Genomic DNA, 57,671 nt, shown 5'->3' with positions numbered 1-57,671 from the left:
GCGGCAACATCGTGCTGGCCGGGCACGTCGGCGGGTACGGCAAGGTGTTCCGCGATCTCTACTATGTGCGCCCCGGCGAGCCGGTGGTGCTCTACAGTGAGGGACGGCAATTTCTCTACGTGGTGAAGGAACGCCTGGTAGTGAACGAAGAGGGCGCTCCGCCCGAGCAACGGGCCGAGAATGCGCGCCTGATCGCCCCCACAGACTACGAGGTGGTTACCCTGGTGACCTGCTGGCCACTGACCGGTCCTAACAAGTTCGCCCAGCGGGTGATCATCCGCGCCTTCCCCTACGCCGCTGCGCCACCGCCCGTCGGCGACGTGGCCCACCAGACGCCGCGGTGATATTTACCAGCGCCACATACCTCGCCGGGCGTGTTCGGCAAGGCGCTCACGTGGGGGTGATGTTTCCCTCGCTGGTGCGAGTTTGTGCCGCCTGGTGTTAAATACCGTGCACCTGCATCCTCCCCAGGTCGTACCAGAACGCCACAACCCGGCAATCCATAATCCGCAATCTAAAATCCGCAATGGCATCACCGCGTCCGGCGCCCGCGCTGCCGCCGCCCCCAGGCGCGCAACGGAAGGAGGCGCGGGCGGCGTGGCTCGCCAGCGGCCCGTTCTTGCACCAGGGCGAGTTGTTCCATGAGGATCTGCGCAATTTGCCTGGCGCCATCACGCGGTACAGCGCCCTCCAGGCGGCGCACCGTGTCGGCGTAGCGTTGCGGCTCCTCCAGTTCGCGCACCGCGCTCAGGACGCGCTCATTGGTCGGGCAGAACAGACCCAGTTCGTAGTTGAGCACGAAGTCAATGTTGCCCCGCTCCTGCATCCCCACCGCTTCGGTGACGATCACCGGCTTGCGCATTACCAGGGCCTCCATCAATGTCCCCGGGCCGGCCTTGGTCACTACCAGGTCGCTCGCCGCCATTAACGCTTCCATGTTGTCTACGAAGCCGTAGATACGGCTGTGCGGCGAATTGCGGCGGCGCAGCAGTTCTTCGTACATGGCCCGATTCTTGCCCGTTACCACCAGCAGTTGCTTTTCGGGGAAGGCGCGCTCCAGTTCCACCACCAGTTCCCCCAGGCGCCCGGCGCCGACCCCGCCAGCGGTCAGCAGGACAGTAAACCGCTCATCAAGCCCCAACTGCCGGCGAGTTTCGGAGCAGGGCGTAGTGTAATCGGCGAATTTCGGGTGGACGGGGAACCCTGTGCGGCGCAGCTTCGAGGGACGCATCCCTCGCCGGTACATGATCCGGTAGGCTTCGTCGGTGGGCACCAGCGCCAGATCAACGCCGGGATAAGTCCACGAGGCGTGCAGGCTCACCAGATCGGTCACCACGGTGACTACCCGGAAGGGCAGCCGGCGCGTCTGCCGCGCCGCCACGACCAGCCGGTGCACCAGCGGGTGGGTTGAGACCACCAGCCGGGGCCGGCGCTCCAGCAACAGACGCACCAGGTTGCGGCGCGCCGTGAGAAAGACCAGGCGCGAGAGAACATCTACCGTGCGGGTGGTGTTGGTGAGTTGAAAGGTCAGATCGTAGAGACGCAGCCAGCGCGTTGAGAGGCGTTCGTAATGTTCGGGCGCGCCGCGCACACCGGGAAAGTCGGTGAGACGCAGAATATCGTCAATTGACCAGGAGAGCGCATGGCCGCTGACTTCGTTCAGACCGGCGCTGATAGCCACCGCCGCGCTGCGATGCCCACCCCCGGTATCCGAGATTGCAAAGAGCACGTCCACCGACTCGCTCATAGGCTCTCCTCGCTCAACGGTAGCCACGTGCGTTGAAATCGCTGATCACCTTTTCGGCAATGACCGCCGCGGCGCGGGGCCGGGCAACGCAGGCGGCATTTGCGCGCATCTCGGCCAGCAGTTGAGGCCGGCTCAGCAAGCGTTCCACCGTCGCCGGCACCGACTCGGCCATCCGCAACTGAACGCCGGCGCATGAACGGACGACATAGTCGGCGTTCCACTCTTCGTGGCCGGGGATGGGATCAATCACCACCAGCGGGACGCCGCGCGCCAGCACCTCGCTCACGATCAGTCCGCCTGCCTTGGTGATCACCAGATCGCTGGCGACGACCAGATCATCAACAAAATGGACATAGCCGTACAGCCGGAGGTTCAAACGCGGCGTGGAGCGCTCGTCGGCGAGGTATTCCACCAGGGTCGGGTTGCGCCCCGCCACCACGATCAGCGTCGCCTCGACCTCGCTGCGCTTGAGCCCCTGCACGATCACCCGCACATGCTCCTCGTTCACCCCGCCGCCGAAGAGGGTGATGATCGGCCCTTCCACCGGCAGGCCGTACCGGGCGCGGATCTCGACCTGGTCCTTCGGTTCGGCGATCTGCGGATCAACCGGAATGCCGCTTACACAGATCTGCCTGGCGCTCACCCCGCGGGCGATCAACTGGTCGCGGGTCTGCGTGTCGCCGACAAAGTAGCCGTCAATCTCGGTATAGGTCCAGAAGGTGTGGGCGGCGTAATCGGTGATGACGCAGTAGATGGGCTGCGTGAGTTGCGCGCTGCGCCGGTAGCGCACCAGCAGTTCCATCGGCAAAAAGTGCGTGCAGATAATGATCTGGGGCAGAAAGGCTCGCAACAGGTCCTTCAGGCCGGTGGTGCCAATGCTCTCGACGAGCCGGCGCAGATTATTGGTAAACTCGGCCAGATTGGGATCAACGTTGCTCTGGGTGTAAAAATAGCCCCAGACGAGGGGGGCACGATCAGTCAGTTCCAGATACGAGCGAGCATATGCGACGCGAAAGAGGCGTGGGGTATGGTCAAGCACGTCTTCCACCCGCACCTCGCCAGGTTGGCGACGGGTAAAAGCCGCGGCCAGCGCCTCGGCGGCTCGCTTGTGCCCGGTGCCGACGGAGGCGTGCAGCAATAACACTCGAGGCATGCGCGTTTTCCCGGAGATGACGAACGGTCAAAGTCGCAACCACCCCCATCGTACCATGTTTTCCATCGGCGGGCGTTCGGATGGACAGGCGCAGGGCCAGGGCAATGTCGAAACATCTGGTCAGGTACGGCCATGTTGCGAGGGTCGCGCTCCCCCAGAACTTCCCGCGCAGGTCCTGGCTCCCCTCAGCAGGGGCTTGAGCAATGCCTGCCCGCCAGGAGCGGCGTAGCCGCCCCGGAGATCACTACACCGGGGTTTGGAGCTTGCTCCGTGGATATTGCGCCAGTTCTGAGCCTCAGCCCGCCTTGCTTGACGCGGCCCCGCCACGGTGTTACAATGCCAGCGCCTTTAATGCAGCCCGGTGAGGCTGTGAAGGAGCAGTTGAATGTCCGGCACTTCGCGCCTGTTGGCGTCGCCTCGACCCACGCTTCCCCGCTTTCCGGGGCGTGGGTTCTTTTTTTGCCGCTCTCAGCCGCTGGATGGGAGGGGCTGGGAGGGAAACGTTCTTTTCTGGGAAAACCCCGGTACACCGCGCAGCGCGGCCTGATGCGCAGCTCAGAGCATTTCCCAGAAGGGTTGACGCAAAGGCGCGAAGGCGCAACGAGTTTGTAGTCGTGATGGCGGACCTTTGCGCCATTGCGTCCCGGCAGTCACGAGTGATCAAGCCTCGGTTCAGGGTATGCGCGAAATCTGTAGGATCCTCGCCGCCCGGAGGGCGATGTATGAGCGAACGCAAGCAGATAATGACCGCCGACGACATCCGCCGCGCCCTGGTGCGGATCGCTCACGAGATTGACGAGCGCAACGGCGGTCTCAACGATGTTGTGCTCGTGGGCATTCGGCGCCGCGGGGCGCCCCTGGCCGAGCGCATCGCTGCGGCGATCGCCGATTTTGAGGGCATGCGCGTGCCGGTAGGGCAGCTCGATATTACTCTCTACCGCGATGATCTCAAGCTGCGCGGCCCGGCGCCCCTGGTGCGCAAAACCGATATTCAAACCGATATTACCGGCAAGGTGGTGGTGCTGGTGGACGATGTGCTCTACACCGGACGCACCGTGCGCGCCGCCCTCGACGCGTTGACCGATCTGGGACGGCCGGATCGCATTCAACTGGCAGTGCTGGTGGACCGGGGGCACCGCGAGCTGCCCATTCGCGCCGATTACGTGGGCAAGAACGTGCCCACCGCCCGCGCCGAACGGGTCGAGGTCCATCTGCGGGAGGCCGGCGATGAGGCCGATGAAGTGGTGATCGTGCGCCCTCCAGCAGAGGGGTAGTATGTCGGGCAGTGCGTGGCCGGGGAAGGGGAAACCCGCCCGCCTGTCACGGGCGTGGGAAGGGCCTGTTGCTCCAACGCCCGGCCTGGAGAATAAGCGTTTCCCCACGGGCAGGGGAGAGGAGAAACCTTCTCAGGTGCAGGGTTTTCTGGCGCATGCTCGCGTCGCATGCGTCATCCGGGGCATTGGAACGACCAACCCCCCCTCTCCCGCAAGCGGGAGAGGGGGGCGGGGGATGAGGACCGTAAGCGCATTGGAATGCCGAAAACCGCTTCTCGCTCAAAACCTTCCACCTGAGAATAAGGAGAAACCAGGCTTCCCTGCACCTCTCCAACTGGCAGCGGGTCCAACTGGCAGCGGGGCCGCCCACGCCCGTCCTTCTAGCAGGAGTAGGGGGAAACCAGGTTTCCCCGCGCCTCGCCAACCGGCGGCAGGGCCATCCAGGCCCTTCCACAGGCAGCGGCGGGGAGAAAGCGGGACTCCCCATCAAAGAAATGGTGTGAACGGTATGCCAACATCCTCCACGGAGCGCGCTCGCCGTCGCCACGTGATCGATCTAGACGATTTCTCGTCCGCCGAGATCGAGGAGATTCTCACTACTGCCGAGAGTATGAAAGAGGTGCTGTCTCGCGAGATCAAGCAGGTGCCGGCCCTTCGCGGGCGCACCATCGTGAACATGTTCTATGAGGACAGCACCCGCACGCGCATCTCGTTTGAACTGGCCGCCCGCGCCCTCTCGGCCAATATCGTCAACTTCAGCGCCCGCGGCAGCAGCGTCGAGAAGGGCGAGTCGCTGGTGGATACCGTGCGCACCCTCCAGGCCCTTGGCGCCGACATTGTGGTGATGCGTCACAGCCAGTCTGGCGCGCCATACCTGGTCGCGCAGCACTTCCGCGGCTCGGTGATCAACGCTGGCGATGGGCGCCATGCCCACCCCACCCAGGCCCTGCTCGACCTCTATACCATGCGCGAACATCTGGGGCAGATCGGCGGCCTCCACGTGCTCATTGTCGGCGATGTGCTCCACAGTCGCGTGGCCCGCTCCAATCTGTGGGGCCTTACGCGCATGGGCGCCCGCGTCACCCTCTGCGGCCCCGCGACGCTGCTCGGCCCGCCCGCGTACTGGACGGCGACATGGCCAGAGGTGACGATCTCCTATCAACTCGACGCGGTGCTGGACAGCGCCGATGTCGTAATGCTCCTGCGGTTGCAGAAAGAGCGGCAACAGGCCGGTCTGCTGCCATCGTTGCGGGAGTACACCCGCCTCTACGGGTTGACTCCCGAGCGGCTGGCGCGACTGGGCAAACGGGTGTTGATCATGCATCCCGGCCCGATGAACGAGGGCGTCGAGATCTCGCCCGAGGCCGCCACTGCTCCTAATGCGGTGATTGAAGAACAGGCAACCAACGGCGTCGCCGTGCGCATGGCCCTGTTGTACCGCCTGGCAGGTTGATATGAGTACGGGGAAACTGCCGGGAGGAACCGCCGTAGCCTGCAACCCGGAGGGCGGCGCGCGCCGGGGAACCCGGCTTCCCGCTGAATCATCGCGCCATTCCGGGCAATCGGTTCAGACTCCGGCGGGACACCACCCGCGCCCATATCCACCGCATCAACCAGCAATCCAAAATCTAAAATCCAAAATCCAACATCGAGGTCACATGCGCTACCTGATCAAAAACGGCTCGATCATTGACCCGGCGCAGCGGGTTGCCACGGTAGGCGACGTGCTGGTCACCGACGGCAAGGTGGAGCGCCTCTTCGAAATCGCCGACCGGGCCGAAGAACAGCATGTGCTGGGCGATGATGTGGAGATCATCGATGCCCGCGGCGCGGTGGTGGCCCCGGGCTTTACCGATCTCCACACCTACCTGCGCCAGCCGGGCGAAGAGCACAAAGAGACCATCGCCAGCGGCACCCTGGCCGCGGCCCACGGCGGTTTCACCACCGTCTGCGCGATGCCCACGGAGCATCCCACCCACGACACAGCGGCGACGGTGCGGCTGGTGCAGGAGCTTGCCCGCCGGGAGGGCCACGTGCACGTGGACGTGATAGGCGCGCTGACCGTGGGCCGCGAGGGGCGCGTGCTCGCCGATCTGGCTGAACTGGCCGAAGCGGGTTGCATCGCCTTCAGCGACGGAGATCGGGCGCTGAGCGACGCTGCCTTGATGCGGCACGCCCTCACCTACGCCGCCGCCCTGGGGTTGCCGGTGATGAGCCTGTGCCAGGAGGCGCGGTTGAGCGCTGGCTGGGCCATGCACGAGGGCGCGGTAAGCACGCGCCTGGGTCTGCCGGGGTGTCCCGCCGCCGCCGAAGAGGCGCAGATCGCCCGTGACATCGCCCTGGCCGAACTGACCGGCGCTCACCTGCACATCTGTCAGGTGAGCACTGCTGGTGGCGTGGCCCTCATCCGCGCCGCCAGGGCCCGGGGCGTGCGTGTCACCGCCGAGGTCTCGCCGCACCACCTGACGCTCACCGATCGCTGGGTGCTGGGCAACCTTGCCATCCATGATCCGGCGCCTGTAGCGTCTTCGGCGCAACGCCGCCAGTCCAACCCCCACCCGGAACTGGGACTGCCCTCCTGGCTCGATCCTACTCGTCTGCCGCCCTATGACCCGAGCACCCGCGTGTGCCCGCCGCTGCGAACCGAGGAGGACATCGAGGCCCTGGCCGAGGGGCTGCGTGATGGCACGATTGACGCCATTGCCACCGGCCACAGCCCCCAATCGCGCGTCGAGAAAGAGTGCGAGTACGGCCTGGCCGCGCCTGGCATCAGCGGTCTGGAGACGGCCCTGGCCCTCGTGCTCTCGCTGGTACATCGCGGCGAAATGGATCTGGTGGACGTGGTCGCCAGATTGACCGAGGGACCGGCTCAGGTGCTTGGCCGCTCCCCGGCCACCCTGCGCCCCGGCGCCCGCGCCGACATCGTGATCTTCGATCCTGATGCCGCCTGGACCGTGGACGCGACACGCTTCGTCTCGCGGGGGCAGAACACCCCCCTGCACGGCCAGCGCCTCAAGGGCCAGGTCATGTTGACCATGGCCGGCGGCAACATCGTCTTTCGCCGCGACGGCTTTGGCGCGCCCGACGCCAAGCCCGCACATTGAGCGCGGAGCGCGGCACGGCTGCGCCACACTGGAACGATATTGGACTGGAAGAAAACTGATCGGTCCAATAACGCTTTACAATTTTCCATGCTTTGCGATGGCATCCTCCCTCTACGATGCGATAAAACTCTCAAGATCCCGTTGAACTTGACAAGCCGAGAAGAAGTGTGTTACCTTAACGGGCAGCATTATAGCGTTGCGTGTGAAGGCTTTCCATTGAGCAAGCACGGGGAAACCGGCTTTTCCCGCATTCACGCTTGTAGCGTGCAACCTGACCGCATATGGTTCCGAGACAGGGTTCGTTCCTCTAGATCAGGAGATCAGCGTGAACCAGCAACGGATCTGGTCCTGGATGGCCGCTCTGCTCACCGGAGCGATGGTTCTGGCAGCATGTGGCGGCGCTCCCCCCGCACAGGCGCCCACCCCGCCGCCGGCGACCCCCACCACCGCTGCCGCGGCAACGGCGGCGCCCGCTACCGCCGCCACGGCGGCGCCCGCGCCCACTGAGGCGCCCGCCGCCCGTCCCGGTCGCGGTGAAGGCGATACACTGCGCATTCTCTACTGGCAGGCGCCCACGATTCTCAACACCCACCTGGCCGTCGGCACAAAAGACGTTGAAGCCTCGCGGCTGGTGCTTGAGCCACTGGCGGCCATCGATCCTGAGGGCAACTTCGTGCCGCTGCTCGCCGAGGAGATTCCTACTGTCGAGAATGGCGGCGTGGCCCAGGATTTCACCTCGATCACCTGGAAGTTGCGCAAGGACGTGCAGTGGTCCGATGGCGCCCCTTTTACCGCTGCCGATGTGGTGTTCACCTACAACTACTGCGCCGACCCCAAAACCGCCTGTACGAGCGTTGCAGCCTTCCGCGGCATCAAGTCGGTCGAGGCGCTGGACGATTATACGGTGAAGATTACATGGCAGGCTGCCAACAGCTATCCCTACCAGGTGTTTACCAGCGCCCGCGGGGCCATTCTCCAGAAGGCCCAGTTCGAGAAGTGCGTCGGCGAGGCCGCCTCCACTGCCGCCGACTGTCAGGCGGCCAATCTAGCCCCCATCGGCACCGGCCCTTACAAGGTAGTCGAGTTCAAACCCGGTGACGTGGTGATCTACGAGATCAACGAACTGTACCGCGACCCTGAGCGGCCCTTCTTCAAGCGTGTGGAGCTGAAGGGCGGCGGCGATGCGCCCTCGGCGGCCCGCGCCGTGCTCCAGGCTGGCGAGGTGGACTGGGCATGGAACCTCCAGGTAGAGGCCGCCGTGCTCCAGCAACTGGCCAACCAGGGCGGCCAGGGCATTCTGGTCACCTATAACACGGCCAATGTCGAGCGCCTGTTGATTAACTTCACCAACCCCGATCCGGCCCTGGGCGAGGAGCGCGGCCAGCTCAGCCAGCCGCACCCCTTCCTGACCGACCTCAACGTGCGCAGGGCCCTGGCCCTGGCGATTGACCGCAAGGCCATCGCCGAGCAACTCTACGGCCCGGCGGGCTATCCAACCTGCACCCTCCTGTGGTACCCGCCCTTCGCCGAAAGCGTCGCCGATATCTTCAAGGGTTGCGATCAGGATATCGCCGAGGCCAACCGCCTCCTCGACGAGGCTGGATGGACACGCGGCCCCGATGGCGTTCGGGTCAAGGATGGCAGGCGTCTCAGCCTGCTCTTCCAGACCAACGTCAACACTCTGCGTCAGAAGACTCAGGAGTTGATCAAGGCCAACTGGGCCGAGATCGGCGTGGAGACCGAACTGAAAAGCGTGGATGGCAGCGTTTTCTTCGGCAGCGATCCGGGCAACCCCGACAACATCGGCCACTTCTTCGCCGATATCCAGATGTATACCACTGGCGCTACCGAACCCGACCCGACATCGCACCTCTGCGGGTGGATTTCCAGCGCCGCCTCGCAGAAAGAGAACGAGTGGCGCGGCACCAATAATATGCGCTGGCAAAACGCCGAGTATGACGCCCTCTGCGACCAGCTTCGCAAAGAGCTTGACCCCGCCAGGCGCGTGGAGATCGCTCGCCAGATGGACGCCCTGATCGTCAGCGATGTGGCCATGATCCCCCTGGTGGCCCGCCCGCGCGTCGCCGGCGCCAGCAAGGATCTCAAGGGCTACAACCCCTCCGGATGGGACGCGGAGCTGTGGGATGTGGCGAACTGGTACAAGTGACAGGAGAGCAGCGCGGCTCTTCGCTTGACAGCCATGCCAGGCAAGGGTCTGGGAGGGCTAAGCCCTCCCAGGAACATCTATGGGTCGCTACATTCTCCGCCGGCTCGTTTTTGCCATCCCCACCTTGCTGGGCATCAGCGTGGTGATCTTCGCCGTTCTCGCCCTTGCTCCCGGCGACCCTCTGGCGCAGTTCGCCGCCGATCCCTCAGTGCCGCCCGAGGTGCGCGACCAGATCCGCGAGAACCTGGGGCTTAACGACCCCTGGTACATTCGCTACTTCAAATGGCTGGCCGCCCTGGTCCGGGGCGACTGGGGCTACTCTTTCACCAGCCGTGTTCCCGTACTGAACCTCATCGTCGAGCGCCTGCCGCGGACCTTGCAGGTGGTCGGGGTGGCCTATCTGGTCTCGATCCTCATCGCCATCCCGATCGGCATCATCTCGGCCGTGCGCCCTTATTCGCTCTTCGACAACCTGGCCACGACCTTCGCCTTCATCGGCTTCTCCGTGCCGACCTTCTTTACCGGCCCACTGTTGATCGTGATTTTCTCCGTGCGTCTGAACTGGCTGCCCTTTATCTACGACACGACCCTGCGGGTCACCGACTGGGAAACCTTCACCCGTCAGGTGCGCCAGATGATTATGCCGGTGACGGTGCTGGCCCTGTTCCAGACCGGCTCACTCACGCGCTTCGTGCGCGCCGCGATGATGGAGAACCTGCCCTCCGATTACGCCCGCACCGCCCGGGCCAAGGGGCTTGGCGAGCGCATGGTGATACTGCGGCACGTGTTTCGCAACAGCATGATCCCCGTGGTGACCCTGCTGGCCCTGGGCGTGCCGACCATCTTCACCGGAGCGATTGTGACCGAACAGATCTTTCGTATCAATGGCATCGGTGAGTTGCTGATCAAGTCAATCCAGACCTCCGATACGCCGGTGGTGATGGCGATTACGTTTATTTTTGCAGTGCTGGTGGTGATGTTTAATCTGATTGCGGATGTACTGTACGGGATTCTCGACCCGCGCATTCGGTACGATTGACCTGGGAAAACCGGGTTTCCCACGCCCCTGCCTGATAGCAGGGCGCAAGCAACGCCGCCGCTGGTTGGAAAAGCGCGGGGAAAACCGGTTTCCAATGCCTCGCAAAGAGCGCCGATCCCCGGCGCCAGGCTCAGGAGTGAAGATGTCGGAAGCGAACCCGCCTGTCGAACATGCTACGGGAGCGCGCGCGACGCTTGAGGCGGCAACACTCGCCCAGGCGCTGCGCCCGCCGCGCTCGCTATGGAGCGATGCCTGGCGGCGTTTCCGCCGCCATCGCATGGCTGTGGCCGGCACGGTGATGTTCGCCTTCCTGATGCTGGGGGTCATCGTTGGCCCCGTGATCTGGCCTGGGGATCCGCGCAAAATTGACTTCTCGCAGAGCCTGCTTCCGCCGAGCCGGGCGCACCCGATGGGCACCGACGACCTGGGCCGCGATGTGCTGGCGCGGGTAATGCTCGGCGGTCGCGTCTCGCTGGCGGTTGGCGTGGCGGCGATGCTGATCGCCATCACCCTCGGCACCCTGATCGGCGCCGTAGCCGGCTTCGTTGGCGGTCGAGTTGACGGCCTGCTTATGCGTCTGACCGATCTGTTTCTGGCTTTGCCGGTGGTGCCGTTGCTGCTGCTGTTGATCTTTCTCTTCCGTGATAGTCTGCGCAGCGCCTTCGGACCGGAAAGAGGCATTTTTATCCTTATCGTCACGGTGATCGGTGGGTTGAACTGGATGACCGTGGCGCGCCTGGTGCGCGGTTCCTTCCTCTCGCTCAAACAGAAAGAGTTTGTTGAGGCTGCTCACGCGCTGGGGGTTGGCGAGATAACGATTATGTTCCGCCACATTCTGCCCAATGCCCTCGGGCCGATCATCGTCGCAGCGACCCTCGGCGTCGGCGCGGCGATCATTACCGAGTCGGTGCTTTCCTTCCTCGGTCTGGGCTTTCCCTCCGATACGCCTACCTGGGGCCGCCTGCTCAACGATGGGCAGAACTTCCTCGAATTCGCTCCCTGGGTGGTCCTCTGGCCGGGCTTCCTCATCTTCCTCACGGTGCTGAGCATCAACTACATCGGCGACGGCCTCCGCGATGCCCTCGACCCGCGATCGCAGTGGTAGAGGGCCCATACGCTTCTCTTCTGGCAGCGTAACTTTCCCGCTCCTGAAACGGTTTTCTTGTGGGTCGCGGGCCTGACCCTCCAGGTTTGCAGGCTCAGCCCTCCATTCTTTTGCACTCTTCTCGACTTCGTGGCGTATGGACCCTGCCACTCTTGCTCCACGCCGCTCCAGGCGCACGCTGATCATCCTGGCGCTCGCGCTCGCTGTTGTGGCAGCCCATGGCTGCCTGGAGCGGGCCGTCCCTTTGCCTGGACGCTCTCACCGGCCCCAACTGACTGCTGGAGGAACAGTGGCGGTTTACTTCACCACGCCGGAGTTGCACTACCCCGATGTGCCGCGCAACCGGATTGCGCCGTCCTTCGAACGAGCCTTGCTGGCCGACATCGCCGCTGCCAGGGAGCGGATTGAACTGGCGAGCTTTGAGTACAACCTGGCCAGCGTCGCCGAGGCGTTAATGCGCGCCCGCGCCCGGGGAGTGCAGGTGCGCATGGCCCTCGACCGTGAGGGCCTGCACCATCCAGCTATGTCCCGCTGGGCGGGGATGCTCGAAGAGGCCGGCGCGAGCGTGAGCTGGGAGCGGAGTGACGGCTTTCTGCATAGCAAGTTCGTCATCCTCGACCGGCGAGTGGTCTGGACCGGCTCGTGGAACGTGACGGTGAACGACACCTACCGCAATAACAACAACCTGTTGCGTATCACGGCGCCCCAGGTCGTGGCGAACTACGCCGCTGAGTTCGAGCGCATGGCTGCGGGGCGCTTCGGCAGCCGCAAGGGCGGAGCAACGCCCTATCCTCTGGCGCGTCTTCCAGGGGCCACGATCGCCACCTTCTTCTCGCCGCACGAGCCGGTGCGCGCACACATCCTGGAGCATCTGGCCCTGGCGCGAAGTAGCGTGGACGTGCTGGCGTTCTCCTTCACCGATGACGCCATTGCTGAGACATTGATTAATCGTCACCGTCTGGGTGTGCCGGTACGAGTGGTCTTTGAAGCGCGCAACGCCAACGGGTCGGGTTCAGAGTATGCGCGCCTCCGCGTGGCGGGCCTCGATGTCCACCGCGATGGCAACTGCCATACGATGCACCACAAAGTGATGATCCTCGACGGGCGGGTGGTCATCACCGGCTCGTACAACTTCACGCGCCGCGCCGAGGAGGTGAACGACGAAAATCTGTTAATCATTGAGGACCTGGTACTGGCGCGGGCCTTCGCCGAAGAGTTTTCCCGCGTCTACCGGCAGGCCCGCGCGCCTGCGCGCTGCGTGTAAACCTCGACGCCTCCAGAACGCCGGGTTGCCAACGTTCCCTGGGGGATCGTTCGGGGGGCTGCGCCTTTCCGGATGCCCCCGGTGGGCAGAGGAATGGGGAGACCAGTTTTTCCCGTTTCTCTCCAACAATGGAACATATTCCCATCCGCCAGCGTTATATAGGATGGAAGTACTATTGACTTCCCCGAAGGGGCCACGGTAGCCCCTTCAGTCATCCTGGTGAAAGGATACGACAATGTCTCGCAGGCTTGCGCGAATCCGGCGCTGGGGCTTGCCGTTGACGTTGGTCGTGGCGCTGGCGCTGGCAGTGCTTGGTCAGGCATTCGCCCAGCCCGGCCCGCCCGGTGAGCCTCTGCTGCCGAATATCGAGCCGGAAGAAGCTCTAACGGCCGACGTGCCGATCTGGATGCTGAGCGAACAGGAGGCGGTCGAGGCGACCCTTCGCGCCTACCTCAGCAGTGATCCGTTGATGCTGGACGAAGCGCTGGCGCTCCTGGAGCAGAACGCAGTTCCGAGTATAGCGGTGCTTGACCGCATCGCCACCGTGTACGTCCCGGTTCTCCGCAGGCCGCCAGAGGTCGGTCAGGCGCCGACGCCTACCCCGACGCCAACGCCGGCGCCGGAACCTGAACCCGAGCCGGGCGAGCCTGCCGATATGGTGGTGACGATCTGGCCCAGGCCGAGCGTCTGGGTGGCGCGGGGCGGCCTTCTCGAGTATGAGTTCCGCCTGACGAACTACGGCCGGGGCACGGCGCGCGAGACGGTGGTGGTCTTCCCTATCAACCGCGCTCAGGTCTATGGCTTCTATACCAGCCTGGACAGCCGGGCCGGGGACTGGGTGCGTTCGGTGGACCAGAACAGCATCACGGTGGTGTTCGGTCCGCTGAGTGCGGGGGCCAGGCGCAGCGGCAAGCTCTTTATGCGCGTGAATGAGAACCTGCCGTTGCCGTCGCCTACGCAGACCCCGGTGCTGATTGATACCCGCGCCAGCTACACCTTCCGCGACGATGCTCGGGGTGGCGGCCAGCGCACGAACTGGGCCCCGGTGCTGGTGGGCAGCGGTCCGGTTGACACGCCCTATATCTGGGTGCAGAGGACGCCTATGAGTGGTCCGGCCGGCACACGCTTCGCGTTTTTCACCAATCGCTTCCTGCCCGGCGAAGGAGTGACCACCTGGCTGAACACTCCCGGAGGGCGCGTCCAGCCGCTATCGCTGAGGGGCACGGCCAACAGCGAAGGGAGCATTGAACTGGTGCTGAACAGCACGGGCCTGGCGCCCGGCATTTACCAGATCGTGCTCTACGGCCAGCGTAGCGGTCTAACCGGTGTGGCGTCGTTCGTTGTGGGATGAGGCCCTGTGGGCGCAATCCTCCGGGTTGCGCCCATAAGGAGAACCTGGTGGCCCGGGGAGGCTTTGACACCACTCCATGTCTGGTTTATAGTACACTCAGCGATGGGGCTGTAGCTCAGTGGATAGAGCAGCCGCCTTCTAAGCGGCTGGTCGTGCGTTCGATCCGCACCAGCCCCGCCAGTCGGCAGCGACCGCACCCTCCGGTGCGGTCGTCGCTTTTGTGCCGGACGGCGGGGCGGTGTTCGTCGAAGGGCGGAGGGCGGAATGCCTTCTTCGACCGTCTCAGGGTGCGTTCCGCCGGTCTACCTGAATACCTGCTTATTCGTCATCAATTGCGCCGTATAATAAAAATAGCGCCACGCACGCCTGAAGCAGCGGCAAGCCATGCCACATATAGAGTTTTCTCCCGCCCTGAGCGCTGATCTCCAGCAGGTAGAACAGATCATCCAGAACCGCCTACGCGCGCGCGCCGCGGTGACCAGCATTGCGAGTTCTCGACTGTCGCCGCCGGATGCGCCCCGCTTGCGGGCTGCTCTGGTGCTCCTGGCGGCGCAAACCGGCGATTATCACCTCGAACGGGCCATCCACGCTGCAGCAGCCGTAGAGTTGATCCACGCCGCCACACAAACCCATAGCGATCTGGTGGACGAAGCCGAACGCCGCCGCGGTCAGCCACGCGTTGGTCCCTGGAACCACAGCGCGGCCCTTATGGTCGGCGACTACCTGTTTGCTCTGGCCGCCAGCGAGATGGCCCTCAGTCCCGACCCGCGGGTGATCGTTTTCTTTACCGAGGCGGTCAAGCAGATCACCGAGGGGATCCTGACGCCTGCAGCGCCGTTGCGGCCGCTCGAGGAGGGACGGGCACACCATCTGGAACGTGTGGGTCAGAAGGACGCGGCGCTCATTGTGGCCGCCTGTAAGGCTGGCGCCGCTATCGGGGGCGGAGATGCGGAACAGATTGAGACCCTGGGACGCTTTGGCCATGAACTGGGTCTGGCCCTGCGCCTCGGCGACGAAGTGCGTGATTTCAGCGAGCGGAACGGCAGCAGCGCTCCCGGCGCCAGCCTCCGCGCCGGGGTCGTGACCCTGCCGCTTATTTTCGCTGCTACGCTCGGCGACGGACCGCGTCTGGCGGCCGCTCTTGACAGCGCCGATGCCGGCGAGCAAAGCTGGGCCACTGATGAGGTGCGCCGCTATGGTCTCGCTCCAGCCCGGGCAGAGGTGCTGCGCTACGCCGAAAGCGCGCGCGGCATGCTTGCCCAGATGCCCCCCGGCCCTGGCCGCGAAGCCCTGGCACGCGTAGTCGACTATGCCATGCGGCGCACCGCCTGAATTTATACCAATTTCTGTTGAATAGACAGCGTCCGCTTCATCGCCAGGTCTCATTCGGACGCCATATCCGGCACTCCACAATCCAAAACGGTATTACAGATCCCGCCGCACCCGCCCGATGGCCCAACCCAGGGCCAGGCCCGCCAGCGCAAAGAGTATCGCTGCACCCGCCACTCCTACCAGCAGGTGACGCCATCCCAGCGGCCCGCCCAGCAACCACCAGGCCAGCGCCGTCGGCACGCCGATCAGCGCCAGCGCCACCAGCGCCAGTGGCACGGCGCCGCGGAGAAATAGCACCACTCTGTGAAGCCATCCACCCACCCGGCTGCTCCGGGGGTGCACAGTCGCCACCGACTAGCCCGTCTTCAACGCCTGCAACTGCGTCACGAGCGCCTCGGCGAGGGCCACGTCCTGTGCGCCAACGACATCGCGGGCAACGACCGTGAGCGCATCAACCATTGCCGCCAGTTCGGCCCCGCCGAGGGTTTCCAGGGCCGCCTCGGCGGCAGCGGCATCTCCGCCCAGCGCCGCCTCGGCGGCGGCCCGCACCTCCGGCGGCGCCTCGCTCAACACCTCTGCCGCCGGGACGCCGCCGAGCACCGCGCCCGCGCCCAGGGCCGCGCGCAGTTTGGCCATCGCGTCGGCGGCAGTGGCCCGCATATCAAGATGCACGTCCGGCGGCGTGGTTACGTCCGTCACCACCACCTCGTAGAAGAGATCCGTCCCGTCGGCCACCTGCCCATGAACGGTGCTGATCTCGGTATGCCGGGTCTCCGCCGTTACGATTTCGGCTGCGCCTTCAGCCGCGCCAAGGACGGTCACCTGCTCGGCGCTGATGAGCATGGCACCCAGGGCCAGGCTGCCCGTGGCGGTGCCATGCAGATGCACACGGTAGGCCCCTGCGGGGGGGTTGGGGATGATGGCGATGTTGAGATGCTTGCCGCTGTGACCGTGATCGCGGGCCCGCACTCGCCGCGGGCGCGCGGGCGCCCTGGCCACTTCGAGCGGCGCTCCCAGCACGCCCGCGCCTAGAAGGGGCGGACCGGCGGGGGTCTCCACCACCATCGTCACCGGCGAGGCGGTGAGCACTACCAGCTTCGTTTCCTCCACCGGCGGCGCGCCGAGCAGGGGTAGGCGAACGTCCTCGTCAATGAACGTCTGAATTTCATTGAGGATCGCCTCTAACACCCGGGGATGATCTGGCAGCGCCCCGTGGGCCGCACCGACCAGTGGGTCAGGATTGCTGATGTCCGGATGCGCCAGACCGGCGCTGGCGGTGCGCACAGTGCCGTCTCCTTCGTTATCCACCTCGTCTTGCACCGGCTGTCCGTCCGGGAAGCGGGGCGGATCACCGGGAGGAATGGGTGGGCCGCCGACCACAATCGCCCGAATGGTGGGAAAGCCGGTCGCTCTGATCGTCGTAACCGGCGCGCGCCGGGCCAGCAGATCCAGTTGCGCCGGCTGGTTCAGCATCAGGCCCACCAGGTTGCGCTCCCGATGCGAAGACTCGGGTTTGGGGAGCGGAGGCCCTTGATGGTTGACCAGGTAATTATCAATCGGCAGCAGATCGCGGACGCCGGGCGCCAGGACGCGGATTGTCCGCAGCGGGTCCAGTTGGGTCTGGAAGGGATGGGCGTGGCGGAGGTACCAGAGATAGACATCGAAGACCGCCTTGACGGCGGGATCGGCGCGCAACTCGCCACCGCCCCAGGCGTAGTAGGCCTCACCCGCGCCACGATGGGGCGTGCCCAGGGTAAACAACCGGGCGACATCGTGTGCGTACTCCGCGCTCTGGATGTAGCTCCGCGCGACCAGACCGCCCATGCTGTGCCCCACCAGGATCACCTTCTCGGCGCGGGCGCGGCGCTTCGCCCGATCAATCCACGGCTTGAGGTACAGGCGCGCCGCGTCCTGTACCGACTTGCGCCAGTCGTAGAAGGCCACGAACAGATCGGTATCCCGAACGTAGCCGGCTTCCTCGAAGGCTTCGAGGAAGCGTTTTCCGTAGCTGATGAAGGGCGGAAAGTTCCAGCCGGTGAGCCGCGGCCCTTGAAAATCGAGCAGGACCAGCAGGTTAAACGAGCCACACAGACCGGGCACGAAGATCACGGGTGTGCGGGCCATTGGCGGTCCTCGGGTGGTGCAAGCGGCGGCAATGAGACGGCGACAGGTTCATCATAGGCTCCTGGCAGGCATCCGTCAAGGGCGGCCTTATCGCCAGTCGAGGCGTGCGGCGTAGCGGGCCGCGGCCACCGCGCGGCGCAGCCGCAGGCCCAGGCGGGCCAGCGGTCCCAGCAACCGCGCGTCGGCGATGTGGTCGAGGTGCAATTGAAAGGCGGCGCGCAGCAACCGGTGGCCGCCTAGGGCCGCCGGGGGCACGTGAACGTCCGCCCAGGCCAGGAGCGTGTCAAGGGCCGCCTGAGCCTCGGCCAGCGTCTCGCCGAGGAGCGCTGTGCCAGCGTCACGGGCCGCCAGAACGTACAATTGCTGGCGCAGATGGAGGAAGTGGAGCAGCGCGGCGCTCAGTTCCCACTCGGCCCGTTCGGCGTCCAGGTCGGCCCCGGCGAGGGCGGCGTTCCACATTCCCGCCGCCCGCTGCAACTCCTCGTCGGCGCAACGTATGTGCTCAAGGCGGCGCTCGATGGCGCGTCGCGGCCCGGCGATGATCTGGTCGAGCACGTCGGCGGGCGGATGAGCGATCGGATCGCGGCCCCGATGCGCCTGCGCGCCCTCGTCCTTCTCCGGGTCGCGTTCGAGCACGGCCCGCCAGGCGCGGCTCAGGGCGCGGTAAGCCTCGACCAGGGCTTCGCTGGCGCGCGGCGCGCGCGCGGCGGCATAGCCTGCCAGCGTGTCCTCCGCGCTGGCAGTGGGCGCCCAGGCCAGCCGCGCGAACAGGTAGGCGCTGGGCGGCGTGGCCACGAAGGGCCGGTCGCCCGTCAGCAGCACGTGCACCCCGCTCGCCCCCGTGGCCTGGTAGTGCCGCATGTCGGCGGCGATCACTTCAGGCAGCGGCGGGGGCGAAGACTTGAACAGAATGCCGTCCAGGTAATATTCGAAGATCGTCAGTTCCTCCCCCGCGATCTCCTCGGCGTAACGGGCCAGCCTGCCGGCGACCCCGGCGTTGGCCGACGCACCCATCCCCTCGGCGTAGCTGCGCCGGCGAGGCGCGAAGATGGTCGTGACACGCGGGTGCGGGCGCGTTGCCGCGGGCGGGGTTTCGGTGTCGTGGTAGGCCAGGAAAGCCACTCGGGCGCCAGGACGCCCGGTTGGCAGGGCCTCCGCCAGGGCGTTCGCGGCGATCAGGGCCTGGTCAGCAGGGCCAAGACTGGCGCAGTTCGGACAGTGACACCATCCTCCAGCGCGCAGATCGTCCGGCCAGAGGTGATAGATCTCGGCTTCGGGATAGGCGGCAAAGAACGCCGCTGCCAGTTCCTGCGCGTGGGCCAGCGCGGCGGGGGTGCTCACGCAGAGGTTATGGTCGGCGGTGCGCCGGCGCCCGTTATGGCGGAACATCTCGGGACATGCGCCGAAGAGACGACGCGGCAAGAGGTCGCGCAGGTGATGGCCCCCCAGTTCGACGCGCATTCCACGCTGGCGAAGCAGCGGCAACAGTACGGCGCGGCGTTCGCGCCAGGCGGCCAGCCGGCACGCCCACAGCGCCGGGGCGCGAATGGTCGTGTGAATAAAGATCGTGTTGAGGCGGTTGCGGGCCGCCCAGATGATCCACTGTTCGGCCTGGGCCAGGAAGAGGTCGTGGCCGATGATCAGACCGCGGCGGGCCAGGCCGGGCCGGTCGGCGACGGCGACGGCGGGGAGGGTGATGCGAGCCTGGCGGGGAAGATGCTCCGCGCCAGGTTCGGGCGCGGGCCAGCGACATCCCAGGGCCTCCAGCAGGTCGTAGACGGCGTAGAGCAAGCCCCGCGGACCCGCTCCGCGCAGGCTCAGGCCGTGCTCATCAGGGACGCGGATGAACCCCTCGCCCGTGGGACCATGCGACAGGAGAATGCGCGGTCCCTGCGCCGCTGCGGTGATCGGCAACACCGGCGCCCCTATGCGCGCCAGCGTGGCGCGCAACTCCTCGGCAGCCAGCAGCGCTGTCGGGTCGTCGCTGGCAAGCTCGATGGACCAGGCAGGGTCCAGGGTGGGGGCGACGCTCATGGTATCACCGTCGGGTCAGAAGTACTCCGGCCACGATCAACACCGCCCCGGCCGCCTGGTTCCAGGTCGGTTGTTCACCCAGCAGCGGCCAGGCCAGCAGCGCCGCGCAGAAAGGGATCACGCAGCCATAGATCGCCGTGCGCACCGAACCGGCGACGCGCACGCTGTGGTTCCAGAGAGCATAGGCGACCACCAGGGCGATCGCCGTTGCGTAGACCAGGCTGGCCCACGCCTCCGCGCTAACCCCGGACCAGTCCAGCCGCAGCAAGTCGGGGACGCCCATGAGCAGTAAGGCGGGCGCGCCGGTGATGGTTGTCCAGGCGGTGATCGCCAGGGGCGAAAGGCTCTGAGTCAGGGTACGGACGCCCAGGGTGTAGATCGTCCAGCATACGGCGCAGCCGAAGAGCAACAGGTCGCCAAGCAGGCTTTCGGCAGTGAAGTGGAGTTGCCCCGAAGCAACTACCAGGGCCACGCCGAGAAAGGCCAGAATGATGCCAGCGATGGTGTGGAGGCGCAGGCGCTCGATGCCGAGCAGCGCGCCGAAAAAGGCGACCAGGGCCGGGGTTGTGGCGATCAACAACGAAGCGTTAGCGGCAGTGGTGATCCGCAGCCCGTAGGTGAAGCCAAGCTGGTAGAGGGTATTGCCAACGAACCCCAGCCAGGTGAGCTTCCACAGCGCTCCGGGGGGCAGGCGGAGCGGCGCTTCGCGCCAGGCCAGCGCCAGCCAGAGTAACAGCGCTGCTCCGGCGAAGCGTAGCGCGCCGAAGGCCAGCGGCGGAATCTCGCGCAGCCCGATCTTCATAGCGCTGAAGTTCAGGCCCCAGATCATTACGACCGCAATCATCGTCACATCGGTGACGGGCAGGCCGAACCCGGACCGGGTCTTGCCCGCCTGCGTTGGCATGGCCATTGCTGGTTGCCTCTCGTTATCAGGTCCGTTTTCAGTCGGACAGGGGAGCGAGGAACCCTGGTTGCTCCGCACTTTAACTCAGTTCAGCAATGCGCCGCGCCACGTTCGACAGAATGCCGGTGTCCTCTCCAGTTAGCCCGATCTCCGCCAGGGCGCGCGCTGCGCTGGCGACGAGGGGCGAGGTTGCCGCTGGCGGCGTGGGCGCGGCGGGCGGTAGTGTCGGGGAAACGGCGAGGTTGTCCGGCTCGCCCTCCTCCGGAAGTGGGAACCACAGCGGCGCCGGGCGGATCTTGCGCACCACCGGCCAGCCGTACAGGCGGGCAAGGAAACGCGCGTAACCCGCAGCGGCCCGTTCCAGAGTGTGTTCGGCGGCCACATAAGCCCGCGCCTGCGCCCCCAGGGCCGCTGCCAGCTCCGGGCGGGCGAGCAGCAGGCGACAATAGGCGAGGATCTGATCGCCCTCGGCGGGGCCAGGGTCCACCTGAGCGGCCACGCCAGGCGGCAGTTCAGCGAAGGCGCCAACGGCGCTCACCAGGGTCGGGCGCCCGGCGCCGAGGAGCCGCAGCAGACTGGCGCTGGTTTCGCCAGCGGTCGGGTAGCGCAGGTTGACACAGATATCGGCGGCGGCGACATAATTCTCAAACGCGGCGCGGGGCACGTAGCCGGTCACCGTCACGACGTCGCCCAGACCCGAGCGGGCGATCAGCCCGGCAAGATCGTAGTTTGGCGAGACGCTGCCCACCAGCAGATAGCGCGCGTCGCGGCCCTCGGCGCGCAGAGCGGCCAGAGCCCGCAGCGTCGGCTCGACGCGCTTCCAGGCATTGATGTGGCCGAAACTTGCCAGCACCACCGCCTCAGGCGGCAGCCCCAGACGCGCGCGCGCCGCCTCACGGGGAGGCAGATTGGGCAGCGGAACGCCCATCGGCACAACGGCCACGGGCAGGTCGGGACGCAGCGCGGCGGCGCGCCCGGCTACGTAGCGGCTATGGGCGATCAGCCCGCGGGCGCTGGCGAGCACCGGCTCGCAGCACGGGAAGTCGAAAGCCGCGTCGGTGAACCGCGAGCGGATCATGAGCCGGGCCATATGGGCGCCGGAGGCCCCGTAGCGCGCCTCCATCGCGCGGACGTAGCTCTGCACGTCCCGCAGCCGGCTGGCGGCATACCAGAGCATAAAGTGGTGCAGGACGAAATCGTGCAGCACAACAACCCCCGGCAGCCGCCGGGCCGCGTCCCAGATCGCCCCGTGCGCCGGGCTATTGCCCATGTGGTACACCAGGGCATCGTAGCGGCGCCTTCGCAACTCGCGCGGGAGGCGGCGCAGCGGCAGCACCTCGAGGTGTTGCACCAGACGCCGGTTGGCCGGGCGCAAGCCATCCTCGACAAACAGCACGATGTCGGCGTACTGCCCGAGGTAGGGCAGCAACTCCTCGCTGTAGTCGGAGATGCCGGAGGGCGCCGGATTCACCGGCGAACAGTAAGCGATCCGTGGCGTCTGCATAGTCCCGACAGTGTAGCACAGGTCGGCAGGAGGTACGGCAGGCGCAACCCTCCGGATTGCGCCGCTTGGATCTTCCGCACAAAATCCCGCCGCGATGATTGGACAGTGATATTGACAGTGCCCACAGAACATTGTATAGTCCTACATAACACGAAATTAATGAACCCATCGGTGCGGTGCAGTGCGGCGCTGCCGGAAGTTCAACGGTTGAGTCCGGCGGCTTTTTGCACCTCTAGCTCGTCTGGCAGGTTCTCAAACGTCCATAAGGGTCGCTCCATTCGGGCCAAGGTTCTCAGCCCACCCGGCCTCGTCGGCGCAAGGATGCGCTGCGAGGCGGTTTATGCATCCGCCGGCATCGGCAAACTGATACGCCAACGATGCCCGCCACTCCCTCGAAGGGCCGAGGGTCTGGCGGGCGTTTGTCTGTTTTCACTAGAGTGCAAGGTGGTAACGATGCAACTTCCTGTGCGCGACGCTCACGGATTGTACGACCCGCGTTTTGAGCACGACGCCTGCGGGATCGGCTTTGTCGCCCGCATCAGTGGCCAGCCTGGTCACGAGATCCTCTCTATGGCCCTCGAGGCCCTCGGCAACCTGGAGCATCGCGGCGCCGTCGCCGACGATGCGAGAACAGGCGATGGCGCCGGCGTGCTCACCCAGATACCGCGCGCGTTGATGCTCCGCGAGTTGCGTCGCCAGGGCATCACCGCAGAGCCGGCGGATCTGGCGGTGGGGATGTTCTTTTTGCCGCACGCAGAGGACGCCAGCGCCGCGGCGTGCACCATTGTCGCCCGGGCCCTTGCGGAGCGCAACCTGACGCTCCTGGCCTGGCGCGACGTGCCGGTTGACCCCGAGACCCTCGGCCAGCGCGCGCGCGCGGCGATGCCGTTGATCCGCCAGGCGCTGATCGCGCGCCCCACCGGTCTCGACGACGTTGCCTTTGAACGCACCCTGTACCTGACCCGCAAGGCTATCGAAGCCGCTTTCCAGCGCGAGAACCTCGCCGCCTACGTGCCTTCGTTCTCGAGCCGCACCATTGTCTACAAAGGGTTGCTCCTGGGCAGCAACCTGGCCGATTTCTACCTCGACCTGCGCGACCCGGCCTTTACTACCGCCATCGCGGTGTATCACCAGCGTTACTCGACGAACACCTTCCCTACCTGGGAGCGCGCTCAGCCCTTCCGCATGCTCTCCCATAATGGCGAGATCAACACCATCCAGGGGAATGCCAACTGGATGCGCGCCCGCCAGGCAGTGCTACACCTGCCCGCCGATTTTCTCGCCGCCGGTCCCGTGGATGGCCCTGTGGCCCTCACCCCGGTGCTCGACGAGCGCGGCTCCGACTCGGCGATGCTTGATAATGCCCTTGAATTGCTGGTGATCAGCGGGCGCGATATTCGCCATGCTCTTACTATGCTGGTGCCCGAGGCCTGGGAAAAGGTGCCCGACCTGCCGCCGGCCCTGCGCGCCTTCTACCAGTACCATGCCTGCCTGATCGAGCCGTGGGACGGGCCCGCCGCCCTGACCTTCTCCGATGGGCGCATCGTGGGCACGGCCCTCGACCGCAACGGCCTGCGCCCGGCGCGCTATATTGTCACCGATGATGGGCTGGTGTTCTCCGGCTCCGAGGTTGGCGCGGTCAGTGTAGACGAACGGCGCGTCGTCCATAAGGGCAAGCTCGGTCCCGGGCAGATGATCGCCGTTGATACGGCGACCGGCAACTTCTTCACTAACGAGGACGTGAAGAGCTACCTCGCCGGTTTGCGGCCCTACGGCGCCTGGGTCGGCCAGCATCTGCGCACGCTGCCGCCGCACGAGCCGGAGACGCCGGAGGGAGCGGATGTCGCCGCGCAGGGCGCCGATCTGCAGCCGTTGCAGATGGCCTTTGGCTATACGTCGGAGGAGATGAACGTTATTTTGAAGCCTATGGCTGCCACCGGACACGAGCCGGTTGGTTCGATGGGTGATGATACGCCCACGGCAGTGCTCTCCCAACTGGAACTGGGGCGTCCGCTCTTTCACTACTTCAAGCAGCGCTTCGCCGAGGTCACCAACCCACCGATTGACCCGCTGCGCGAAGAGCTGGTGATGTCCCTTAGCATTGCCCTGGGCCGGCGTGGCAATGTGCTTACCGAGACACCCGAGCACGCCCACCTGCTGCAACTCACCTCCCCGGTGTTGACCGACGCGCAGCTTGCCGCCATCCGCGCCCAGCGCGATCCGGCCCTGCGCGTGGCCACGGTCGCGGCTCTCCTGCACGCCGATGAGACTCTTGCTGACGCTCTGGAGCGCCTGCGCGCCGAGGCCGCCGAGGCCGTGCGCGCCGGGGCCTCCATCCTGATCATCAGCGATCGCGGGGTGAACCCATCCCACGCGCCAATTCCCGCGCTCCTGGCCGTTGGCGCCGTTCATCATCACCTGATCCGCGCGGGACTGCGCACCCTCTGTAGCATTGTGGCCGAAACCGGCGAGGTGCGCGAGGTCCACCACCTGGCCTGCTTGACCGGCTACGGCGCCGAGGCGGTCAATCCCTACCTGGCGCTGGCCAGCGTGCGCCACCTGGCCCTGGAGCGCGAGGCGCTACGGCAAAAGACGTCCAGCGCTCCCGTCGAGAAGGTGCGCGACGATCCCCGCTCGCGCACCCTGGCCGAAGAGGCCGAGCACAATCTGATCGTCTCGCTCGAGAAGGGCCTGCTAAAGGTGATGTCGAAGATGGGCATCTCCACCCTGGACAGCTACTGCGGAGCGCAGATCTTCGAGGTTGTCGGGCTTGATCAGGAACTGATTGACGCCTGCTTCACCGGCACGCCTTCGCGCATCGGCGGTGTGGGCCTGGAGAAGCTCGAACGCGACGTGCGCGCCCGCCAGCGCAGGGCCTTCGGCGACGCTGCGCCGGCCCTGCCCCATCCCGGCTTCTACAAATTCAAGAAGGACGGGGAGTACCACGCCTTCAGCCCTGCGGTCATCCACGCCCTGCACCGGGCCGTGCAGAACCCCTACGCCCTGAATGGCGACAGCCGCGACCGCATCAGCCCTGAGGGCTACGCTCTCTACCGCGCCTATGCCGACCTGGTGCACGCGCGCCCGCCGACGGAACTGCGCGATCTGCTCGAGTTTGTGCCCGCCGGTCCTCCCGTGCCGCTCGATGAGGTGGAACCGGTGGAGTCAATCGTCAAACGCTTCAGCACCGCGGCGATGAGCCACGGCTCGACCAGCAAAGAGGCCCATGAGACGCTCTCGATCGCCATGAACCGCCTCGGCGGCCTGGCCAACAGCGGCGAGGGCGGCGAAGAAGCCGAGCGCTTCAAGGACGAGCGTAACAGCCGCATCAAGCAGGTGGCCTCCGGGCGCTTCGGCGTGACGCCCGCGTATCTGGCCAGCGCCAGTGAGTTGCAGATCAAAATGGCCCAGGGCGCCAAGCCCGGTGAGGGCGGGCAATTGCCTGGCCATAAGGTGAATGAGGAGATTGCCCGCATCCGCCATACCGTTCCCGGCGTGGCGCTGATCTCACCTCCGCCGCACCACGACATCTACAGCATCGAGGATCTGGCCCAACTGATCTACGACCTCAAACAGGTGAACCCCAACGCCACCGTCAGCGTGAAACTGGTGGCTACTGCCGGGGTAGGCACCATTGCCGCGGGCGTCGCCAAGGGCTATGCCGATATTATCCTCATCAGCGGTCACGCTGGCGGCACTGGCGCCGCGCCGCTCAGCAGTATCAAGAACGCCGGCGTGCCCTGGGAACTTGGCCTGGCCGAGACCCAGCAGACCCTCGTGCTCAACGGGTTGCGCGGGCGGGTGCGCGTGCGCGCCGACGGGGGGCTGAAGACAGGACGCGATGTGGTCATGGCCGCGCTCCTCGGCGCCGATGAGTTTTCGTTCGGCACGGCGGCCCTGGTGGCCGAAGGCTGCATCATGGCTCGCGCCTGCCACAATAACACCTGCCCGGTCGGCATCGCCACCCAGCGGGCCGAACTGCGCGCCAAGTTCCCCGGCAAGCCCGAAATGGTCATGGCCTTCTTCCGCTACCTGGCCCAGGAGATTCGTGAGATCCTGGCCTCCCTCGGCCTGCGTTCGCTCAACGAGGCGGTGGGCCGCACCGATCTGCTGCGGCAGCGCCCAACGGGATATCCCGGCGCCGACGATCTGGATCTGACCCCCGTCCTGGGCGCGGCGCGCATGGTCGGCACGCATGAAATTCGCCATAACGGCAAGAACAACGCCCTGCCACCCGAGGAGAGCCTGAATGACCGCATCATGCTCGACACCCGCGGCGCTCTGGCCGCCCGTGGTCCGGTCACGCTGAGCTATACGATCCGCAATCGCAATCGCAGCGTCGGGGCCCGGCTTGCCGGCGCCATCGGCCAGATCTACGGCGACAAGGGCCTGCCGCCCGGCACGATCACCATTCACGTGCGGGGCAGCGCTGGCCAGAGCTTCGGCGCCTTCAACGCCCCGGGAGTGGAACTGCGGCTGACCGGCGAGGCCAATGACTATGTGGGCAAGGGGATGGCCGGCGGCGTGATTGTGGTCGCGCCCGACCCCCAGGCGCGCTTCGCCTGGCACGAGAACGTCATCGCCGGCAACACCCTGCTCTACGGCGCCACCGGCGGCGAACTGTACGCTGCGGGTCAGGTCGGTGAGCGCTTCGCCGTGCGGAACAGCGGCGCCGTCGCCGTCGTCGAGGGCGTGGGCGACCACGGCTGCGAGTACATGACCGGGGGCGCCGTGGTCATCCTGGGGCCAACCGGGCGCAACTTCGGGGCCGGGATGACCGGCGGCATCGCCTACGTGCTGGATGAAACCCGCAGCTTCGAGCGGCGCTACAATCCGCAGTTGATCGAGTTGCGCCCTATGAGCGCCCGCGATGAGGCTCGGGTGCAACAGTTGATCCGCCGGCACGTCGAACTGACCGGCAGCCCGCGCGGGGCCGAGATCCTGGCCCGCTGGGAAAACTATCGCAACCTCTTCTGGACCGTGGCGCCGCGGGAGTCCGTAGCGCGCATCGAAAACGCCGCCGAGGGCACCGAGGAACTCAAGCCCGCCGCCGCCCGCGCGGCATAAGCGGAGCTACGCCCCTCCAGCGCCTCCCCTCAGGCAGGGGCGTGGGGAAACCAGATTACCCCACGCCCCTCTACCCGCAAGGTTTTGAAACAGCGCCTACTCGGCGAGTTCGCGCCCGGGCCGGCGTAGCGGCAACTGGCCGGCTGCCGGTGGGGCGATGAGATTATACGTGGTGATCTGCCGGTTCAGGTCGTGCACCTTCTGCGCGTACTCCGCGCGCAGGCGTTCGCGCTCCAGCGGGCCGGTCCGGGCCCAGCGCGCGGTGACATGGGCCAGCCAGCGCTCCAGATCAGCGAGCTCGGCGTAGATGTGCTTCTGCAACTCGATCCACGAGGGAGCGTAGCCCGCATTCTTGAGCAAGCGATAGCCGATGCGCAGATCCTCCGGTACATGGTCATCGTCGTCCAGCGGCAATGGTTTGCCCGCGCCGGGCAGATTGTCAAACATGCCCGCGGCCTCGGCCTCGCGGATGCGGCGCTCGATCAGGCTTTCGTGCGCCTGAAACGGCCCCTGACCGAGCGGCGCTTCCGTGCTGTTCTCTGTAGATCTGCGGAGTTTGGAAGATTCGTGAGACATGGCTGGCTCGCTGGGGCCACCGGGTTTCGCGCCCTTCTGCCAGAATGATACCAGATCCCGCGCATAGCTATGATAGCCGCCAGAAGCGCCAAAAAACCATCCCCGGGCGGCTGAGTGGTCCTGTAAGCCCCTGCTGTGGTTTCGGCGTCGGTTCAACTTAGCGCAGAGCCTGCCGAGAAGGCTAGAGGATTGGCTTTTACAACCCTCTGCGTCCTCTGCAGTGAATACGGATGCAGTCAACATAACATGCACCGGCTTCGCTCCACTTGCGCCCTGGCGCAAGTGTGGTAGGATACGCAAGGCAAGCCAGCCGGCTGGATGTGTCGCTCGAACGTTCGGCGTCGTTTCGCTTAGCGTAGTCGCTCAACCAATGTAAGGCATCTTGCCCATGGGTCTGACTATCTGAGTCTTCATCGCCACAACTCCACAGCCCTACACATCTCCACAGAATGTGGGCTGTAGAGCGCTGCTCAAGCCGGAACGATCGGTTCTGAAATCTTGCTTTCACGGTGTAGAGGACCTATGGCCTGGCTTGCTCTTCTCGCGCTCATGCTTATGGTCGCGGCTATTCCTGGCATCGCGCTATACCTGGAGAATCTGCGCTCGTCAGCCGCTGATCCGGGCGACGCCGTTAACGATGGCGCACAGCAAATCGCCTGAGACGCGCGGGACTATTGGCGTCCCCGGGTTGTATGGTACAATCCGCATATACCCGGCTTTGCTCTAGCCGATCACTATGTGCATGAGGCCTCGCATCCGATATAGGATCAGGATATTGTGCGCTATCCAACACGTCACGGCTCGTCTCGATCAGGCCGGCGTGAGTAGGTAGCGGTGGTGCGACAGGCGGAGCCCTGCACATGCCCTGTCTGGAAGCACGGGTGTATAGCCCCGCTTGCAAGGGCCGGGTAGATGCGGGAGAACCCCATGGACAGAAGCATCCACCAGACCGCTCAGCCGGTACTGACCACTCCTGAACAGCCCTGGGTCGCCAGGCGCCTGCGACGCCTGGCGCTTGTCGGGGTAGTGGCCTTCGATCAGGCGCTGATCCTCGCCGGCTTTGCTATCGCGTACTGGCTGCGCTATCTCGCCGACTGGCCTCCGCCGTTCGACCGTGTGGTTCTTGAAGTCGCTACGAAGAACCATGTGGAGTTTAGCGCCTTTTTGCTTCCCTCGGTCCTGCCGCTGATGTTCTTCCTGGCAGTGCGCTTTGCCAGTCAGGGCCTGTATCGCGCCGCCCCCCGTCTGAGCCTGTTCGATCAACTTGGCATCATTTTCAATAGTCTGGTTACCGGCCTGGCCCTGTTGATCATTTTTGTTTTTCTCTATAAGCCATTCTACTATTCGCGGTTGATCTTCGCGTTCGCCGGGGTCAGCATTTTCACGCTCCTCAGCGGCTGGCGGATCGCCCTCGCGAGCGTGCGGCACTGGCAGTGGTCCCACGGGGTTGGCCGGGATCGGGTGCTGGTGGTTGGGGGCGCCGATCTGGGCCAGCAGGTGATGAATGGCATCGCCTCGTCGCCGGGCCTGGGCTACACGCTGGTCGGCTATGTAGACGATCAGCCCATCGTTGCCAATGGCCGCGCCACACGGGTCTATCGCCATCTGGGCAAACTGGAAGACCTGGAGCGGGCCATTCAGCAGAGCGGCGCACAGCAGGTGATTGTGGCTCTGCCGTTTGCCGAGCAGAGCCGCCTGCCAGAGCTGGTGGCCGTCTGTCAGCGTCTGGGCGTCCGGTACCAGATCGCCCCGGATGTGCACCAGTTGAGCTTCGACCGGGTGGATGTGCTGCAACTGAGCGGCGTGCCGCTGCTGCGGCCCAAAGAGATCCGGCTGAGCGGCGCTAATCTGCTGCTCAAACGCGCCATTGACGTCACCACAGTGCTCCTGACGGCGCCCCTGGTCTTGCCTCTTGTCGCCCTCATCGCGCTGCTGATCAAGCTGGACTCGCGCGGTCCGGTGTTGTTTCGCCAGGTTCGTGTGGGGAAAGGCGGGCAGCCTTTCATCTGCTACAAGTTCCGCACCATGGTGCCTGATGCCGAGGCGCGGAAGGCCGAACTTGCTGCGCGGAACGAGGCGGATGGGCCGTTATTTAAGATGCGCGACGATCCGCGCGTTACGCGCATCGGGCGCTTTTTGCGCCGGAGCAGCCTTGATGAGTTGCCGCAGTTCTGGAATGTGCTGCGCGGGGAGATGAGCCTGATTGGACCGCGGCCCGCCCTTCCCGATGAAGTGGCGCGCTACGAACCCTGGCACCGTCGCCGGCTCGAGGTGCTGCCCGGTTGCGCCGGTCTGGCTCAGGCTCTGGGACGAAGCGATATGTCGTTCGACGAGCAGGTTCGACTCGATATCTATTATGCCGAGAACTGGTCGGTAAGCATGGATCTTCGCATCCTGCTTATGCTTATCCCGGTGCTGATCAGCGGTCGCGGAGCATACTGAACAGAAAGAGAAAAGGGCTCAACATGCGTGTGCTTATTACCGGTGGCGCAGGCTTCCTCGGTTCCCATCTCGCCGACCGCTTTCTCAGCGAGGGCCACGAGGTGATCGCGATGGATAATCTGATCACCGGGACCACGGATAATATCGCGCACCTCGCAGGCCATCCGCGGTTTTTGTTTATCAAGCACGATGTTACCAACTATATCTATGTTGATGGACCGCTCGACGCCATTCTGCACTTCGCCTCGCCAGCCTCGCCAATAGATTATCTGGAACTCCCCATCCAGACCCTCAAGGTCGGCGCCCTCGGCACGCACAAGGCCCTGGGTCTGGCCAAGGCCAAGGGCGCACGCTTCTTGCTGGCGTCTACCTCCGAGGTGTATGGCGATCCGCAGGTGCATCCCCAGCCGGAGAGCTACTACGGCCACGTTAACCCTGTCGGGCCGCGGGGCGTTTATGATGAGGCCAAGCGGTTCGCCGAGGCGATGACAATGGCCTACCATAACTACCACGGCCTCGATACCCGCATTGTGCGTATCTTTAACACCTATGGTCCGCGCATGCGCCTCCGTGATGGCCGGGTGGTGCCCAATTTTATCCGGCAGGCCCTGAAGAATGAACCGCTGACCGTCTATGGCGATGGCTTACAGACCCGTAGTTTTCAGTATGTGAGTGATCTGGTTGAAGGGGTCTACCGGCTGCTCTTCTCGGATGAGGTCGAACCAGTCAATATTGGTAATCCAGGCGAGTTTACCATCCGGGAATTCGCCGATGTGGTCATCCGGTTGACCGGCAGCAAGAGTACGATTGTCTATAAGGATCTGCGCACCCGCGATGATCCGCAGGTGCGCCAGCCCGATATTTCCAAGGCTCGCCGCGTGCTGGGCTGGGAGCCGCTGGTGACCCTGGAGGAGGGGTTGCGGCAGACCATTCCCTGGTTCCGCGAAGAGCTTCGGCGCCGGGGCGAGTTGTAGGCGATGCGCTGGCGTGTGGGGGCCAGGAGCTTCGGGCGGGAGACGCGGCGCGCAGGCCTGGCGGCTCTTGCTGGCGCTACGGCCCTGGGCCTGGGCGTGGCAACCCTGCCGATCCCCCTGGCGACCGCGCTCGTGATTGGCGCTCTGGCCGCTGTCCTGGCTTTGCTCGACCCCATCTGGGCGCTGTATTTGCTGGTGCTCTCGGTGCCCGTGCAGGAGGTCTGGCTGCTGCCGGGCGGCCTTACCGTCACTCAGGCCGCTCTACTGCTGGCGGCGGCCAGTTTGACCTTCCACGTGCTTGCCTTCCCCGAACAACCGCTGGTTCTGGGACCTCTGTTCGTCCCGCTGGCGATCTTTGTGTGGACGCTGGGCCTCTCGGCGGTGTTTACTCCTTTTAGCCTTGCCGAAGGGTTGCGCGAGACAGCGCGATGGTCCACCGTGCTGCTGGTGTACGTGCTCGCCCTGCGCGCCCTGGGCTTCGAACAGGGGCAACGTTCCCCTCGCCGCCCCGACTGGCGCGTCTGGGGGCTGCTGATCTGCCTGCTGGCGGCCCCGGCGACGGCGGGCGCCCTGGGCCTGGTCCAGTTCGCCCTGGGTCTGGGTCCTGAGAGTTTCAGGATCGGCGGCGGGCGGGTGCGGGCCTATGGCACCATCGGGCAGCCTAACTCGTTCGCCGGCTATATGAACCAGGCCTGGCCCCTGGCAGCGGGTCTGGCGCTGTTCGCCCCGGTGGGCCTGCGCCAGGGCGCGCCGCGCCGTCCGGTCCTCCTCACGCTGGCGCTTGCCGGTGTGGCGGCCTTCCTGACCGGGGGGGCGCTGATCGCCAGCTTCTCGCGCGGAGGATGGATCGGCGCCATGGCCGGCATGCTGGCCCTTGGGGGTGCCGCCTTCGCGTTGCTGCCGGCGGATCTGCGCGTACCGGTCAGGCGCTTCCTGGTAGCGGTCACCGCGGTGGGGGTGGCGCTCCTGGCGCTTGGCGGGGGCGGCCTGTTGCCCGACGCGGTCGAGCAGCGCGCCATCAGCCTGGTACGGAACCTGCGCCTCTTCGACGCGCGCGGCGTTGCCGTGACGCCCGAGAATTTCGCGGTGGTGGAGCGCATGGCCCACCTCCAGGCCGGCTGGAACATGTTCCGTAGCCGGCCCCTGCTGGGCGTTGGACCGGGCAACTACAGCATCGCCTACGAGCGCCCCCCCGGTCCAGACGCGCCGCCATTCAGCGTGCGGCCCTGGTACACCTCGCGGGGCCACGCGCACAACTACTACCTGCATATCGCCGCCGAGGCCGGAGTGGTTGGCCTGGCGGCCTACCTGCTGCTGATCGGCGCGGTGATGGCCCAGGCGGTTCGCGCCGTCCGCGCCGCGCGAGGCTGGTTGTGGTCAGGGGTGGCAGTCGGGGGGATTGGCGTGGTTGCCGCCGTCGCTGCCCATAACCTGTTTGAGAACCTGCATGTGCTGAACATGGGGCTGCAACTGGGCGCGATCTGGGCCGTGTTGCATGCGTGTGAGGCGTCCCTTTCCTCAGACGCCATCTAACCGGGCCGCTGCGTGAACAGCGGCCACAGATTAATTTAATGCGGAAGTTGGTAACGCCCTCCGCCGCATCAGGACGCTGCGGCGTGAACAGCGGCCACAGATTAATTTAATGCGGAAGGGCTACATCCTCACCCTGGTCGAATACCAGTTTTCCGCACCACCATGCGTGAAAGGGCCTGGTAGGACTATCCACTTTCAGGACCTTCTCTTCATCGCGTTATTTTGCGGCAGCGCCGCCCTGGTTTTACCATAAGAGCAGCGGGAAAAGGTGTAGTAAACCCTGACTTCCTCATCTCTCTGCGGGCAAGGGCGACTAGCAGAGCACAGCGTCTCGCACGTGGACAGGAGGACCGGCTATGCCCTGTCTCGTAACCGGCGGCGCGGGCTTCATCGGCAGCCATACGGTAGAGGCACTGCTGCGCCGTGGAGAACAGGTGATCTGTCTCGACAACTTCACTCCCTACTATGCTCCCGAACGCAAACGATGTAACCTTGCCTGGGCAGCTACCCAGCCAGGCTTTGTGCTGGTCGAGGCCGACATCCGCGACGCCGAGGCGCTGGCCGCGGTGTTTGAGCGCTACCGTCCACGCGAGGTGGTGCACCTGGCGGCCCTGCCCGGCCCGCGGCCCTCGATCGCCAACCCCGCTCTCTACGAGCAGGTCAACGTCGGCGGCACTGTGCATCTGCTGGAACTGGCCCGCCGCTACGACGTGGAACGCTTCGTGCTCGCCTCGACCTCGTCGGTCTATGGTCGCACGACTAAATTGCCGTTCGAAGAAGACGATTCGACTGATCGTCCCCTTTCGCCCTACGCCGCGACAAAGAAAGCCGCCGAAGTGCTTGGCTATACGTTCCACAGCCTCTACGGCACGCCGATGAGTGTAGTACGGTTCTTCACCGTGTATGGCCCCCGGGGTCGCCCGGATATGACGCCGTATGTATTTGTTGATAGAATGGTGCGCGGACAGCCGATTGTACTCTTCGAGCGGGGAGTTGGCCTGTACCGCGACTACACCTACATTGATGACATCGTTGCCGGCGTGATCGCGGCCCTTGACCGGGCGCGGGGCTACGAAATCTTCAATTTAGGAAACTCGAGCCCCGTCGAGCTCCAGCGCTTCGTTGCCCTGCTCGAACAGATCACCGGAATACGCGCACTGATCGAGGCGCAGCCCCTGCCGCCAACCGAGCCGCCCATTACCTACGCTTCGACCGAAAAAGCGGGGCGGCTGCTGGGCTTTCGGGCCGGCACCAGCGTTGAGGAGGGTCTGGCACGTTTCTGGGAATGGTACCAGATAGAGGTCCTGCCCACTCTCAATGTCGTATGAAGACTAACAGATTTGTTACTGGCCCAAATGTGCAAAATACGGTATACTCCTCCAGAATGTAGCATCCGCACCATTAACAAAAGGCAGGCCGAGGCATGATTGTAGATCATACGAAGGGTTCCTCTGCCACGGAGGCGCCCTTGCCAGTAGAAACGCTGGCGACGCCTGAGGTCTCTCCTGAGGTCGAGATTGCCCGCGAAGGGTTTTCATTATGGGAGCGTCTGCGCAGTCCGCGCACGCTCATCTCTTTTGGCCTTGCCATCGCGATTGTCATCTTTGTCCTGCGTGGTCTGGATATTGACCTGGCGACGACCTGGCAGTATATGCGGCAGGCCAACCCCTGGCTGCTCCTGGCTGGTCTGGGCATTTTTTATCTGACCTTTCCGCTACGCGCGCTGCGCTGGCGGGTGCTGTTGCGCAACGCGGGCGTGCCGGTTGATGAGGGCCGGGGTAGCTGGGCCTCGATGCCCGCGCTGATGGAGTACATCTATCTATCGTGGTTCGCGAACTGCATCGTGCCCGCGAAGCTCGGCGACGCCTACCGGGCCTATCTGCTCAAGCACAATGGAAAGGTCAGCTTCTCGACCTCGATTGGCACCATTTTCGCCGAGCGTCTGCTCGACATGCTTGGTCTGTTCGGCATGCTGGTCATCTCGGCGTACTTTACCTTCGGGGCGCATATGCCCGAAGGCACGCAGATCGTCTTCGGGTTTGGCGGCCTGCTGATGGTGACGATCCTCGGCGGCCTGGCGGGAATGCGCTGGTTCAGCCCCCTGGTTCACCGGGTGTTGCCGCGACGGTTGCACGGGTTTTATGGGCGCTTTGAGTATGCCGCCCTGCGCTCGTTCAGGCCCGCTATTCTCCCTCGTCTGATTGGGTTGACCGCGGGGGTCTGGCTCCTTGAGGGCTTCCGGCTCTTTTTCGTGATCGAGTCCCTTGGACCGACCATGGCCACCCTCTCTCTCTCGGCGATCATTTTTGTGGCTCTCTCCTCCTCCTTGCTGACTGCGCTGCCGATCACCCCTGCCGGCCTCGGAGTCGTCGAAGGGACGATCACCGTGGTGCTCACCTTCTTCGGGGTGGATAAGCACCTGGGTGCGGCAGTCACCTTCCTCGACCGGCTGATCAACTTCTGGAGCATCGTCTTCGGCGGCTTTATCGCCTACATTTTCAGCAAAAGGCGATGATGTAAAACCCTGTAGAGCAACTTTCAAGGTTGCTCTACAGGGGCACAGTTCCAGGCGCATGCACATCGGGGTTGATTACACCGCGGCAGTATGGCAGGGCGCGGGGATCGGGCGCTATACGCGCGAGTTGATCCGCGCCGTGGTCGGGCTTGATCGAACAATCACCTATCGTCTCTTCTATGCGGCGGGCGCCCTGCCCGCCGCATCGCCTTACGTGGCAGATCTGCGCGCCCTGCGCGCTGCGCACCCCAATGTGCAACTGCGGCCCATTCCCCTGAGCCCGCGCCTGCTCACCATCCTCTGGCAGCGCCTGCGCCTGCCGCTGCGTGCCGAGGCGCTCGCAGGCCCTATGGACCTGCTGCACGCTCCCGATTTCGTCCTGCCGCCAACCCGCGCGCGCACCCTGGTCACTGTGCATGATCTCACCTTTCTGGTGCGGCCAGACTGCGCCGAGGCCGGGCTGCGGCGCTACCTCACCCGCGCCGTGCCGCGCGCGCTGCGCCGCGCCGATCTGGTGCTGGTCGATTCGCAGGCCACGGCGGCAGACCTCGCACGGCTGCTCGGAGTGGACGGGTCGCGCGTCCGCCTGATTTATCCCGGCGTGGATGCGCGTTTCCAGCCCTTGCCCTCCACCGCCCTGGAAGCGACCCGCGCGCGCTTAGGGCTGCCGACGAACTTTCTGCTCTTCGTTGGTACGCTGGAGCCGCGCAAGAACCTGCCACGCCTGGTGCGCGCCTTCGCGCGCCTCGCCGACCCGGAGCTGCACCTGGTGATCGCCGGGCGGCGCGGATGGCTTTACGAGGATATCTTCGCGACGGTGGAACAACTGGAGCTCCAGAATCGGGTGCACATGCTCGATTTTGTTGCCGACGCAGATCTTCCGGCGTTGTATAATCTTGCGCGGGCCTTTGTGTACCCCTCCCTATACGAAGGGTTCGGATTGCCGGTACTGGAAGCCCTGGCCTGTGGCGCCCCGGTGGTCACTTCAGGCGTATCCAGCCTGATCGAAGTCGCCGGTGAAGCAGCAGTGTTGGTGGACCCCCTTGATGAAGCCGCCATCGCCGACGGCATCACCCGCGCCCTGCGCGAGGCCGCGCGCCTGCGGGTTGCCGGACCGGCCCAGGCGCGGCTGTTTCGCTGGGAGACGGCCGCACAGCGTTTACTGGCATGCTACCGGACGCTCGGCGCCGGTGAACCGAGTAAAGGATCGCATGAACATGTCTTCACAGAACGATCTGACCGCTGAGGCCATCCAGCGGGGGGCAGCGCCGGGCCGCGGCTATGCCGTGGCCCGGCTTATCTCGCAGGTGTTTCATCCGGTGTTTCTCGGCATGGTCAGTATCTTTATCGTAGGTCTGCTAGGCGTCGAGCCGCGCCAGACAGGGTTGTACTGGGCCTTGCTCTGCACCGGGCTACAGGTGCTGCCGCCGACCCTCTTCTTCACCATTCGCCTGCGCCAGGGGGCCTACACCGATGACGATATCTCGGTGCGCTCGCAGCGCAATGAATTGTATCTTTTCGGCATCGCCAATCTGATAGCGGGTATGGTCGTGTTGCAACTGCTCGGCGCACCGCGGCCCATCCTGGCGCTGGCGGCGTCGGGGCTGGCAATCAGTGTAGTGGCCTGGCTCATCAACCTGTACTGGAAGATCAGCATCCATGCCTCAAGCATGGGTTCGACGGCGACGCTGGCCGCGCTGTACTCCGAGCCGCTGGGTCTGGCCCTCTGGCTGTGCGCCCTGGCCCTGGGATGGGCGCGGGTGCGCACCCGCAACCACACCCCGATGCAGGTGGTTGCCGGCTTGCTCCTGGCGGCGGGATGCGTGATCGGCGCATTTGTCGCCTACGGGGTGCTGTGATGGTCAAACTGCTGAAACACGGGCGGGCGACCGTGCGGTCACCCCGCCCGTGACGTTTGGTATGCGCTTCCCCCCGGCGTTCCCCCGCGGCCGCCGTCGCTAGCAGCGTCGGCCCTGCAGCGTGACCCATTCCAGCCAGGCGAATAACTCCTCGAAGACCCGGGCGCGCACCGGCGCAGCCGAGAGGGTCAGGTCGTGCATGCCGCCCTCGATGGCGATCAGCGTCACCCGCGGGCCGAGGCCCGGCCCGTAACGGCGCATATGGGCCACGTTGAGCACCGCATCCGCCCGCAGCAGGCGTTCGTCCCAACGGGAGAGGAGCAGCGAGCGCGTCGAGTGCATAATCAGCACTGGACAGGCGATCTCTAGCCCGGCCTGGAGCCGGCGCTGTCCCCGCATCACCGCCCGCATCCACCCGGCATAGGCCGGAAAGCCCTCAATCGGTTTCCAGTTCAGGTTGAACTCCCACTCGCCATAGTAGTTGCGGTGCAGGCTATGGGCATAGAACGGCGAGACGGAACTATTAGAGGCGAGCCGGGGGCGCCAGCGGCCCAGGGCGGCAAACAGGCGCGCGGCCAGCATCCGGCGCCGGGGGAGATAAAAGGCAAAGAAGGGGCTGTTCAGGAACAGGGCCTTGACCCGCTCGCGCCAGCGCCCCTCGTGGGCATACAACGCGGCGATAAGACCGCCGGTGGAATGGCCATCGAGCAGGAGCCAGGGCCGGTCCTCTTCGTCGAAGATGAGGGTGATGGCGGCGTCAAGCTCGGCGTAGTAGTCACGGAGATCGGTACAGAAGTGCGGCGTCTGGCCAGGGCGCAGCGAGCGGCCGCACTTGCGCAGGTCAAGGGCATAGAAGTGGTAGCCACGGGTATTGAAGGCCTCGGCCAGATGCGTCTGGAAGAAATAATCCACAAAGCCATGGATGTAGAGCGCCGCGCGGCCCGACGGAGCAGCGGCGCGCCGGCGCACCAGGGTAGCGATGACCGGTCCTTCGTCATCGGCAGGGAACGTGAGCGTGCGCGCCTCGAAGCCTGCCAGGGCCGTATCGGCGTCCCACGGAGTAACAGTCAATGTCGTAGCCATATCCTGTGGTTCAATGCTCCTGTCAAACTCCTTCTCCCTGACTTCCCGAAGGCAAATCCGGTGGCGGAGCAGGGGTATAGTGTTCGCAGAAGAAGCCGCGGAGTGCGCCGCGTTCGGCGCCAGGGCAACTTTCACTGGCCTGTAAAGCCGCACCGCGCATGTCAAGCTGGATGGTCTGGGTCTGGCCAGGGCAGTTCGCGTCATAGACGAAGATCGTGCCGGCGCCATTGCCGCGGTCATCCACGCCAATGGCAAGCACCTGATGGTTGTTGAACGGTGAGGTCGAACTGCCGATCAGGCATATCGGCCAGGGTTGCCCCTGAGCGAGAAAGCCTTTGAGATTGGCGAACTGCTCGCGGGTGCGTTCCAGCAACCAGCCCGGACCGGCGCCGGGCAGCGGCAGAAAGAGCATAGCCATCCACGAGAGCAACACCGGTGCGTTGGACGCCAGGCTATCGAGCTGGCGTTTCCACAGGTACTCGCGGATGGCCCGCTCGAGCGGCGCGTCGCTATCGGGAGGCACAGTGGGAGTCATACCGTGGGGAACGGGCTTGCCGGCACGGAAATGGTCGGCCGCGGCGAAGGCCATTCCACCGCAGAGGCCATAGGTGTCGGGCAGGGCCGTTTCGATCCACTGGCCCAGCTGCGGTGACACCATCGCACGGATGAGTCCAAAGGGGTCGCTTCCCAGGACGCTAGTTGCTTCGCCGGTAGATTGGGCAAGCGTCTGGCGCAGATGGGTTCGTTCTTCGGCTTTCAGCCGCCACGAGTTGGGAAAGGCAAAACCGTGCCGCACAGGCTCGAAGTTGGTTCTGGCCATGCTTCCTCCGGGGGCATGCGGATGCAGGGACGCCAGGAGGAGTATACCATTGGATTGGCGGGTCCGGGCGGGCAAAGCCCTCCCGCGGGTGCAACGAAACGTTCTGCACGTGCCGCGGCCCACCGGCCCGCCGGGAGCCTGATTAGTTTGTAAACAAAGTTTTTCGCTATACCCCCGCCCCCTCCCCAACTCTCCCCCGCCGGGGGAGGGCGCCCGACTCCTCCCCCTAACGGGGGGAGGCTAGGAGGGGGCGGAAATGCCAGGAAACTTAGTTCACAGACTAATCAGCCGCCGGGCGAAGGGGAGCGTGCAAGACGTTTCGTCACATCCTCGGCTTACCAGCGGATCACCATCTCGGCGTCGCTCCCGCTAACCGGCGCGACGACATAGGAACTGGTGCGCACAACCTGGATCGTGGAGGGGAGACTGGCTCCATTGAGGGTCACCTGGAGCGGACGGGCGGCGGCCTCCTCAGGCAGGAGCAGGCGCACCTCGATGCGTTCGGCATTGCCGGTGACGCTCAGGGTGATGGAGCGGGCATCGCGGCGCCAGTGGTAGGCGGCGTAGCCGTCGGAGGCGGCGTAGCGGGCTACAGCGTAGACCTCCACAAAACGCGGGTCGGCGGCCCAGCGGGGGGTAAGGAGCAGGTCGCGGTAGCCCGCGGCGCGATCATTAAACCCGGCGGCGCCTTCCATCAGCGCGCCGATCATCGCCCCCGCTCCCCAGCCGTCGGTGGCCAGGGTGTCGGGTCCCTGGATGCCGGGCGCGCCGGTGGGATAGTACCACAGGTAGGTCGCCCCGGTGAGGCGGGTCAGTTCGGCGTAGCGCCGGAGGATGTCGAAGCCATAGGCTTCCAGGCCGTAACGAAAGGCGCCACGGGCCAGCTCGCCGCCGACCAGGGGCATAATGCCGCCGTTAACATACTCGCCGGGGTTTTCGCCCTTTCCTCCGGCCATACCGAAGCTTCCCGGCGGGAAGGGCGGATCAATACTGTACCACTCGGCGAAGGCGCGCCCAAAATCGCGGCGCCGATAATACTCTTCAACAATCTGCTGCCCCTGCCACTGGTCGAGCACCTCACGGTTGAGGGCGTAGGCGTTGGAGAGACTGAGTTGCGTTGCCGGGTCAATACCGTCTGGGCGAAACGCCGGATCTTCGGGGACGAAATGGGTGAAGAAGCGCCCGTTCCAGCTAAGATCGTTCAGGCGTTGCATCAGGTCGCGGCTCTGGGTGCGCCAGGCGTCAGCCAGAGCCGGATCGCCCACACGCTCTTCAATACGGGCCATCAACAGCAGAGCGTGGGCCAGCCCGGTATTGTCACCGTGAAATGCGCCCCAGATCGTATCCGCGTCAATCCAGTGACGGGGGGCCGGTCGTCCATCGGGGCTGACAGTCGTCGGGCCATAGGAGAAGTCCCACATATCAATGGTGTAAGGCCGGCGCACCAGGCCCCGTTCGGCATTCCAGCGCAACGGGTCGCTGGTGATGTAGCGCAGGGCGCGCCGCATGGCCTCCAGATTGGAGCGCAGCCAGGCGTCATCGCCGGTCATCTGCCATGCCTCGTACACGCCCTGGACGAAGAGGAACTCCAGGTCGCTTTCGACTTCTTTGCGAAAGGCGCGCACCGCTCGTTCGGGATAATCAATCACGTCGGGAAAGCTGCCATCGGGCCGCTGGGCGGCGCGAAAGGCGTCGAGCAGACTGGTCACGTCACGCTCAAAGTAGCGAAAGCCGCGCCCCTGGTAAACATGGTCCCGCAACCACAGGAGCGGGTTATCGGGCGAACGATAGCCACGCACCGGGCGCCCGTCGAGGTCATAGGCCACCATGTCCTGTTGCATAAAGTCCCGCAGGCGGGGGTAGAGGGCATCTAGGTCGGGCTGACCGGTACGTACCTCGGTGACGGGATCGAGGGTGAACAACCGGCTGCGCGCGGCGGCGATCCGCCCATCAATCAGCACGACGGCCCATTGATCGCCCACGCGCCCGCGGGGCAGCAAGGTCACCTCGCCACTTCCAGCGTTCACCTCCGTCCTCGCCACTCCTGCCGGTCGCAGGGCGCCATCGAAGAGGCGCACCTCGATGGGGCCGCTGTAGCCCGGCGCTCGCAGCGTCGCCGTAAGCGGGAGCAGCGGGCGAGCCACAGGATCGGCGGTATCGCTCAGACTCAGCGAAGCGCGGAAGGGCGAGGCCGGCAGGCGCAGCACGTCACCGGGGTAACGGCGTTCCCAGCCCGGCGCCAGCGGTTCAACTACAGCGCGCTGCCCATCGGCGGCGGTAATAGCGTGGCGGGCGAAGAACTGCACCTGGAAATCGTCAATCCACAACGGCGGCGTCAGCGGCGGCCCGAGCGCCTCGCCGCCGGCGCCGCGCCAGGCGCTGAGGAAAGGCTCGACCAGCCCGTAGGGAGCGGGCGGTTGTGGTTGGGCCGCGGGGGCGCAGGCAACCAGCAGCGCCAGCAGGGTCAGACCGATACCCAGCGATGTATGACGCGAGATAAGCCGTGCAATCCATACCACCGGAGACCGATCCAGGGGATGGTTTGGAAAGACGGCGCCCACCCGGCTGGCCAGGAGAGTCGGGTAGAGAGGCGCACGCTCAGGAAGATCCTTTTTCATCCGTGCAAAGCGGCTAGTGATAGAAGAGGCTGGGAGAGCGCGACCCTGACAGGAAACCGCTTGCGTACCATACCGGGTGCGCCGCTCAGGCCAGCGAATGCGGTGCGCTGGCGTAGTGGGTGTCCGGCTCCGCATCGAACCCGACCTCGCCTGGACCATCCGTTGTCGCAGGGGCGAGCGATGCACGCAGCGGGAGGCGCACGGTCATGGTGGTGCCCCGTCCCACCTCGCTCTCGGCCCGGATGACGCCGCCATGGTTCTCGATGATGGTGCGACAGATGGCCAGTCCCAGGCCGGCGCCGCCGGAGTTCCTGGCGTCGCTCGGATGTTTGGTAGTTACAAATGGCTGAAAGATCGCCGCGAGCATCTCGGCGGGAATGCCGACACCTGTGTCCCTGACCGACAGTTCGATCTGATCTTCGATCATCTGTGTGCCGATAATAATTTGCCCGTGACCCTGGTCGCGCACCGCGTTACGAGCATTGGTGAGCAGGTTAAGCAACACCTGGGTGATCTGGCCGCTATCGCACCAGACCTCGGGGAGGGGTTGCAGGCGCTCCTCAATCACCACGCCCAGGCGCATAAACTCAGGTCGCAGCAAGGTGATCGCATCCCGGACCAGGTCGTTCAACTGGCATAGCTCGCGCCTGGGTTCGCGCCGGCGCGTAAAGGAGAGTAGACCGCGGGTAATGCTCTGCCTGCGGGTGCAGGCTCGCCGGACCACGTCAAGCGCCTGATCCTTCTCCTGGGGCTCATGGGCGCTCAGCCCTAGCTGCGTATAGCCGTAGATGGCGGTAAGCAGATTGTTGAACTCGTGAGCCACACTCGCCGCAAACGTGCCCAGCGCGGCAAGCTGGGAGGAACGGATCAACTCCTCCTGCCTGGCGCGCAGTTCATCCACCAGGCGCGTCGCCTGGTCGGCCAGGTCGCGGCTGCGCTGGCTTTCCTCCTGCAACGCGGCCTTGGTCTTGAAGGAGCGATAGGCCATAAACAGGGGCAGCACGGCAGCCAGGGTCAACCAGGGGTTCGTTTCCCAGATGTAGGCCAGGATGGCGCCAAAGGGCAAGGTAATAAAATGCACCCAGCGCACCTCGCGAAAGCTGGCGCGATAGACCCGGAGGACCGGCTCGCCGCTGGCCAGGGCAAGGATGGTGGAGACGAGGAGGGTGTTGAGCGTATAATAGGTTACGGCAAGAACCGCAAACGTTACCAGTCCCCCAAAGCCGCTGAAGAACGGCTTGGCTGGCGGTACCAGCGCATTGTAGATGGCGACCATGACCAGGAAGGTGATACTGCGCTGTGAGGCATTGAAGAGACCCTTGTACCATGGCCGCCCGCGCAGCCAGTCCACCAGCAGGCTGCCGATGAGCACTACCAGCACCCCATACGCACCGGCCGTGGGCACGAGAAATATGGTCGGCGCGTCAACAACGGTCATAGCCACGCGATCACGCTGATTGAGACCGAAAACCACCTCAAAGTAGTCGGCCAGCACATAGGCTACACCGCTGATGCCAAGCGCGAGTAGCCCGGGCATCGGGGCGCTGGTGGAAATGATCGCTGCAATAATGCTAACCAGTGCGATGCTCCACAGACTGTACAGGTACCAGCGTGCAGCCCGCGGCAGTGTACTCATCGTTTTCTCATCCTGCGGCGGTACGTGCCGTCCAGAGATGACCAGGTCTGCACCGCTCGATCCCGTGCCAGGGCATTGCAGCGCCGCGAGGGAACGGCTCTACCCATAGGCAATGCGCCCGGCGCTGCGTCTCGCAGAGCGCCGGGCAATCGTGCGGGTTAATATATCACCCGAACCGAACCAGAGCGTTAAAAAAACGAGCAGAAGGAAACAGCCCCTCTGCTCGCGCGGATCGAGATAACTTACCTGCCTAGACCCACTTGGCCTCGGCGCCTGCCGCCAGAAGGAGCGAGGCGATCGCCCCCATCAGCAGAGAGACCTTGATGTAGAGGTTCAGGGCATGCCACTTCATCTTCGGAGACCCCGTTCTTCGCTGTTGATAGACATCACCGGTGTGTATCCGGGTCCCCTCCGCTCCGCTTCGGGCGATCCGCTCAGTTCCGACTGAACGCCTCGATTAGCATCTCCCTCGATCCGCGCCGGAATAGTAACAAAAAAGTTGAGATTTCGCAAGTTGCTCACGGGTGCGAGGCCCCTAACAGCCGCTCAACCCGGCGGTTGGCTGCGTCGAGCACGGCCCGGGCCGCCGCCGTGGCCTCGGCTTCGCGCACGAAGCTCACCCCCGGCAGGGCTTCCAGACCGCCCTCGAACACAAAGGAGAGATGCGTCAGGAAGGTGCCAAGCTCGCCCAGCGGCTGGCGCAATAACGATCAAGACAACAATGCCTCTGAGCATGCTCGCCTCACGTGCAGATATGCGCTTATCTCGGGCTTCGCCCTATCTTGCCGCTGCAAGGCTATCGAGCACATCAAGAAAGTAATCCACTTCCTCAGGCGTGTTGTAGTGGGTCAACCCCACCCGCACCAGGCCGCCCTGGTCCTCAACGCCCAGCCGCTCGGTCAGACCTACGGCGTAGAAGTTGCCGTCCCAGACGAAAATACCCCGTTCGGCCAGGGCCTCGGCAACGGCCCGCGGCGGCAGATTTGCCAGGCGAAAGGCCGCCGTCGGCGTGCGCTCGTCGAAGCGCGCCGCCTCGCGGATGCCGTAAAAGGTCAATCCGGGGATACGCAACAGCCCCTCGACCAGCTGCCCGGCCAGGCCGCGCTCGTAAGTCTTGATCGTCGTCATCGCCCGCATCAGGGCGTCGCGCCGTGCATGGGAGGCGCTGGCATTAGTCGCGACTCCCAGCGACGCCAGATACTCAATCGCCGCGATGGTTCCGGCCAGCCCCTCATGATTCTGCGTGCCGGTCATCCAGCGCTCGGGGCTTTGCTCGGGCGCCGGGCGCACTTTGTAGGGCTGCAGCCGCTCCAGCAGCTCGCGCCTGCCATACAGCACCCCCACGTGCGGGCCGAAAAACTTGTAGACGCTGCACGCCAGGAAGTCGCAGCCCAGGGCGCGCACATCAATCGGCCCGTGAGGCGCGTAATGCACTGCGTCAACATAGACGATTGCGCCCACGCTGTGGGCCAGACGGATCACGCTCTGTACGTCGCTGATTGTACCGACGGCATTCGAAGCGTAGTTGACCGCCACGATCCTGGTGCGCCCGTGCACCTTTGCCGCGAGATCGGCCATGTTGAGGGTGCAATCCTCGAGGTGAACGTCCACTTCGCGGATGATCGCCCCGCGCTCCTCCAGGGCGCGCCACGGGGCCACGTTCGCGTCGTGGTCGAGGCGCGTCACCACCACCTCGTCGCCCGGAAGCAGGTCACGGCCCAGCGCCCGGCTGACGGCGAAGGTCAGCGTGGTCATGTTCGGTCCAAAGACGATCTCCTCGGAAGCGCAGCCTAGCAGGTCGGCCACGGCCCGGTGCGCCGCCGCGATGGTCTCATCGGTGCGGCGGCTGGTGGGAAAGGCTCCGTGGGTGTTGGCATTGCTGGTGGCCAGATAACTGGCCATGGCCTCGATGACGGACTGCGGAACTTGCGTCCCCCCCGGCCCGTCGAAGAACACCGCCTCGCGCATACCGCACTGCTGGGCCAGCGCCGGAAACAAGGGTCGCACCGCATATGGATCAAAGAGCAGCATCGGCTCACCCCGCTTCGAGCAATGCCCGCACAGGCCGGAAGTGCAGCTTGGCGTAGCGGGCCAACCCCTGGGGTCCCTCGCGGGCGATGATCCAGCGCGCTGCCCGCTCCAGCAGCGGAAGGTCCGAAGCACCCGCCGGCAACGGCCCCTCCCACCCCGCCAGGGCCCCCAGGCGGGTCAGTTCCTCCTGAAAGCGCGCCGTGGCCAGCACCGAGGCCGCGGCTACCGCCAGACTGAGGCGCTCGGCGTGGTGAGCCTGGCGCGGGCGCGGTAAATCTGCTACAGCAAAGGCTGTCTCCAGGCGCTCGGCGCTCTGCGCGAATTGATCGCAGATGATCGCCCTGACGCCCGTATGGGCCACTACCGGCGCGGCGGTCGCGGCGTAAAGTTCCGCCAGCAGCGCATTGATGTTCCCGGCTACGGCGTAGCGCTGATTGTACGCCAGCGGCTCAAGCACCGTGACCGCATGGGCCGGGGCGGGGATGCGTTGCACAATTGTGGCGGCGAGTTCAGCGATACGGTCGCCAGCGACGGTCTTGCTGTCGCGCACCCCTGCCCGGAGCAGGGCCGGAGCCACGGCCGGATCGACACACACCGCCGCCACCACCAGCGGCCCGAACCAGTCGCCCTTGCCGGATTCATCCAGACCAATTTCGGCATCCTCGACCACGCAGCCGGCCGTCGAGAGCGCCAGCTCCTCCAGCTCGTGACGCAACGGCGTCGCGCGCCCGCCCACAACTATACGCCCTTGTCCGGGATAGTACGTGAGCGCGGCCTGATGGCGGCCATCCTCGACCAGCAACTGGACGCCGTAGGGAACAGGCTTACCGGGGCGCCAGCGCCACCCCTGGGCTTCGATGGCCCGCTGTAGCGCGGCCAGCCGGGGATCTTCCATCTCTGCAACCTTCTCGTCCGGTGAGAACCAGCGGCAACCAGCTTTCGCCGTCTCCTTCCAGGCTAACGCAGAGGGGCCGCAGGAAACCGGGTTTTCCCCCAGGCGATGCCAGCCGGCGCACGGGCCTTGCCGCTCCCTTTCCGCGGCGGGCGCCGGGAAAGCGACTTTCTTTATGGGTCGGGCTTCCCCTCAACGACCACCATCAGCGCGTGAAAAAAGGGGGCCTGTTCTCCTGCGCGTAATGTCGGGAGTGGATATCTTAGAAGCATCGCCGCTCCCTGTCAAGTCAGATGGGCATTGCAACCTGTTCAGATTTACCGCAGAGCACGCAGAGGACGAGCGTTTTGAAGCCCTTTGCGCCCTCCACAGCCTCTGCGGAGCGAACGAGGTCGGTAAATGCGAACACTCGCGGCGCATCAGCCGCCGCCTGCATAGGCCGCGCCCCCTTCTGGCGGCGCGAGACGCGGGGAGACCCGCCGGTTAGCGCCATTTGGTCATTTTGCACATACGTGGTGAGGAGCAATTCGGGCACGGTTGACATTGTTTGAAGTTCCAAATTTGTTACCATTACTGTAACGGTTCAATATTCGACAAAATGTGGACATTCTCTTTTCAAGGGGGTGACAGGCCGGTGTGCCCGCCTTCCCTGCGACGCGGCAGCCGTAGAGGTCGGCTCACCACAACTCGTGTTTCAGAGATTCGTAACAGGTCGCTCACGGCGTAGCTGCGCTGGTACCAGGTTCGTACCAGTGCTTCGTGTGGATGCTAAGACAGGAAGCGCTTCAGTTGTCTTACCACCGCTTTGACGTAGACACGATAGGGAGTCTCACCATGCGACTGACGTGGCAGAAAGCCGGCATTGCGCTGGCGGCAGGTCTTGGTCTCTGGGCGATTACCGGCGGGAAGGCCTTTGCTGAGGAAGGACCCTCGACGACCGAACTGGCCGTGGCGATGGACACCTTCTTCCTCTTTATCTGCGCGGCCCTGGTCTTCTTTATGCAGGCTGGCTTCGCGATGTTGACCGCCGGTCTTACGCGCTCGAAGAACACGGCGAACATTCTGTTTAAGAACCTGATGGACTTTGTGATGTGCTCCATCGCCTTCTGGGCGATTGGCTGGGGCATTGCGTATGGCACCTCGGCCGGGGGCTTCATCGGCACGGATCAGTTCTTCCTCTCCGTGGTGACCGAGGAAGGCAGCGTACCGGTGCTGGCGAGCTGGTTCTTCCAGGTGGTGTTTGCCGGTACCGCAGCGACCATCGTCGCCGGGGCCATGGCCGAGCGCACCAGGTTCACCGCGTACCTGGTCTACAGCTTCCTCATCTCGCTCTTTATCTACCCGGTTGTCGTACACTGGGTCTGGAGCGGGGCCGGCTGGCTCAACCACTACGCGGGCAACACCGAGGGCAACTGGGGCTTCACCGACTTCGCCGGCAGCACGGTGGTGCATAGCGTCGGCGGCTGGGCCTCGCTGATGGGCGCGATCATCCTTGGGCCGCGCCTAGGCAAGTACGGTCCCGATGGCAAGCCCCGGACCATCCCCGGCCACAACATGTCGCTCGCGACGCTGGGCGTGTTCATTCTCTGGCTGGGCTGGTTTGGCTTCAACCCCGGCAGCCAGTTGGCGATCGCCTCCCAGAGTGATGCTGATGCCGTAGCCATGGTCGCAGTGACCACCAACCTGGCGGCAGCCGCTGGCGCCCTCGGCGCCCTCTTCACCGCCTGGCTGCGCTACGGCAAGCCTGACCTTGGCCAGACGCTCAATGGCGTGCTTGCCGGTCTGGTAGCCATCACTGCCGGCTGCGCCTATGTCACCCCGCTATCGGCGATCATCATCGGCTTCATCGGCGGCCCGATCGTGGTGCTCGGCGCCGAACTGCTCGACCGCATGAAGATTGACGACCCGGTCGGCGCCGTGCCCGTGCACCTGATGGCCGGCATCTGGGGCACACTGGCAGTGGGGCTGTTTGCCTCCTTCCCCGGCAATACGGGCACCACCGGTCTGTTCTTTGGTGGCGGCCCCACCCTGCTGATCTCGCAGATCGTCGGCATCCTGGCCGTCGGTGTCTGGACCGCCGCCCTCTCCGGCTTGATGTTCCTCGCTATCAAGGCCACCATCGGCCTGCGGGTGAGCAAGGAGGAGGAAGAGGCTGGTCTGGACATTGGCGAGCACGGCGCGGTTGCCTACCCCGATCTGGCGGGCGCGGGCGTGCGCGCCGCGGGCACGGCCGACTAAGCCGCTGGCACAGAATCAGGGAGGGCTTTACCCTCCCTGACCATCCTGGCTAATCAACAGGACCACGGGGAACCTTCCTCGTGGTCCTTATTTCATTTGAAAGGCAGGTGCGCGTCAGGCGCTCTGCGTTGCAGGGCGCTCGACGCACGGAAGGTTGCTCCGGGAAAAAGTTTGGAGGGCCAGTAGCCCTCCGAATGAAAACCAAAGAACACAGGATCATCCCTCGCCCGTTTTGAGCCTGTGCCCCCGTAGCGCCTCAGCGGCCTCAGTGGCCTCAGTACCTCAGCGGCCTCAGCGCTCTATCGGGCTGCGCTGCCGCTGGCGCTCGTACCGTTCGCGCGCCCGGCGCGCCAGGCTCAGGGCGCGCTTCTCACCGTGCTTGGCGATGGAATAGGAAGTTCGGCGAATACGGTTCCCCTCGCGCCAGGTGGCTTCATACACCTCGCGCCCATCCTTAACGGTGCGGCGCACGCCCACGATACCGGTGCTGGTGCGGGAAACGCCGATCACCTGCCGCTCGGTGCGCGGCTTCCCCAACTCCTGCTCGGCTTTGTTGCGCCATTCCAATGCCGCACTCAGCGCCGCCAGCCGGTCGCCATACACCGAGTCAGAGAAGAACTTGCTGCGCCGCTGCTTGTTCCAGGTGACCCGCACAAAGTAGCCGAAGGTGCGCTTGGCCGGATGGTCAATGCGGGTAATCCCCTTGTGCCTGGTCGTCTTTGGACGCAGCCGGGGCGGGAGGCGGCGCGTATCAGCCGCGGCAATCGCTCGCAGGGCGTCTTCGGCCTCTGAACGGAGCGATGAGCCATGCTCGGAGCGAAGTCTGGCAATGAGCTCTGCTTCGATCTCTGGGGGCGGGCTGTAGCGCAGCGCCGCAAGCGGGTCGTCGGAAGGCGCCGGGTGGACCGTCGGTTCAGCATTGTCCGTGTGCGCGTCAGGCGCAACAGAGGGCGCCGGAGGATTTCGGCGAGGCATCGGCGTCTGACTCCTCATTGCACTACATTCGTCGAGTTGTTGCACATACTCTGCATATAGCATACCAGAAATTTGTTACCATGGAGGCGCATATGAGGAGAAATTCTTCAGATCTCAAGTATTTTTTCCCACCGCCCCCCGGCCCGGCAATGGGTTCTGAAAGGGACTGTTCTTCCAGGACCATCCTGCGCAACCATCACCGCCTGGAGGAGGGGGCGGAAACCGGGTTGCCCCGGATCCCTGCCTGCCGGGAGAGCTGCGGAGACGGGCAACTCCGGTTCCCCTCTGAGTCCTGCTTGCCACAGGCAAACAAAGTAGGGGGCAACCCGGAAGGTTGCCCCCCGCAAACCACAGAATGTCAACTTGTGCCGCCGTAGGCTGAGTCGCCGGTGACTCGCAGAAAGATCTCTTCGAGATTGCTCGCCTGACCGGCGAAGTGGATCACCTGCATCCCGCCAGCGAGCAAGCGAGCCAGCAACGCGCTTACAGCCCGGTCGTCGCCATCGAAATCAATCTGCAGATGCGGCGGATCATCTTCGGGCAGGGGCCGCGCATCAATCACGTGGGGATCGTCGCGCACCAGGGCCGCGGCTGCCGCCAGGGTTTCGGCCAGACTGGCTTCCGACGCGGCCAGCAGCCGCACCTCGAACACGCGATGCGGCTGCATTTCGCGCATAATTGTGGCCACATCGCCCGAGGCCAGCAGATTGCCCCGTTCGATAATCCCGATATGGGTGCACATCTCGGCCAGTTCGGTGAGAATGTGCGAACTGATCATGATCGTCTTGCCCATCACCCGCAGTTCTTTGAGCAACTCGCGCAACTCTACCCGCGCCCGTGGATCAAGACCGCTCGCCGGTTCGTCGAGGATGAGCAGCGCCGGATCGTGGAGCATCGTGCGCGCCAGACTGAGGCGCTGCTTCATACCGCGCGAGAGGCCCATCACGTTGGCATCGCGCTTGTGGCTCAGTTCAACCAGGGCCAGCAGGTCGCCGATCAGGCGGGCGCGCCGCTCCACCGGCACGTCGTAGGCCGCGGCGAAGAACTCCAGGTACTCCTGCGCGGTCATCTGGTCGTAGACGCCGAAGAAATCGGGCATGAAGCCCACAGCGCGCCGCACGGCCACTGGATCGCGCTGCACCGAGTAGCCCGCCACCCGCGCCTCGCCGTCGCTGGGCGCCAGCAGGGTGGTCAGTATGCGCATGGTGGTGGTTTTACCGGCCCCGTTCGGCCCGATGAAGCCGTAGATCGCCCCCTGCGGAATGGTCAGGTTCAGATGATTGAGCGCCAGGGTCTGGCCGTAGCGCCGGGTCAGATCGCGGGTCTCTACGATTGGCGTCACGGTTGCGCTCCGTTGTCGTTCAGCCTGATGATCACCAGCGTTTCGCCCTGCTGGCCGACGGCATCCCCATTGACGCTGATAGCCAGCGTCGGGCGCTCGATCCAGCCGAGCAGGTAGACGCCCTGCGCATCGGGATGGCCGTGCTGGCTCGGCAACGACGGATTGCCCAGACTAAAGCGGTCAAAGCCAAACAGTGAGTTCAGGACCTGGTTGCGATAGATCAGGCTTGAGCCGTCTGGCTGCAACTGATAGGGAAAACTCTCCTGGTCGAGATCCAGATCAACCGTCGCCTCCGTTCCCGGCCGCAGATCGCCAATCGAACTCGACGCCGCGCCGGAGACGATCTGCGCGTTACGCAGCGGCCCGGCGCCGCCAACCAGGCGCACCTGTCCGCGCAGATGCCGGCCTTCGTGCTGCAACTCGCTCTGCACCTGCGGCACTTCGCCAACCGTCTGTTCAACCATCACGGTGCGGAATGAACCGACATCAATTAATAACTCAGGGACGCTGCTGCTTGTTGCCTCGCGGCGCACTGTCAGCGGATCGGCTTCAAAGCTGCCCAGACTGGAGGGCGTAATCAGGCTCGCAGGAGCGAAATCGAGGCGGTAGTTCTGGCGTCCGGGCGAAAAGATGCCGAAGAACGCGGTTGCCTGGCCCGTGGATGCGCCCTCGAAGCCCTGCACGATTGCCACCTGCACTACCCGCGCTTCCGGGCCGCGCAGGGCCAGACTGCCGCCATAGGTCAGCCCCAGCGCGGCAACCGCGATCAGCGGCGTGGTGAGCCAGGCCAGTTCAATGCGCCGGAGCCGGCGCAACAGCAAAAAGTTCAGCGGACCGATCACCACGATGTAGGCTGCCATCAGCGCCAGCACCGCCCAGGGCGAGGGCAGCCAGACAAGTCCGCCTTGCAGGGCATCCTGCAGCAGATTATCCCCCCGCCAGCGGAAGGAAGGGCCGATGTGCGTCCGCGGCGCTATTTGCAGCGCCTGTTCCCAGAGCGCCGCTTCGCCGGACCAGACGCGCAGAGCCGCCAGGTCGAAAGCCGCAAAAAGCACCTGGCCAGCCCCTTCCGGACGGGCCGTGAGCAAACCGGCGCCATCGAGAGCGATCGCGCCCTCGCGGGGTCGCACCTCGTTCACCGTCAGCGGGGGCACACCGGCGGCCAGTTCGGGGCGCCCGGCGAAGGCGGCCAGCGCATCAGCCGGCGCGCTGGCCCGCAACGGGCCCACGTCAACAGGCGACGCCTCGGCGAGGCCAGCCAGCGTGCGGTCGGCATGCAACCCGCCACCAATGATTAGCTGGCCCCCCAGGCGCGTCCAGAGCAGCAACGCCCCACGCTGGGCCGCGCTCAGTCCGTCGGTGGCCAGATCGTGAATGAAGATCGCGTCCAGTCCGGCCAGCAAGGCGGCGTCGTCGGGGAGCATATCCGGGTCCAGACGCACCAGCGCCGTGTTGGCATCGGGGAAAAAACGGGCCGTCTGCAAACTGGCGAGCGCCGTCGCATCAGAACTAATCACCGCCACGGTCGGCTGCTCAAGGCCAATCCGGTTCAGCGGGATCGTCTCCTGCGCCACCCGCTGGCCATCAATGTGCAGCGTTAACCGTCCGCGGGTATTGAAACTGGTATTCACCACCGGCAGCACCACCCGCTTGCGGGCGCCCCGGGGCAGATCGAGGACATACTCGAACGTACTGGCCGCATCGCCGGGCACGGTCCATGTGAGTACTCCGACGCTATCGCCACTGGCGTTGGCAACCGTGATCGCAACGGGGTACCAGAAATGGTCGCGGTACGTCCCGGATCCATCATAGCCGACCTGCGCCTCAAGGGTGATAGCGGGCGGGACCTGAGCCTGCGCGGGCGTTCCGGCAACGAACAGGCCGATGATGAGAAGCCAGAGGAGAGAGCGCCGGAACGTCAATGCCAGCTCCATGCAAAAGCGGTCGGCCTCACGCCGAGCCGGGGTTAATCTCGTTGTAGCGCTTCTGCGCCTCATGGTACTGGGCGAGCAGGTCAAGGGTGTCGTTAAGGTTTTTCTCACGCTCGCCGCGCTTGAAATTGACAATATATTCGTTAATCGTATTAACTACCTGATTTGGACGCGGCACGCGCAAAAACGTAAACTTGCCGCCCGCGCCCGCTGTCTCCAGCACCACATCGCCGTAGCCAAGCAAGTTACTAATGAAGGTCGTCTCAAAGCTGACATTGGTGATCGCCCCCAGGCTGGCCTGTCGCCGATCCTCGGGGCCGAAGGGCTTCTTCTCGATATCTACCACATTGGTAGGAGCAAGAATGTACTTATCGTTCCGATAATCCTCGAACTCCCACGCCGCCCAGAGCACGTAGGCGACCACAACCAGGAAGATTGCCAGGAGGATCCAGCCCGCCTCCAGTTCCAGGTAACTATTGGCCAGGGCAACGGCAAACAGGCCCAGCGCCAGCAGCAACGTCGGGCCAATCTGGGCGCGCAGCATAAACAGCCAGTGGGGGCGCCAGGTAATCGTTGACGTCTTCTCATCAACCTCGGGATTCTCAGGAAAGATGGCGCTGAGCCAGCGTGCTGGACGCGTTTGCCTGATTATGGTGGTTGTCTTGCCAGGCGAGGTTTTTTTGCCGTAGATGCGCTCATCAATCATGCGCTGGTAATCGGCCGCGGTCATGCGCCTCCGCAGGGCGCGCACCTGGTCCATAATCTGCCGTTGCATCTCCATCGGCTGGCTGGCCGACTCAAAGACGATGTTCCCGCCAAAGCGCGCCGACTTCACAACAATAGTGCCATACTTCAGGATATGTTGAGGATAGGTGCTGGTTTTCGCATTCACATCCTGCACATCTTCGAGAAAGATCTGCTGCTGGACGCGCTGTTCAATCAGGCGTGGAATAAACACCTGGTCGTTGTCGAAGACGACCCGCTGGTTGGTGAGGATCAATTCGTCGTTCAGCCAGTCATAAAATGTAAAGAGCAGCATGAAGACGCTGACAAACGCCAGAATGATCAGCACGATGTTCCAGGCATCAGCGCGCTGAGCCAGTGAGAGCTCCGGCTCGATGGCGAAGACGCGCCCGCCAGTAAAGCGATAGTAGAGAAGCAGAAGCACGGCGCCGGCGGCCAGTAACAACACCCGGCGCGGCCCACGCGTCCTGGGGCCGCGCACGTACAGGACCAGCCAGACAAGCAACAGGCCGCCAGCGATGAAGGCCAGCAGCCAGTTTAACGCATCCAGACCAATTGGCGCTCCGGTCTCACGCACCAGGAACGTGCCCCCGGCGGCGCGATACATCGCCAGGCCGCCAAAAAGGATCAGTGCCAGCAGGGGCAGGATCATCCGGGTAAGCAGGACGATCCAGTGGCGACCGATGACGAAGAGGATCTTCTCCTCGGGGCCGAGGTCAATCGCGGCCTCGGCATCGAGTTCCAGCATTTTGCGCAGCCAGTCGAACATACGCAGGGCCGTCTCTGCTGTTATGACGGTACGCTGGCTCCTGTCACGCCAGCGCACGCGCCGCCAGCGCGCGCTGGCGCACCCGGCTCTATAGTAGCACGCCCGGCGGCCCAACGGCAAGACCGACGGTTTTTTGCTCCCGGACCTCAACTCCGCGAGATCCGTCTCGGGCTGGTGAGAAATCGGCTCAGGACGGAATGGGAGGCGGCTACGCCGCCACAAGGGTTGTGGTGGCGGTAGTTTCCGCGGCGCAGCGGCCCTAACCACCGCCAGCACCGGGATTGGAGCCTCAGCGGCTCTGCGCAGGCTCTGGCTCTACAAACGCCTAACCGGACCCGCGGAGGAGACGCAGGATCGGATCTTCGACGGACTGGTACGGCCGTGGCTGGGGGTCGGCAGGCGGAGGCGCCGCAGGCGGCGATGCCGGTGTGGCGGAACCGGAGGCGAGAAGTCGATCAAACAGCCCGCTTCCGCGAGCCGGTGGTGCGGGATCTGGCGGTTCAGAGGGGGAAGTCGTCAGTTCGATCACGCCGTCGAGGCTCAACTGGGCGGCAATCTCGGCCACATCAATCGCGGCCCACGACAGGCGAGCGGCGATATCGCGAAGGGTGAGACGCCCATCAACCAGTGCAAGCAACGGATGGTGCGCCGGATTGACGTGACGCTCGATCCACTCCGGCGCGACCAGCAGGCGCGGGATGCGCTCGAGATCGGGCACATAGGGGCGTATCTGGCGCCAGCGAGTCGCGGCGCGTTCGGCGCTCTGGAGAAAGTAGTGCGGCGCTCCCCACAGGGACTCGTCTTCAGCTACGATGTCGCTGACGAAGCTGAAGAAGGCCTCATCAATGGCCAGCAACTCAGCCAGAGCGTCAATTCCACGCGCCGCTCCCCGCTCGGCGTGATACAGGGCCCCATCGCGGAAGAAAAGACGCCCGGCCTTCCCCGATCCGTAGATATTCAGCACCCCGGTGACCGAGCTAAACGTTACCATGTCTATCAGTTCCCGCAGCGGGAATGTGGCAAGCGAACCTTCCAGCTTCACGATACGCTCCCTGGCGATGATGGTGCAATGCAGAACAGAACGACCCAGGCAGGCAGCTCTGATCCTAGCATCCATCAACGTTCCGGCGCAACATGACGCGGGTACTCTGATTTTATGGTTCACCTGGCCAGGTTCCGGGCTGAGACGGCAACGTGTTGCGAAGGCTGGTCTAAACCCGTCTGGCCTGACGCCAGCGCGCGCCGACGACCAGATGCTCACGCCACTGGACGCTTCCGACGGCGCTATTCGCCGTCACTGCGATTCCGTAGCTATACTGCCAGGACAGGACCATGGTACAACAGGGCGGAGCGGCGTGTACAGGGGATCGCCTGCTGGATGATAACAATTTGTTCATCGTCAAGGAATGAAGGGTTCTTATCTTCGCCACAGCGTCGAGGCCGGCGCGGGGCGCGTCTCAGACGCGGCTGTAAGGGGGGATATCGTAGATGTAGTTCTCGAGTTGCTCGATGATAAAACTCTTTTCGGCAATCAGATCGGCCACCACGTCACGAATGGAGACGATGCCGAGAATGCGGCCGTCATCGAGCACGGGCAGATGCCGCAGGTGCTTGTCGGTCATCAGCGCCATGCACTCTTCGACGGTCTGTTCAGGACGCACATACAGCACCCGTTCGGTCATAATCTCAGCGACAGGGGTCGTGGCCGGGTCTCGGCGCTGGAGCACCGCCTTGCGCACCACGTCACGCTCGGTCACGATGCCCACTAGACGCTCTTGCAGCACCACCAGCAGCGCGCCGACATCGTGCTCGGCCATCAGGCGAACCGCCTCTTCGACGGAGCGATCCGGCGCAATGCTCCATACGCCTTTGGTCTTCTTCTCCACCAGCCTCCGCGCAGTGTTCATTGCAAACCTCTCCCCGGCGCAGCATAATATGTGACAATCGCCACAATATTCATTATACCGCAGGTTTTCGTGTAGCTTCGCCGCGCGCAGGGTCCGGATCGAGGCGCTCACAACCCTGCTGGAGACAGACATAGCGCAACCCTGAGAGTTGCGCACATAATCCGGGGAGGCAAAGCGCTCCCGCAACCGAAGAACCCGCTTCTTCGGATAGGCGCTACAGGCGGGCAGTGGCAGGGCCAGTCCGGGGGAATGGAGCGGGCGCGGAGCTTTCTTCCGGCGCAGCGAGGGCGACGGCGCTGAGCAGCACCAGGCAGATCCAGGTGGCATCGGCCATCAACAGGTGCACCAGTTGCATCCAGACGGGAGCCTTAAGCGTGACATTAAGGCCGCCAATGAGGATCTGCAGAAGAAACAGCCCCACCAGGCTCCAGGCAAAGCCGCGGGCCAGAGGCTCCGGGCGACGCGCAGTAACGGCCTGGGCCAGGAAGAGCGTGTAGATGCCGACCAGCGTGCCAATAACAGGGTGAATGACGCGCATCTGCACCAGCGGATGGCTCGCGGCGCCGAGCGGCTGGTTCAGGCCTCCAGGCAACACGCCATGCTGCAGCAGCGTATCGCCGAGAGCCGTCACTGCTCCGCTGGAGCCAACCAGCGCCGTGCCTACCAGGCCTAACCCCAGCAACCAGGGCAATCGGCCATGCCCCCGCAGACTGAGCGGCGCGCCCCCTGAGGCCCACCAGGCCGTGAGGGTCAGCGCTCCCAGAAGCAAGAACGTATTGACGAGGTGCAGGGCCATCGCCAGGGCGCGGCTGGCAGAGGCGTTATGGGCGACCAGTTCAAACAGCACCAGACCGGCTCCAAGGAGAGCCTCGAGCAGCATAAAGACCATCACCCCCAGCGCCCCGCGTCGGACGCGATGCCCGCGCTCGTAGGCGCGGAAGGCCCACACCAGGAGCGCTATCGCGCCCAGCAGGGCCACGCCGCTGGTCAGCCGGTGGGTGAATTCAATGAGCATCTCGGCGCCTGGCGCGCGCGGAATGACCTGACCGTCGCACAGGGGCCAGTGATTGCCGCAGCCCGCCCCGGAGCCAGTGGCACGCACGAATGCGCCCCAGAGAATAACCAGCAGATTGTAGGCGACATTGGCCCAGGCGAACGCAGCGAAGCGCAAGCGGAGCATAGCGACCTCTTCTGACATGCTATGGGGAAACCGGTTGTCCCATCACAGCGGGGAACAGCACGGCGGTGTACAACCCTTCCAGGTTGCATCATAATAGCACACCTTGACACAAGCCGTGGCCTGGAATATACTATTAGGCGGGATGTGGATCCCGGTCTTACTCCAGCAAGGAAGTAGACCAGGCAGCAGAAACATTCGGGTCGGACAATGTGGTCGTCCTCCCGACTAGGGTCACCGATGGTGACACTAGTTTTTTGTTCGCTGCACGCATCCCGTGCACCTTACCAGACGAGTGTGGTCGCGTGCGTGCCCGTGCGCCCGACGTCCGCAGATGCGGGCGCGGGTGTAACCATCATTTCAACGCAGAGTTTGATCCTGGCTCAGGACGAACGCTGGCGGCGTGCCTAATGCATGCAAGTCGAACGCAGGGCGCTTGC

General features: G+C 64.7%; 42 protein-coding genes, 1 tRNA gene and 1 rRNA gene (1 of these 44 running past the window's edge). 22 read left to right on the top strand and 22 right to left on the bottom strand.

The genetic code is table 11. The features are described 5' to 3' along the window. A protein-coding gene (locus tag NZU74_00220) for a sortase (protein MCS6879736.1) crosses the window boundary here: on the top strand, positions 1 to 344 show its 3' portion. It extends 493 nt beyond the left edge of the window; the window shows 344 of its 837 coding nt (coding positions 494–837); its start codon lies off the left edge, out of view; its stop codon occupies positions 342 to 344. Between the two features lie 188 nt (positions 345 to 532). Here the strand turns inward: NZU74_00220 and NZU74_00215 are convergent, their stop codons facing one another. Both NZU74_00215 and NZU74_00210 read right to left on the bottom strand, forming a co-directional pair. Further along, complete coding sequence (locus NZU74_00215; protein ID MCS6879735.1) at positions 533 to 1,747, bottom strand: glycosyltransferase; 1,215 nt, start codon at positions 1,745 to 1,747, stop codon at positions 533 to 535. 13 nt (positions 1,748 to 1,760) lie between these two features. Further along, positions 1,761 to 2,900 (bottom strand): galactosyldiacylglycerol synthase, encoded by a 1,140-nt coding sequence (locus tag NZU74_00210; GenBank protein ID MCS6879734.1) that lies wholly within the window; start codon positions 2,898 to 2,900, stop codon positions 1,761 to 1,763. A 722-nt stretch (positions 2,901 to 3,622) separates the two neighbouring features. Between NZU74_00210 and pyrR the strand changes: the two genes are divergently transcribed. The 10 genes from pyrR to NZU74_00160 all read left to right on the top strand — a co-directional run bounded on the left by pyrR (position 3,623) and on the right by NZU74_00160 (position 15,536). After that, positions 3,623 to 4,174 carry a bifunctional pyr operon transcriptional regulator/uracil phosphoribosyltransferase PyrR gene (gene pyrR / locus NZU74_00205; GenBank protein ID MCS6879733.1) on the top strand — a complete coding sequence of 184 codons (552 nt, stop codon included), beginning with the start codon at positions 3,623 to 3,625 and terminating at the stop codon, positions 4,172 to 4,174. Between the two features lie 508 nt (positions 4,175 to 4,682). Further along, complete coding sequence (locus tag NZU74_00200; protein MCS6879732.1) at positions 4,683 to 5,627, top strand: aspartate carbamoyltransferase catalytic subunit; 945 nt, start codon at positions 4,683 to 4,685, stop codon at positions 5,625 to 5,627. Between the two features lie 205 nt (positions 5,628 to 5,832). Then, positions 5,833 to 7,278 (top strand): dihydroorotase, encoded by a 1,446-nt coding sequence (locus NZU74_00195; GenBank protein MCS6879731.1) that lies wholly within the window; start codon positions 5,833 to 5,835, stop codon positions 7,276 to 7,278. Positions 7,279 to 7,603: 325 nt separating this feature from the next. Next, the gene (locus NZU74_00190) at positions 7,604 to 9,445 is read left to right on the top strand and encodes a peptide ABC transporter substrate-binding protein (GenBank protein ID MCS6879730.1); all 1,842 of its coding nucleotides are present in this window, start codon (positions 7,604 to 7,606) and stop codon (positions 9,443 to 9,445) included. A 79-nt stretch (positions 9,446 to 9,524) separates the two neighbouring features. Further along, on the top strand, positions 9,525 to 10,484 hold the full coding sequence (locus NZU74_00185; protein MCS6879729.1) for an ABC transporter permease: 960 nt from the start codon (positions 9,525 to 9,527) through the stop codon (positions 10,482 to 10,484). Positions 10,485 to 10,626: 142 nt separating this feature from the next. Beyond that, positions 10,627 to 11,589: an ABC transporter permease gene (locus tag NZU74_00180; protein MCS6879728.1), complete on the top strand. Its 963-nt coding sequence runs from the start codon at positions 10,627 to 10,629 to the stop codon at positions 11,587 to 11,589. Positions 11,590 to 11,878: 289 nt separating this feature from the next. Beyond that, positions 11,879 to 12,853 (top strand): phospholipase D-like domain-containing protein, encoded by a 975-nt coding sequence (locus NZU74_00175; GenBank protein ID MCS6879727.1) that lies wholly within the window; start codon positions 11,879 to 11,881, stop codon positions 12,851 to 12,853. A gap of 235 nt (positions 12,854 to 13,088) precedes the next feature. Then, positions 13,089 to 14,204, top strand: a complete 1,116-nt coding sequence (locus NZU74_00170) for a hypothetical protein (GenBank protein ID MCS6879726.1) — start codon at positions 13,089 to 13,091, stop codon at positions 14,202 to 14,204. Between the two features lie 104 nt (positions 14,205 to 14,308). Continuing rightward, positions 14,309 to 14,384: transfer RNA gene (locus NZU74_00165), tRNA-Arg, on the top strand. A 204-nt stretch (positions 14,385 to 14,588) separates the two neighbouring features. Then, positions 14,589 to 15,536, top strand: coding sequence for a polyprenyl synthetase family protein (locus NZU74_00160; protein ID MCS6879725.1), 948 nt, complete (start codon positions 14,589 to 14,591; stop codon positions 15,534 to 15,536). Positions 15,537 to 15,629: 93 nt separating this feature from the next. On the opposite strand, the gene NZU74_00155 is transcribed toward NZU74_00160, so the two are convergent. From NZU74_00155 to NZU74_00135, 5 genes are all read right to left on the bottom strand, one after another. After that, complete coding sequence (locus NZU74_00155) at positions 15,630 to 15,836, bottom strand: hypothetical protein (GenBank protein ID MCS6879724.1); 207 nt, start codon at positions 15,834 to 15,836, stop codon at positions 15,630 to 15,632. A gap of 54 nt (positions 15,837 to 15,890) precedes the next feature. After that, positions 15,891 to 17,660 (bottom strand): permease, encoded by a 1,770-nt coding sequence (locus NZU74_00150; protein ID MCS6879723.1) that lies wholly within the window; start codon positions 17,658 to 17,660, stop codon positions 15,891 to 15,893. A gap of 87 nt (positions 17,661 to 17,747) precedes the next feature. Continuing rightward, a complete protein-coding gene (locus NZU74_00145) occupies positions 17,748 to 19,694 on the bottom strand; it encodes a DUF4838 domain-containing protein (GenBank protein ID MCS6879722.1) in 1,947 nt (648 codons plus the stop codon). A 4-nt stretch (positions 19,695 to 19,698) separates the two neighbouring features. Then, on the bottom strand, positions 19,699 to 20,604 hold the full coding sequence (locus NZU74_00140; GenBank protein MCS6879721.1) for a DMT family transporter: 906 nt from the start codon (positions 20,602 to 20,604) through the stop codon (positions 19,699 to 19,701). A 73-nt stretch (positions 20,605 to 20,677) separates the two neighbouring features. After that, positions 20,678 to 22,102 (bottom strand): glycosyltransferase family 4 protein, encoded by a 1,425-nt coding sequence (locus NZU74_00135; GenBank protein ID MCS6879720.1) that lies wholly within the window; start codon positions 22,100 to 22,102, stop codon positions 20,678 to 20,680. Between the two features lie 453 nt (positions 22,103 to 22,555). On the opposite strand from NZU74_00135, the gene gltB reads away from it, so the two are divergent. Further along, on the top strand, positions 22,556 to 27,169 hold the full coding sequence (gene gltB / locus NZU74_00130) for a glutamate synthase large subunit (protein MCS6879719.1): 4,614 nt from the start codon (positions 22,556 to 22,558) through the stop codon (positions 27,167 to 27,169). Positions 27,170 to 27,265: 96 nt separating this feature from the next. Here gltB and NZU74_00125 read toward each other — a convergent pair whose 3' ends face one another. Continuing rightward, positions 27,266 to 27,745, bottom strand: a complete 480-nt coding sequence (locus NZU74_00125) for a DUF1992 domain-containing protein (GenBank protein MCS6879718.1) — start codon at positions 27,743 to 27,745, stop codon at positions 27,266 to 27,268. A gap of 522 nt (positions 27,746 to 28,267) precedes the next feature. Here NZU74_00125 and NZU74_00120 point away from each other — a divergent pair. From NZU74_00120 to NZU74_00085, 8 genes are all read left to right on the top strand, one after another. Further along, positions 28,268 to 28,405: a hypothetical protein gene (locus NZU74_00120; protein ID MCS6879717.1), complete on the top strand. Its 138-nt coding sequence runs from the start codon at positions 28,268 to 28,270 to the stop codon at positions 28,403 to 28,405. A 267-nt stretch (positions 28,406 to 28,672) separates the two neighbouring features. Next, positions 28,673 to 30,187, top strand: a complete 1,515-nt coding sequence (locus NZU74_00115) for a sugar transferase (protein MCS6879716.1) — start codon at positions 28,673 to 28,675, stop codon at positions 30,185 to 30,187. A 23-nt stretch (positions 30,188 to 30,210) separates the two neighbouring features. Then, positions 30,211 to 31,161 carry an SDR family oxidoreductase gene (locus NZU74_00110; GenBank protein MCS6879715.1) on the top strand — a complete coding sequence of 317 codons (951 nt, stop codon included), beginning with the start codon at positions 30,211 to 30,213 and terminating at the stop codon, positions 31,159 to 31,161. Between the two features lie 3 nt (positions 31,162 to 31,164). Continuing rightward, entirely contained in the window at positions 31,165 to 32,694 is a 1,530-nt protein-coding gene (locus tag NZU74_00105) for an O-antigen ligase family protein (protein ID MCS6879714.1), read from the top strand. Positions 32,695 to 33,050: 356 nt separating this feature from the next. Continuing rightward, positions 33,051 to 34,022: a GDP-mannose 4,6-dehydratase gene (locus NZU74_00100; protein ID MCS6879713.1), complete on the top strand. Its 972-nt coding sequence runs from the start codon at positions 33,051 to 33,053 to the stop codon at positions 34,020 to 34,022. A 140-nt stretch (positions 34,023 to 34,162) separates the two neighbouring features. Continuing rightward, positions 34,163 to 35,209 carry a flippase-like domain-containing protein gene (locus NZU74_00095; GenBank protein MCS6879712.1) on the top strand — a complete coding sequence of 349 codons (1,047 nt, stop codon included), beginning with the start codon at positions 34,163 to 34,165 and terminating at the stop codon, positions 35,207 to 35,209. A gap of 58 nt (positions 35,210 to 35,267) precedes the next feature. Next, the gene (locus tag NZU74_00090; protein ID MCS6879711.1) at positions 35,268 to 36,455 is read left to right on the top strand and encodes a glycosyltransferase family 4 protein; all 1,188 of its coding nucleotides are present in this window, start codon (positions 35,268 to 35,270) and stop codon (positions 36,453 to 36,455) included. Further along, positions 36,427 to 37,068, top strand: coding sequence for a phosphatase PAP2 family protein (locus NZU74_00085; GenBank protein MCS6879710.1), 642 nt, complete (start codon positions 36,427 to 36,429; stop codon positions 37,066 to 37,068). The genes NZU74_00090 and NZU74_00085 overlap by 29 nt, the downstream gene beginning before the upstream one ends. Before the next feature lie 99 nt (positions 37,069 to 37,167). Here NZU74_00085 and NZU74_00080 read toward each other — a convergent pair whose 3' ends face one another. The 7 genes from NZU74_00080 to NZU74_00050 form a co-directional block, all read right to left on the bottom strand. Next, the gene (locus NZU74_00080) at positions 37,168 to 38,151 is read right to left on the bottom strand and encodes an alpha/beta hydrolase (protein ID MCS6879709.1); all 984 of its coding nucleotides are present in this window, start codon (positions 38,149 to 38,151) and stop codon (positions 37,168 to 37,170) included. A 22-nt stretch (positions 38,152 to 38,173) separates the two neighbouring features. Further along, complete coding sequence (locus NZU74_00075; protein ID MCS6879708.1) at positions 38,174 to 38,971, bottom strand: hypothetical protein; 798 nt, start codon at positions 38,969 to 38,971, stop codon at positions 38,174 to 38,176. Positions 38,972 to 39,306: 335 nt separating this feature from the next. Continuing rightward, positions 39,307 to 41,490, bottom strand: coding sequence for a hypothetical protein (locus NZU74_00070; GenBank protein MCS6879707.1), 2,184 nt, complete (start codon positions 41,488 to 41,490; stop codon positions 39,307 to 39,309). 184 nt (positions 41,491 to 41,674) lie between these two features. Beyond that, the gene (locus NZU74_00065) at positions 41,675 to 43,225 is read right to left on the bottom strand and encodes an ATP-binding protein (protein ID MCS6879706.1); all 1,551 of its coding nucleotides are present in this window, start codon (positions 43,223 to 43,225) and stop codon (positions 41,675 to 41,677) included. A 518-nt stretch (positions 43,226 to 43,743) separates the two neighbouring features. Continuing rightward, complete coding sequence (locus NZU74_00060; GenBank protein MCS6879705.1) at positions 43,744 to 43,929, bottom strand: hypothetical protein; 186 nt, start codon at positions 43,927 to 43,929, stop codon at positions 43,744 to 43,746. Positions 43,930 to 44,002: 73 nt separating this feature from the next. Continuing rightward, on the bottom strand, positions 44,003 to 45,256 hold the full coding sequence (locus NZU74_00055) for a cysteine desulfurase-like protein (protein ID MCS6879704.1): 1,254 nt from the start codon (positions 45,254 to 45,256) through the stop codon (positions 44,003 to 44,005). A gap of 4 nt (positions 45,257 to 45,260) precedes the next feature. Beyond that, positions 45,261 to 46,151, bottom strand: coding sequence for a hypothetical protein (locus NZU74_00050; GenBank protein MCS6879703.1), 891 nt, complete (start codon positions 46,149 to 46,151; stop codon positions 45,261 to 45,263). 831 nt (positions 46,152 to 46,982) lie between these two features. Here NZU74_00050 and NZU74_00045 point away from each other — a divergent pair. Next, on the top strand, positions 46,983 to 48,386 hold the full coding sequence (locus NZU74_00045) for an ammonium transporter (GenBank protein ID MCS6879702.1): 1,404 nt from the start codon (positions 46,983 to 46,985) through the stop codon (positions 48,384 to 48,386). Between the two features lie 291 nt (positions 48,387 to 48,677). Here the strand turns inward: NZU74_00045 and NZU74_00040 are convergent, their stop codons facing one another. The 7 genes from NZU74_00040 to NZU74_00010 all read right to left on the bottom strand — a co-directional run bounded on the left by NZU74_00040 (position 48,678) and on the right by NZU74_00010 (position 57,234). Then, on the bottom strand, positions 48,678 to 49,361 hold the full coding sequence (locus NZU74_00040) for an AP2 domain-containing protein (protein ID MCS6879701.1): 684 nt from the start codon (positions 49,359 to 49,361) through the stop codon (positions 48,678 to 48,680). Positions 49,362 to 49,719: 358 nt separating this feature from the next. After that, on the bottom strand, positions 49,720 to 50,703 hold the full coding sequence (locus NZU74_00035) for an ABC transporter ATP-binding protein (GenBank protein MCS6879700.1): 984 nt from the start codon (positions 50,701 to 50,703) through the stop codon (positions 49,720 to 49,722). Then, positions 50,700 to 52,625: a hypothetical protein gene (locus NZU74_00030; GenBank protein MCS6879699.1), complete on the bottom strand. Its 1,926-nt coding sequence runs from the start codon at positions 52,623 to 52,625 to the stop codon at positions 50,700 to 50,702. The genes NZU74_00035 and NZU74_00030 overlap by 4 nt, the downstream gene beginning before the upstream one ends. A 28-nt stretch (positions 52,626 to 52,653) precedes the next feature. Beyond that, the gene (locus NZU74_00025) at positions 52,654 to 54,147 is read right to left on the bottom strand and encodes a PH domain-containing protein (protein ID MCS6879698.1); all 1,494 of its coding nucleotides are present in this window, start codon (positions 54,145 to 54,147) and stop codon (positions 52,654 to 52,656) included. 325 nt (positions 54,148 to 54,472) lie between these two features. Then, on the bottom strand, positions 54,473 to 55,189 hold the full coding sequence (locus NZU74_00020; protein MCS6879697.1) for a DUF4388 domain-containing protein: 717 nt from the start codon (positions 55,187 to 55,189) through the stop codon (positions 54,473 to 54,475). Positions 55,190 to 55,604: 415 nt separating this feature from the next. Further along, on the bottom strand, positions 55,605 to 56,054 hold the full coding sequence (locus NZU74_00015) for a CBS domain-containing protein (GenBank protein ID MCS6879696.1): 450 nt from the start codon (positions 56,052 to 56,054) through the stop codon (positions 55,605 to 55,607). A gap of 214 nt (positions 56,055 to 56,268) precedes the next feature. Continuing rightward, positions 56,269 to 57,234, bottom strand: coding sequence for a COX15/CtaA family protein (locus NZU74_00010; protein MCS6879695.1), 966 nt, complete (start codon positions 57,232 to 57,234; stop codon positions 56,269 to 56,271). A gap of 357 nt (positions 57,235 to 57,591) precedes the next feature. Here NZU74_00010 and NZU74_00005 point away from each other — a divergent pair. Then, positions 57,592 to 57,671: ribosomal RNA gene (locus NZU74_00005) — 16S ribosomal RNA — on the top strand; the annotation flags it as partial.

It is taken from the genome of Chloroflexaceae bacterium (assembly GCA_025057155.1).
Lineage (GTDB): Bacteria > Chloroflexota > Chloroflexia > Chloroflexales > Chloroflexaceae > JACAEO01.
Note: the sequence above shows the minus strand (reverse complement) of the source record. Positions and strands in the feature narration are given on the sequence as shown.

Excerpts from the sequence above, each read along its gene's own strand:
- NZU74_00215 (MCS6879735.1), bottom strand. The coding sequence starts at position 1,747 with ATGAGCGAGTCGGTGGACGTGCTCTTTGCAATCTCGGATACCGGGGGT.
- NZU74_00210 (MCS6879734.1), bottom strand. The coding sequence starts at position 2,900 with ATGCCTCGAGTGTTATTGCTGCACGCCTCCGTCGGCACCGGGCACAAG.
- pyrR (MCS6879733.1), top strand. The coding sequence starts at position 3,623 with ATGAGCGAACGCAAGCAGATAATGACCGCCGACGACATCCGCCGCGCC.
- NZU74_00200 (MCS6879732.1), top strand. The coding sequence starts at position 4,683 with ATGCCAACATCCTCCACGGAGCGCGCTCGCCGTCGCCACGTGATCGAT.
- NZU74_00195 (MCS6879731.1), top strand. The coding sequence starts at position 5,833 with ATGCGCTACCTGATCAAAAACGGCTCGATCATTGACCCGGCGCAGCGG.
- NZU74_00185 (MCS6879729.1), top strand. The coding sequence starts at position 9,525 with ATGGGTCGCTACATTCTCCGCCGGCTCGTTTTTGCCATCCCCACCTTG.
- NZU74_00180 (MCS6879728.1), top strand. The coding sequence starts at position 10,627 with ATGTCGGAAGCGAACCCGCCTGTCGAACATGCTACGGGAGCGCGCGCG.
- NZU74_00170 (MCS6879726.1), top strand. The coding sequence starts at position 13,089 with ATGTCTCGCAGGCTTGCGCGAATCCGGCGCTGGGGCTTGCCGTTGACG.
- NZU74_00160 (MCS6879725.1), top strand. The coding sequence starts at position 14,589 with ATGCCACATATAGAGTTTTCTCCCGCCCTGAGCGCTGATCTCCAGCAG.
- NZU74_00150 (MCS6879723.1), bottom strand. The coding sequence starts at position 17,660 with ATGGCCCGCACACCCGTGATCTTCGTGCCCGGTCTGTGTGGCTCGTTT.
- NZU74_00145 (MCS6879722.1), bottom strand. The coding sequence starts at position 19,694 with ATGAGCGTCGCCCCCACCCTGGACCCTGCCTGGTCCATCGAGCTTGCC.
- NZU74_00140 (MCS6879721.1), bottom strand. The coding sequence starts at position 20,604 with ATGGCCATGCCAACGCAGGCGGGCAAGACCCGGTCCGGGTTCGGCCTG.
- NZU74_00135 (MCS6879720.1), bottom strand. The coding sequence starts at position 22,102 with ATGCAGACGCCACGGATCGCTTACTGTTCGCCGGTGAATCCGGCGCCC.
- gltB (MCS6879719.1), top strand. The coding sequence starts at position 22,556 with ATGCAACTTCCTGTGCGCGACGCTCACGGATTGTACGACCCGCGTTTT.
- NZU74_00125 (MCS6879718.1), bottom strand. The coding sequence starts at position 27,745 with ATGTCTCACGAATCTTCCAAACTCCGCAGATCTACAGAGAACAGCACG.
- NZU74_00120 (MCS6879717.1), top strand. The coding sequence starts at position 28,268 with ATGGCCTGGCTTGCTCTTCTCGCGCTCATGCTTATGGTCGCGGCTATT.
- NZU74_00115 (MCS6879716.1), top strand. The coding sequence starts at position 28,673 with ATGGACAGAAGCATCCACCAGACCGCTCAGCCGGTACTGACCACTCCT.
- NZU74_00110 (MCS6879715.1), top strand. The coding sequence starts at position 30,211 with ATGCGTGTGCTTATTACCGGTGGCGCAGGCTTCCTCGGTTCCCATCTC.
- NZU74_00105 (MCS6879714.1), top strand. The coding sequence starts at position 31,165 with ATGCGCTGGCGTGTGGGGGCCAGGAGCTTCGGGCGGGAGACGCGGCGC.
- NZU74_00100 (MCS6879713.1), top strand. The coding sequence starts at position 33,051 with ATGCCCTGTCTCGTAACCGGCGGCGCGGGCTTCATCGGCAGCCATACG.
- NZU74_00090 (MCS6879711.1), top strand. The coding sequence starts at position 35,268 with ATGCACATCGGGGTTGATTACACCGCGGCAGTATGGCAGGGCGCGGGG.
- NZU74_00085 (MCS6879710.1), top strand. The coding sequence starts at position 36,427 with ATGTCTTCACAGAACGATCTGACCGCTGAGGCCATCCAGCGGGGGGCA.
- NZU74_00080 (MCS6879709.1), bottom strand. The coding sequence starts at position 38,151 with ATGGCTACGACATTGACTGTTACTCCGTGGGACGCCGATACGGCCCTG.
- NZU74_00075 (MCS6879708.1), bottom strand. The coding sequence starts at position 38,971 with ATGGCCAGAACCAACTTCGAGCCTGTGCGGCACGGTTTTGCCTTTCCC.
- NZU74_00065 (MCS6879706.1), bottom strand. The coding sequence starts at position 43,225 with ATGAGTACACTGCCGCGGGCTGCACGCTGGTACCTGTACAGTCTGTGG.
- NZU74_00055 (MCS6879704.1), bottom strand. The coding sequence starts at position 45,256 with ATGCTGCTCTTTGATCCATATGCGGTGCGACCCTTGTTTCCGGCGCTG.
- NZU74_00050 (MCS6879703.1), bottom strand. The coding sequence starts at position 46,151 with ATGGAAGATCCCCGGCTGGCCGCGCTACAGCGGGCCATCGAAGCCCAG.
- NZU74_00045 (MCS6879702.1), top strand. The coding sequence starts at position 46,983 with ATGCGACTGACGTGGCAGAAAGCCGGCATTGCGCTGGCGGCAGGTCTT.
- NZU74_00040 (MCS6879701.1), bottom strand. The coding sequence starts at position 49,361 with ATGCCTCGCCGAAATCCTCCGGCGCCCTCTGTTGCGCCTGACGCGCAC.
- NZU74_00025 (MCS6879698.1), bottom strand. The coding sequence starts at position 54,147 with ATGTTCGACTGGCTGCGCAAAATGCTGGAACTCGATGCCGAGGCCGCG.
- NZU74_00015 (MCS6879696.1), bottom strand. The coding sequence starts at position 56,054 with ATGAACACTGCGCGGAGGCTGGTGGAGAAGAAGACCAAAGGCGTATGG.
- NZU74_00010 (MCS6879695.1), bottom strand. The coding sequence starts at position 57,234 with ATGCTCCGCTTGCGCTTCGCTGCGTTCGCCTGGGCCAATGTCGCCTAC.